We start from the raw sequence: 57,671 nt of genomic DNA, 5'->3' as shown, positions 1-57,671 counted from the left end.
ACAGGAGCCGCGCCTCCGTCTCCCGCGACGGACAGGCCGCCAGCGCCCCCGCGAGGGTGTCGCGGAGGCGGCGCATGGTGACGGCGTTCGCCTCCAGCCGCAGCGCTTCCAGGCTGTCGAACTGCGCGTAGACCGAGCCGACCGCCGTGCCGGCCCGCTCCGCGACGCCGCGGGCGGTCAGCGCCGCCGCGCCGCCCGCGTTCAGGATCGCCACCGCGGCCTCGATCAGGGCCCGGCGATCGGCCGCCCGGTCGCCCGGCTCCTTCCGCGGCCGCCCCCTCACTTTTTTATGAACGTCGTTCATTTTATCCCTTGCGGCCCGGCGCGTCCCGTGTTCAATTGTTTTATGAACGACGTTCAATCAAATCCGGACGCGGTCCGGCCCGTCGTTCCCGCGAGGTGAACCGTGATGAGGACCCTCTCCTTCCTGATGCGCGGCGTGATCGCCGACAACGCCCAGGCGATCCACGACGCCCACGCCGTGACGATCCTGCGCCAGCAGATCCGGGACGCCGCCGGCGCCCTGGCGACCGCCCGGCGGGAACTGGCCGTCGCCATGGCCTACCACGCCGCCGAGGCGCGCGCCCTGGCGGCGATCGGCGGCCGGATCGACACCCTGTCGGACGGGGCGCGCCGGGCGCTCGGCGACGGCCGCGAGGATCTCGGGACCGAGGCGGCGATCCACATCGCCGCCCTGGAGGACGAGCGGGCCGACCGCCGGGCCGCCGCCGAGCGCTTCGCCGCGGAGGTCGAGCGGCTGAAGCGCCTCGTCGCCGAGGGCGGCGAGCGGCTGCGGGACCTCGACCGCGGGCTCCAGACCGCCCGCACCACCGAGGCGCTGCGGCGGGCCGGCCTCGAGGGCCGCCGGGTCACGACCCTGTCGGCGGGGGCGCTGGGGGAGGCCGAGCGGACGCTGGCGCGCCTGCGCGAGCGGCAGGCGGCCGAGGCGGACGTCGCCGCCGCGCTGACCGAGCTCGAGGCAGAGGCCGCGGGCGGGATCGAGGCCGATCTCGAGGCGGCGGGCTACGGCCGCCCCCGCACGGACCCGCGGGCGGTGCTCGACCGCCTCAGGGCCGGGGCCTGACCGGCGCCGCACGTTTTCCCGTCCGAAGATTCCACTGGAGACCGCACCATGACACCGCAGATGCCCCATACCGGCGCCTGGAAGACCTTCACGCTGGTCAGCTTCGCCGCCGCCGCCGCCATGCTGACGATCGGCATCTTCTTCCTGCCCGCCGAGATCTGGATCAAGGGCTACCTCGCCATGGCGTCGCTGTTCCTCACGGGCACGACCTTCACCCTGGCCAAGACCCTGCGCGACGAGCACGAGGCGAAGCGACTGATCAACAAGATCGAGGACGCCGCCACCGAGCGCGTCCTGCGCGAGGCGGTGCCGGGCCGGCTCTGACCGGATCCCGGAGGCCCGTTCAGCCCGGGGCGTCCAGGAACGCGGCGAGCACCCGGGAAAATTCCGGGGTCCGCAGGTAGCCGTAGGACTTGTGCCGGTTCTCGGCGCCGTCCGGCCTCCGGTAGGCGTTGATCACCGGCACGTCCCGCACCCGCACGCCGGCGGCGTTCGGCGCGTAGAGGGCCGCGAGGTCGTCGCCCACCGTGGCGATGTCCTGGCGGTCCATCAGGTTGGTCCAGGCGGCGAGCGCCGCCGGCACCCGGAGATCGCCGTGCTCGTCGGCGAGCTTCAGCTTCAATTCGGCGAGCCCGAGGGGGGCGCCGAGGGTGACGAGGTCGCAGCGGGGCATCGGCGTCCCGTCCGCCTCGGCGGCGCGCAGCACGTCGTAGGCGATCAGGCCGCCCATCGAGTGCGCGGCGATCAGCACGCGGTCCGCCGCGGCCGCCGCCAGGGCGTCGCGCAGGCGCGCCCGCGCCGCCGCCCGGAACGCCGCGTCCTCGTAGTAGCCCCACAGGTCGTCGAGGCGGTACTCCAAGATCAGGTCGTCCACCGGCGTCAGCCCGGCGGCCTCCTGCAGGTGCGACAGGCCGCGGTAGATCCGGTCGGTGAGGGTCGGCTCGGCGCGGTCCGGCTGCCCCGCCGGGGAGGGGAACGGCCCGAGGCCGTGATCGGGGCGGTAGGGCTCGCGGTTGCGGTCGCCCGCGAGCGGCTGCGGGTAGCGCAGGTCCGCCCAGTACACGAAGGTGAAGGACAGGTCGGCCTCCGCCACCCGGAGCCCGAGATTGCGGTCGAGCCCCTCGCGGATCGCGGCGCGCCACCAGGCGGCCTTCTCATCCCGGGGCGGCTTGTTGGCGAGCCCGTGAATGCCGATGATGTGCGCCCGACCCAGTGTCCGCTCCCAGACCGACGAGAGTGCCGGCCGGGCAAGATAGGGCCGCCCCGCGCCGACGGAACTGCGGCTTAGTTTCCGCGCGGCCCGTGATCCCTGCCGCCGCCCGCAGCCCCAGCCGTCCCCCGCCGTCACGCCCCGCCGTCCCCCCCGCCGTCACCCCATTGCCACGCGGCCGCTCCGCCATAGCTGCGCTGCGGGAACCGGATCGGGCCCGGGGCCTTCTCCCACGACAGATGATCCTGCCGCGCTTGCGTCCCGGTGCGCGCGGCCAATGACGAGGACGGTGGCCCGATGCGGCGCGCCCACAGCATGGAATTCGGGGCCGAGATGGTCGAGGGCGGCGTCCGCTTCGCCCTCTGGGCGCCCACCGCCGAGAGCGTCGACCTCGTCGTCGACGGCGCCGACCACCCCCTGCCCGAATCCGGCGGCGGCTGGCGCCGCACCGCCCTGCCCGGGGTGAAGCCCGGCGCCCGCTACGGTTTCCGCATCGACGGCGACCTCGTCGCCCCCGATCCCGCCTCGCGCTTCCAGCCGGACGACGTCTCGGGCCTCAGCGAGGTGATCGACCCGCGGAGCTTCGAGTGGTCCGACGCGGGCTGGACCGGGCGGCCCTTCGAGGAGGCGGTGATCTACGAGTGCCATGTCGGCACCGCGACGCCGGAGGGCACCTATGCCGGCCTGCAGGCCCGGCTGCCCGACCTCAAGGCGCTCGGCGTCACCGCCATCGAATTGCTGCCGCTCGCCGACTTCAAGGGCTCGCGCAACTGGGGCTACGACGGCGTCCAGCCCTACGCGCCGGACGGCGCCTACGGTCGCCCGGACGATCTCAAGCGCCTGGTCGACGCCGCCCACGGTCTCGGGCTGATGGTCTATCTCGACGCGGTCTACAACCACTTCGGCCCGGCCGGGAACTACCTCCACGCCTACGCCAAGACCTTCTTCACCGAGCGGCACCAGACGCCGTGGGGCGCGGGGATCAACTTCGACGGCAAGGAGAGCGGCGCCACGGTGCGGCAGTTCTTCATCCAGAACGCCCTGTACTGGCTGGAGGAGTACCGCTTCGACGGCCTGCGCTTCGACGCCGTCCACGCGATCCTCGACGATTCGCCCCGCCACTTCCTGGCCGAGCTCGGCGAGACGGTCCGCAAGACCTTCCCGGACCGGCAGATCCACCTGATGCTGGAGAACGAGGCCAACCAGGCCCGCTGGCTCGAGCGGGACGCCGCCGGGCGCCCGAAGATGCACGACGCCCAGTGGGCCGACGACCTGCACCATTGCTGGCACGTCCTGCTGACAGGCGAGGACGCCGGCTACTATAAAAGCTTCGCCGACAAACCGGTCGCCCACCTCGCCCGCTGCCTCGCCGAGGGCTTCGCCTACCAGGGCGAGCCGTTCCCGACCCTCGACAATCACCCGCGGGGCGAGCCTTCCGGGCACCTGCCGCCCTCCGCCTTCGTGACCTTCCTCCAGAACCACGATCAGGTCGGCAACCGGGCGCTCGGCGAGCGGCTCAACCACCTGGCCGATCCCCGGAAACTCGACCTCGCCCGGGCCGGGCTCCTGCTGGCGCCGCAGATCCCGATGCTCTGGATGGGCGAGGAATGGTCGGCCTCGGCGCCGTTCCTGTTCTTCGTCGACTTCGCGCCCGACGCGGACCTGAACAAGGCGGTGCGCGACGGCCGCCGCCGGGAGTTCAAGAGCTTCGCGGCGTTCGCGGACGACACCTCCAAGATCCCCGACCCGACCGAGGCCGAGACCTTCGCGGCGTCCAAGCTCGACTGGTCCGAGCGGGAACGCTCGCCCCACCGCGAGGTGCTGGCCGAGACGACCCGGCTCCTGGGGCTGCGCCGCGACGCAGTCGTGCCCCTGGCGAAGTCCGGCTACGAGGGCGCCGCCGCCACCCTGCCGCGCCCGGACGTGGTCGACTGCACGTGGCGCTTCGGCGCCGGGACCCTGCGCTTCGTGGCCAATGTCGGGACCGAGCCCTTCGCGCTGGATCCGGGCGGTGCCGAGCCGGTCTGGACCAATGCCCCGGACGGCGCCGGACGCGATCTCCCATCCTGGACCGGCGTGTTCCTGACGGAGTCCCGCTCGTGAGCGCCCTGGAACAGCTGGCCGACCTCGTCGGCGTCGCCGCCGGCTACACCGACGCCTTCGGCAAGCCCGTCGAGACGCCGCTCGAGGTGCGCCGCGGCCTGCTCGCCGCGCTGGGCTTCGCGGTGGAGGACGAGGCCGCGATCGCCGGGAGCCTGGCCGAGGTCGAGCGCCTGCGCCGCGGCCTGATCCCGCCGCTCCTGCCCGTGGAGGCCCGCCGGGCCGCCCGCGTCCCGGTGCGGCCGCAGAACGGCGCGCCGCACACGCTGGTCTGGCGTCTCGTGGACGAGCGCGGCACCGCCCGCGAGGGACGCGCCAACCCGCAGGGGTCGGAGCCGAGCTTCGAGCTGCCGCCGCTGACGCCGGGCTACCACCGCCTCATCGTGCAGGCCGGGCCGACCCGCACCGAATCCTGGGTGATCGCCGCACCCCAGCGCTGCTGGCGCCCGCGCCCCTACACGGAGGAGGGGGCCTCCGACTGGGGTCTGGCCGCCCAGCTCTACGGCCTGCGCTCGGCGACCAATATCGGCATCGGCACATACGCGGATGCCGGCGAGGCCGCCCGCGAGGCCGCCCTGCGCGGGGCGGCCTTCCTGGGCTTGAGCCCGGTCCACGCCCTGTTCGGCTCCGACCGGACCAAGATCTCGCCCTACTCGCCCTCCTCGCGCCTGTTCCTGGAGACGCTGTTCATCGCCCCGCGCAGCCTGCCGGGCCTCGCCGGGTCCCGGGCCGAGGCGCTGCTCGCCGAGCGCGCGGACGCGATCACGGCCTTGCGCGAGGCGGCCCTCGTCGACCACCAGGGCGTCCACGACGTGCTCGACCCGGTGCTCCGGGCGCTCTGGGCCGAGTCGCCGGCCCGCGCCGGCACCGATGCGGGCTTCGAGCAGTTCCGCCAGGAGGGCGGCGAGGATCTCGAATCGCACGCCCTGTTCGAGGCGCTGTCCGAGCATTTCCGGCAGCGGGGCGCCCACTGGCTGGGCGACTGGCCGGAGGATTATCGCCGGGCCGGCACGGACGCGGTGCGGGCCTTCGCGGCGGAGAACGCGGACCTCGTCGGCTACCACGCGTGGCTGCAGTACCTCGCCGACCGGCAGCTCGCCGAGGCCTCCGCGGCGGCGCTCGGCGCCGGCATGCGGGTCGGGCTCTACCGCGACCTCGCGGTCGGCGCCGACCGGGGCGGCTCCGAGATCTGGTCGCATCCCGAGCGCTTCGCCGACAGGGTCTCGATCGGCGCGCCGCCGGACCTGTTGGCGCCGAAGGGCCAGAACTGGGGCCTGCCAGCCTTCGACCCGCTGGCGATGGAGCGCGACGGGCTCGCGGCCTTCCGGGCCCTGGTGCAGGCCAACATGCGCCACGCCGGCGCGATCCGAATCGACCACGCCTTCCAGCTCGCCCGGCTGTTCCTGATCCCGCTGGGCGCCGGCGCCCAGGCCGGCGCCTACGTGGCGATGCCGTTCGAGCCGATGCTGGCGGTGCTGCGGCTGGAGAGCCACCGCAACAAGTGCCTCGTCATCGCGGAGGATCTCGGAACCGCCCCGGAGGGCTTCTCCGACGCGCTGATGCGGGCCGGGGTGCTCAGCTACCGGATCCTCGCCTTCGAGCGCGAGGGCGACGGACGGTTCAAGCCGCCCGCGGCCTACCCGCGCGACGCGCTCACCGCCATCACCACCCACGACCTGCCGACCTTCGTCGGCTGGTGGCGCGGGGTCGACACCGACACCCGCCAGTCGCTGGGCCTCTACGACCAGGAGCGGGCCGAGGCCGAGCGGGGCGAGCGGGTGGTGGAGCGCCGCCGCCTCGCCGAGGCGCTGGCGGCCGAGCAGCTCATCCCCTCCGCCGAGCCCCCGGACGCCGCGCCCTTCGAGGCCGCCGCCCGCTATCTCGCCCGGGCCCCCGCGATGCTCACGGCCGTCCAGTACGAGGACGTGGTCTCGGAACTCGCCCAGGCCAACGTCCCGGGCTCGACCGAGGGCTACCCGAACTGGCGGCGCAAGCTCGACCGGGACCTGGCCGACATCGCCGCCCCAGGCGGGCCGCTGGCGAAGCTCGCGGCCGCCCTCTCGGCCGAGGCGCGGGGCCCGCGCTCGGGCGCCGCGCGGCTCGCCGCGCCGCCGCCGCGCGCGACCTACCGGCTGCAGTTCCACAAGGACTTCACCTTCGCGGATGCGGGGAAGATCATCCCGTACCTGCACCGGCTCGGGATCAGCCACGTCTACGCCTCGCCGCTCCAGAAGGCGCGGCCCGGCTCGACCCACGGCTACGACATCGTCGACCACGGCGCGATCAACCCGGAACTCGGCGGCGAGGAGGGCTTCATCGCGCTCTCCGAGACGCTCCACGCCCACGGGATGAAGCTGCTGCTCGACATCGTCCCGAACCACATGGGCGTCGGCGGGTCCGACAATCCGTGGTGGCTGTCGGTGCTCGAGTGGGGCTCCCTGTCGCCCTTCGCCGACGCCTTCGACATCGACTGGCAGCGGCTCGGCGCCGGGCGCAACCTCGTGATCCCGTTCCTCGGCGACCGCTACGGCGAGGCCCTGGAGAAGGGCACGCTGGAGCTGAGGTTCGACCCCGACAAGGGCGCCTTCAGCGTCTGGCACTACGAGCACCAGCTGCCGATCCGCCCCTTGAGCTACCCGACCATCCTCAACCGGGTGATCGCCGCCATCGGGGCCGTGGACGACGACACCACCGCGGAGCTGCTCGCCATCTCCGAGCGGCTGCGGGCCATGGCGATCGACACCGACGAGACCCGCCGCAAGACCTTCCCCGAGGAGGCCGAGGGGCTGAAGCGCCGGCTCGCCGAGATCTACGGCGTGTCGCCGCTGATCCAGGAGGCCACCGCCAGCACCCTGGCGCTGCTCAACGGCTTCAAGGGCCGCCCGGACAGCTTCGGGCCGCTGCACCGGCTCTTGGAGGCCCAGGCCTACCGGCTCGCCCACTGGCGGGTGGCCTCGAGCGACATCAACTACCGCCGCTTCTTCGACGTGAACTCGCTCGCCGGCCTGCGGGTCGAGCTGTCCGACATCTTCCACCGCTCCCACGAGACCGTGTTCCGGCACGTCCGCGAGGGCCGGATCGACGGGCTGCGCATCGACCACATCGACGGCCTCGCCGACCCGCTGGGCTACGCGCGGGCGCTGCAGGCGGCGGTCGGCCCCGGCTTCTACGTGGTGGTGGAGAAGATCCTGGAGCCGGGGGAGCGGCTGCGGCCCTGGCCGGTGGCCGGGACCACGGGCTACGACGTGCTCAACCAGCTCGACGGGATCCTGGTCGACAAGGGAAAGCGCGCGAAGATCGAGCGGCTCTACACCTGGGCCACGGGCTTCGACGAGCCCTACGGTTTCCAACTCCGCGCCGCCAAGGCCGAGATCCTGGAGATCAGCTTCGCGAGCGAATTGGAGGTGCTGACCTCCGACCTCAAGGAGGTCGCCGATGGCGACCGGCGCACCCGCGACTTCACCGTCAACGCCCTGCGCCGGGCGCTGATCGAGATCATCGCGCGCTTCCCGACCTACCGGAGCTACCTGCCGCCGGAGCTGGAGGAGGGCGAGGTCGAGCCCGAGGATGTCCGGCTGATCGAGGGGGCGGTGGCCAAGGCCAAGCGCTGGTCGAGCCTGCCCGACCGCTCGGTCCACGATTTCGCCGCCGAGGTCCTGCTCGGGCGGATCGAGACGGCGGGACCCGGCCGGCCGGACCCGCGGGTGGTGCTGCGCTTCCGCCGCCGGTTCCAGCAGCTCACCGGCCCGGTCATGGCCAAGAGCCTGGAGGACACGCTGTTCTACCGGTACGCCTGTCTGCTCGGCCTCAACGAGGTCGGCGGCGATCCGGGCGAGTACGGGATCGACGCGGAGCATTTCCACGATCTGCAGGTCGCCCGCGCCCGGGACTGGCCGAACGCCATGATCACCACGGCGACCCACGACACCAAGCGCGGCGAGGATGCCCGCACCCGGCTGCTCGCCCTCTCGGAGATCCCCGAGGAATGGGCCAAGGCCTGGGACCTGTGGCAGCGGGTCGCCGGCCCGCACCTCGCCCGGATCGACGGCGAGCCGGCCCCCGACGCCAACGACCAGTGGATGTTCCTTCAAGCCATCCTCGGCGCCTGGCCCCTGGAGCTGCTGGAGCGGGACGAGGCAGGCGCGATCGAGGATTTCCGCAATCGGCTGATCGCCTACGGCGAGAAGGCCATGCGCGAGGGCAAGCGCCGGTCGAGCTGGGTCAACGTCGACGCGGTCTACGAGGGCGCGGTCAAGAAGCTGTTCACGGCGCTGATCGCCCCCGGCTCGGATTTCCTCCGGGAACTCCGGCCCTTCGCCCGGCGGCTCGCCCATCTCGGCATGCTGGCGAGCCTCGGCCGGACGGTCCTGAAATGCACCCTGCCGGGCCTGCCCGACACCTACCAGGGCACGGAGATCTGGGACTTCTCCTTCGTCGATCCCGACAACCGCCGCCCGGTGGACTACCCGGCCCTGGAGCGGATGCTGGAAGAGGGTGGGGCGCCCGCCGAGCTGCTGGGCCACTGGCCGGACGGGCGGGTCAAGCAGGCGACGCTGACACGGCTGCTCGCCGAGCGGGCCGAGCGCCCGGACTTCTACGCGAGCGCCGCCTACGAGCCCGTCGCGGCGACCGGCGCACGGGCCGACCACGTCATCGCCTACCGGCGGACCGATCCCGTCCAGGAAGGCGGCGACCTGTTCGTGGCGGTGCCGCGGCTGGTGGCGGGCTCCGTCGGGGAGGCCGTCTGGTCGGGCGAGGCCTTCGCGGGCACCCGGGTCGATCTCGGGGCCGGCAGCCGCTGGCGGGACCTCGCCTCGGGACGGGTGGTCGAGGGGGAGGGGGCCGATCTCGGGATCCTCCTGCGCGACCTGCCCTACGCGGTGCTGCGGCGGGAACCGTGACCGCGCCGTCGTCGCGCGCGCAGCGACGCGACCCAGGGCAGCGCGACGTTCGCGGACGTGGCGCTGCTGGATCTCTGCGCTGCGCTCGCAGAGACGGGGGCGCTCCGGGCAGTTCATTCGATGCCGCCGCCGCGGCCTTGTCACGCGCGTCTGCTGAGACACGTCGGACCGGATCGCGAGGCACGCCCGCGCGGTTCGGGCGTTACGACACTGGGAACGGGAGCCGAGAGGCAGCATGAACGCACCGACCAAAGCCGCTGCGACGTCCGGGGCCGAGGCCGTCCTGCCGGCCGCGCTGGCGCCCCGGGCCGAGGGGCCGCGGATCTACAACCTGTTCCCGCTCCTGGTCGGGCGCGTCTCGGACTGGACCGCCGAGCTGCCGCGGATCGCCGCGCTCGGCTTCGACTGGGTCTACCTCAACCCGTTCCACCAGACCGGCGGCTCCCGGAGTCTCTACGCGGTGGCCGACCCGGACCGCCTCGACGAGCGTTTCCGCGATCCTGACGGCACGCCCGACGACGAGCAGATCCGCCGCTTCTGCACCGCCGCCGAGGCGCTGGGCCTGTCGGTGATGACCGACCTCGTGATCAACCACACCGCCGACAACGCGCGGCTCGCCACCGAGCGGCCCGACCTGTTCATGAAGGAGCCCGACGGCTCGATCATGCACCCGGCCGCCGTCGATCCGGACGACCCGTCGATCCGCACCGTCTGGGGCGACCTCGCCGAGCTCGACTACCACACCCCCTCCGCCCGGGATGAGCTGACCCGGATCTGGGGCGCCTACGTGGCGCATCTCCAGAGCCTCGGCGCGAAGGGCTTCCGGTGCGATGCCGCCTACAAGGTGCCGCCGGAGACGTGGCGCGTCCTGATCGGGCAGGCCAAGAGCCGAGATCCCGCCTGCCTGTTCGCCGCCGAGACCCTCGGCTGCACCTTCGAGGAGGCCCGGGCCACGGCCGGCGCCGGCTTCGACTACCTGTTCAACTCCTTCGCGTGGTGGGACCTGAGGAAGCCCTGGGCGCTCGAGCAGTACGAGCGCCTGCGGGTGCTGGCCCCCTCCATCGCCTTCCCCGAGAACCACGACATGAAGCGGCTCGCCGCCGAGATCGGCGGCGGCCCGGACGCGGTGGCGGCGCATCTGCGCACCCGCTACGCGCTCGCCGCCTTCTTCTCGGCGGGCGTGCTGATGCCGATCGGCTACGAGTGGGGCTACCGCCGGGCGCTGCACGTGGTCGAGACCACCCCGGGCGACCGCGAGAACGAGACCGGCATCGACATCTCCGCGTCCATCCGGGCCATCAACGCCCTGCGGGCGGAGCTGCCGGCCGCCAATGTCGAGGGCGCGCAGATCCGCATCTCGTCCCCCGACAGCGATCTGGTGGCGCTCGCCCGCTTCGACACCGGCCACCCGGCCTCGGCGCGGCACGGGCTGATCGTGCTCTACAACCCGACCGACAGGCCGGTGCCGGTCGAGGCCGGCGCGCTCATCGCCCGCACCGGCGGGATGCTGGGCGCCTTCGTCGACCGGACCCCGGAGGCCGAGCCGATCGCGTTCCATCCCGGCAGCGCCATCGACCTGATGCCGGGCGAGCTGCGCATCCTCGCGGCCACCGCCCAGGAAGTCGCCCGGTTCCCCGAGCGCGGGGCGCCGGACGGGGAGGGGCGGGTCGTGATCGAGGCCGTGGCGCCTGAGATCGACGGCGGCCGCTCGCCGGTGAAGCGGATCGTCGGCGAGTCCCTGCGGGTCGAGGCCGACATCTTCTCCGACGGCCACGAGATCATCGACGCCGCGATCCTGTCGCGGGTCGCCGGCAGCGACGCGTGGCGCGAGGACCCGATGGTCTTCGTCGACAACGACCGCTGGGCCGGGCAATTCCCCCTGGAGCGGAACGCCCGCTACGAGTTCACCCTGATCGCGTGGCGCGACGCCTTCTCGTCCTGGGTGCGCGACACCCTCAAGAAGCGCGCCGCCGGCGTCGATGTCCGCCTGGAGACGATCGAGGGCGTGGCGCTGGTCGGGACCGCCGCCTCGCTGGCCCGGACCCGGGGCGGCCGCGACGCCGACCGGCTCGCCGCGCTCGTCGCCGCGCTCGCCGCCGAGGAGACCGGCTCGGCCGCCCAGCTCGACCGGATCCTCCAGCCCGACGCGTCGAGCCTCGTGCGCCGCAACGCCGAGCGGGTGAACCTGACCCGCTATCCCGTGACCCTGCCGGTGATCGCCGACCGCCTCGCGGCCCGGTTCTCCGCCTGGTACGAGATCTTCCCGCGCTCGCAGTCGATGGACGTCAACCGCCACGGCACCTTCGACGACGTCATCCGGCGCCTGCCCGAGATCCGCGAACTCGGCTTCGACGTCCTCTATTTCACGCCGATCCACCCCGTGGGCCGCACCAACCGCAAGGGGAAGAACAACACCCTCAAGGCCGAGCCCGGCGACGTCGGTTCGGTCTACGCGGTGGGCGCGGAGGAGGGCGGCCACGAGGCCGTGCATCCCGAGCTGGGCACGCTCGCGGATTTCGAGCGGCTGGTCGCGGCGAGCCACGCCTACGGGATGGAGATCGCCCTCGACTTCGCGATCCAGTGCTCGCCGGACCATCCCTGGATCAAGAACCACCCGGAATGGTTCGAGTGGCGCCCCGACGGCACGCTGAAATTCGCCGAGAATCCGCCGAAGAAGTACGAGGACATCTCGAACGTCCACTTCTACGGGGGGGCCCTGCCCTCGCTCTGGATCGAGCTGCGCGACATCCTGCTCGGCTGGTGCGCGCGGGGCGTGCGCATCTTCCGGGTCGACAACCCGCACACCAAGCCGATCCCGTTCTGGGAATGGGTGATCGGCGAGGTCAACGGCCGCTACCCGGACGCGATCTTCCTCGCCGAGGCCTTCACCCGCCCGAAGATGATGAAGAAGCTCGCCAAGGCCGGCTACCAGCAGAGCTACACCTACTTCACGTGGCGCAACACCAAGCAGGAGCTCACCGACTACGCCCTGGAGCTGGCCGGCGAGATGGGCGAGTACTACCGCCCCAACTTCTTCGCCAACACGCCCGACATCAATCCCTACTTCCTCCAGACCAGCGGGCGCGCGGGCTTCGTCATCCGCGGCACGCTCGCCGCGACCCTCTCGTCGGTCTACGGCATCTACAACGGCTTCGAGCTGTGCGAGGCGGCGCCGTACCCGGGCAAGGAGGAGTATCTCAACTCCGAGAAATACGAGCTGAAGGCCTGGGACTACGACCGGCCGGGCAACATCCGCGAGCACATCGTCAAGTTGAACAGGATCCGGCGCGAGAACCCCGCCCTCTGGGACTTCCGCAACGTCACCTTCACGGGCGCCTGGAACGACGCCATCATCGCCTACGCCAAGGCGACGCCGGAGCGCGACAACTGCGTCTTCACCATGGTCAACCTCGACCCGAAGAACCGCCAGGAATGCACCTACGAGGTGCCGCTCTGGCTGTTCGGTCTGCCCGATGACGGCGCCGTCGAGGTCGAGGACCTGCTGCAGGGCTACCGGTTCGAGCTGCGCGGCAAGACCCACCGCATCGCCCTCGATCCGGCCGAGCGATCCTGCGTGATCTGGCGCCTCCGGGCGCCGCGGCGGGTTGCGGGCTGAGGCCGCCCGTGGCACTCGACCCTCCGGCACGCGGCCATGGCCGTTGAATCCGGCGGCGGGCCTGCCCGTCGCCACCCCCCGCACCCGCGCGGCGGCCCCCCGCCCGCGCCCCGGCCGGTCACCGCGCCGGTCCCGTCCGATCCGACCGATGAGGCAGCGACGCGATGATCGATCGCAGCGACCCGCAATGGTACCGTGACGCCATCATCTACCAGATCCACGTCAAGTCGTTCTTCGACTCGAACAACGACGGGATCGGGGATTTCGTGGGCCTGACCCAGCGCCTCGACTACGTGCGCGACCTCGGCGTCACGGCGATCTGGCTGATGCCGTTCTACCCCTCGCCCCTGCGCGACGACGGCTACGACATCGCCGATTACCGGGACATCAACCCGTCCTACGGGACCATGGAGGACTTCAAGGCCTTCGTGGAGGCGGCGCACGAGCGCGGCCTGCGGGTCATCACCGAGCTCGTCATCAACCACACCAGCGACCAGCATCCCTGGTTCCAGGCCGCCCGCGAGGCGCCGCCCGGCTCGCCGGAGCGCAACTTCTACGTCTGGTCGGACACCGACGAGCCGTACAAGGACACACGCATCATCTTCCTCGACACCGAGGCGTCGAACTGGACCTGGGACCCGGTCGCCAAGCAGTATTTCTGGCACCGGTTCTACAGCCACCAGCCGGACCTGAACTTCGACAACCCGGCCGTGCTGGAGGCCGTGATCGAGGTGATGCGCTACTGGCTCGACATGGGCGTCGACGGGCTGCGGCTCGACGCGATCCCCTACCTGATCGAGCGCGACGGCACGAACTGCGAGAACCTCGCCGAGACCCACGAGGTCATCAAGAAGATCCGCGCCGCGCTGGACGCCGAGTATCCGGACCGGATGCTGCTCGCCGAGGCCAACCAGTGGCCGGAGGAGACCGCCCAGTACTTCGGCGACGGCGACGAGTGCCACATGGCGTTCCACTTCCCGCTGATGCCGCGGATGTACATGGCGATCGCCCGGGAGGACCGGCACCCGATCACCGACATCATGCGCCAGACCCCGGAGATCCCGGAGGGCTGCCAGTGGGCCATCTTCCTGCGCAACCACGACGAGCTGACGCTCGAGATGGTCACGGCCGAGGAGCGTGACTATCTCTGGTCGTTCTACGCCGCCGAGCGGCGGGCCCGGATCAACCTCGGCATCCGCCGCCGCCTCGCGCCGCTCCTCGAGAACGACCGGCGCAAGATCGAATTGATGAAGTCCCTCGTCCTGTCGATGCCCGGCACGCCGGTGCTCTACTACGGCGACGAGGTCGGCATGGGCGACAACATCTATCTCGGCGACCGCGACGGCGTGCGCACGCCGATGCAGTGGAGCCCCGACCGCAACGGCGGCTTCTCCCGGGCGAACCCGCAGAAGCTGTTCCTGCCGGCGATCCAGGACCCGATCTACGGCTTCGACGCCATCAACGTCGAGGCGCAGACCCAGGCCCAGACGAGCCTCCTGAACTGGACGCGGCGCATGATCGCGATCCGCAACAACAGCGTCGCGCTGGGACGCGGCACGATCCAGTTCCTGTACCCGTCGAACCGCAAGGTCCTGGCCTGGATCCGCGAGCACGAGGACGAGCGGATCCTGTGCGTGGCGAACCTGTCGCGGGCGCCGCAGGCGGTGCAGCTCGACCTGTCGGAACTGCGCACCGCGGTGCCGATCGAGCTCACCGGCGGCACCGAGTTCCCGCCGATCGGCGACCTGCCCTACCTGCTGACCCTGCCGTCCTACGGCTTCTACTGGTTCAGCTTGAGCGCCGCGCGCTCCGGGGTGGTCGGCCCGCAGCAGGAGCCGCCGGAGCTGTTCACCCTGGTGCTCACCGGCGGGATCGAGACCCTGATGAGCGGGCGCGAGCGCGTCGCCTTCGAGCGCACCGTGGTGCCGCCGTTCCTGACGAGCCGGCGCTGGTTCGGCGCCAAGGGCTCGCGGATCAAGGCCACGAAGGTCGTCGACTGCGCCGCCCTGAAGGACGTCGACGGCAGCGCGCGCTTCCTGCTGCCGCGGCTGCAGGTGCAGCTCGCCAGCGGCGAGACCCAGGAATACTTCGTGCCCGTGGGCGTCGAGGAGGGCCGCGAGGACGAGACCCTCATGCCCTTCGCGGTGGCGCGGGTGCGCCGGGGACCGCGCACCGGCCTGCTCTACGGCGCGGCCGGCTCCAACGACTTCGCCGCCTGCCTGATCGACGACATGCGGCAGGCCCGCGAGATCCCCACGGAGACCGGGCGGCTCGTCTTCGCCGTCACCTCGGCCTTCGACCCGGACGTCACGGTCGACGTGGCCGACATCCGCCGGCTCTCGGGCGAGCAGAGCAACACCTCGATCGCCATCGGCTCGAAGATGATGCTCAAGCTGCTGCGCCGCCTGCAGCCGGGCCTGCACCCCGAGATCGAGGTCGGGCGCTTCCTCACCGAGCAGGCGGGCTTCTCCAACACCCCGGCCCTGCTCGGCACCCTGGAGCATGTCGCCGAGGACGGCACCCGCACGGCCCTCGCGGTCCTGCAGAAGTTCGTCATGAACCAGGGCGACGCCTGGACCCTGATGCTGGAGGGCCTGCGCCGGGACTTCGAGACCGTGGTGCTGACCCCGGAGAGCGAGGCCGCGACCCCCGAGGAGGCGTTCCAGGCCCACCGGCCCTGGGCCGACCTGCTGGGCCGGCGCACCGCCGAGCTGCACGCGGCGCTCGCCATCGAGACCGACGACCCGGCCTTCGCGGCCGAGCCGTTCACCGGGGACGACCTCGCCGTGCTGGCGCGCGACGCCCGCCACCAGGCCGAGCGCGCCTTCCGGGCGCTCAAGGGCCTCGCCGACCGGGGCCTCGACGCCGGCAAGCCGGCCTGCGCGGAGCTCGGCCGGCGCCGGGGCGAGGTCGAGGCGCTGATCGGGTCGCTCACCGCCGCGCCGGTCCGGGGCGCCCACAAGACCCGCATCCACGGCGACTACCACCTGGGCCAGGTGCTGGTCGCCGAGAACGACCTGATCATCGTCGACTTCGAGGGCGAGCCCTCGCGCCCGGCCGACGAGCGCCGGGCCAAGTCGATGCCCCTGCGGGACGTCGCCGGGCTGATGCGCTCCTTCGCGTACGGCGCCGAGACGGTGATCCGGGAGATCACCGCGCGGTTCGCCGACTCCGAGGAGCGGGCGCGGGACGCGGCGACCGCGTGGCGCGGCATGATCGAGGCGGCGTTCCTGGCGGGCTACGAGACCGCGGTCGAGGGCTCCCGGGCGGCGGTGACCGACGCGGATTCCAGGGCCCGGCTGCTGCGCCTCTGCCTGCTGACCAAGGCCCTCTACGAGGTCGACTACGAGGCCAACAACCGGCCGGACTGGATCGAAATCCCCGCCCGTGGGGTTCTCACCATTCTGGACACGGACGGACACGAGCCCGGAGCATCTGAATGACGGCGATCGACGAGACCTTCGCAACGCGGGTCGACCCGGAGGGGGCGACGGCGCGGTCCGCGGATGTCCCGGGCTCCGGCGCCGCGCAGCCGCCGAGCGTCCACCCGGACGCGATCGCCGCGCTGATGGCGGCCAATCACGGCGACCCCTTCGCGGTGCTCGGCCCCCACCGCGTCGGGCCCAGGGCCTGGGAGGTGCGCGCCGTGCTGCCCGAGGCGCGGGCCGCCACCCTGGTCATGGACGGCCGCACCGCGCCGTTCGAGAAGCGCCATCCGGACGGGTTCTGGGTCGCCCGGGTCGAGGGCGAGCACCGGCCGCTCTACGAGATCGAGGTCGAGTCCTGGGACGGCGCCAAGCGCCGCCGCTACGACCCCTACGGCTTCGGCTCCTCGATCGAGCAGTACGACGTGGCGGCGCTCCGCGAGGTCGGCACCAACCTCGTCTACCGGATGCTCGGCGCCCAGTCGGGTCAGCTCGACGGCATCGACGGTTTCCGCTTCGCCGTCTGGGCGCCCAACGCCCGCAAGGTCAGCGTCGTCGGCGACTTCAACGACTGGGACGGGCGGCGCCACCCGATGCGCCTCTGGCAGGACGGCGGCATCTGGGAGCTGTTCGTGCCGGGCCTCAAGGCCGGGGTCCGCTACAAGTTCGAGATCCGCGGCCCCGACGGGTCCCTGGTGCCCCTCAAGGCCGACCCGGTCGCCTTCGCGGCCCAGCACCCGCCGGAGACCGCCTCGGTCACCCACGGGTCGGGCGACTTCGACTGGCGCGATTCCGGCTGGATGAGCACCCGCGGCGCCAAGGACCCGCGCCACGCGGCGATCTCGGTCTACGAGGTCCATCTCGGCTCCTGGGCGCGGGTGCCCGAGGAGGGGAACCGCTACCTGACCTACCGGGAGCTCGCCGAGCGGCTGATCCCCTACGTGAAGGATCTGGGCTTCACCCATATCGAGATGCTGCCGATCACCGAGTTCCCGTTCGACGGGTCCTGGGGCTACCAGCCGGTCTCGCTGTTCGCGCCGACGAGCCGCTTCGGCACGCCCGAGGATTTCGCGGCCTTCGTGGACGCGGCCCACGCGGCCGGCATCGGCGTGCTGCTCGACTGGGTGCCGGGCCACTTCCCCCTCGACGCCCACGGGCTCGGCCTGTTCGACGGCACGCACCTCTACGAGCACGCCGACCCGCGCCAGGGCTTCCACCAGGACTGGGGCACCTACATCTACAATTTCGGGCGCACCGAGGTCGCGACGTTCCTCGCCGCCAACGCCCGGTTCTGGCTGGAGCACTACCACCTCGACGGCCTGCGCGTGGACGCCGTCGCGTCGATGCTCTACCTCGACTACTCGCGCCGCCAGGGCGAGTGGATCCCGAACCGCTACGGCGGCAACGAGAACCTCGACGCCATCGACTTCCTGCGCAAGACCAACGAGGCGACCTACAGCCACGCCCCGGGGACGATCACGGTCGCGGAGGAATCGACCTCCTGGCCGGGCGTCTCGCACCCGACCTACACGGGCGGCCTGGGCTTCGGCTTCAAGTGGAACATGGGCTGGATGCACGACACCCTGCATTTCATGCAGGAGGATCCGATCCACCGCCGCTACCACCACCACAACCTGACCTTCGGGCTGCTCTACGCCTTCTCGGAGAATTTCATCCTGCCGCTGTCCCACGACGAGGTCGTGCACGGGAAGGGCTCGCTGCTCGGCAAGATGCCGGGCGACCGCTGGCAGAAATTCGCGAATCTCCGGGCCTATTACGGCTTCATGTGGGGGCATCCCGGCAAGAAGCTGCTGTTCATGGGCGGCGAGTTCGGCCAGGAGCGGGAGTGGAACCACGACAACAGCCTGGACTGGCACCTGCTGGAGGATCCCCTGCACAAGGGCGTCCAGAGCGTGATCCGCGACCTGAACCGGCTCTACGTGTCGACGCCGGCCCTCTACAGCCGCGACGTCGAGCACACCGGCTTCCAGTGGCTGGTGGCCGACGACCAGGACAACAGCGTCATCGCCTGGGCCCGCAAGGGCGCGCAGTCCGGCGAGGTCGCCATCGTGGTGTCGAACTTCACGCCGGTGCCGCGGGAGGGCTACCGGATCGGCGTGCCGCAGGCGGGCTTCTACCGCGAGGCGTTCAACTCGGATGCCGGGGTCTACGGTGGCTCCAACCTGGGCAACCAGGGTGGGCGCCATACCGACGATCAGGCGAGCCACGGCCAGAAGCAGAGCCTGTCGCTGACCCTGCCGCCGCTGGCGACGATGATCTTCCTGCTGGAGGGGTGAGCCCCTCGTCCCGCCCGCGGGGTGCGCCCCCCGCGGGCCACGCGCGGCGAAGCCGGAGCGCGGGTGCGGGCGCGGCGGCACGGCAGGGTGCGGCTCGGATCCCCTCTCCCGCGCGGGAGACAGGGCGCGTCGCGCTCCGCCATCCCGGCCCGATGTGCAGCCTACGTCGACCCTACGCCGCCCGCCAGCGCAGTCCCACGCTGTTGCCGATGGCGCGGCCGTACAGGCCCGCGTAGTTGTCGGCGGCCTGATCCCAGCCGAAGCGGGCCGCCATGGCCCGCCGCCGCATGGCGTTGAGGCGCTTCTTCTGGCCGAAGGCCTCCAGCGCCCGGCGGACCGCCGCCCCGAAGGACGCGGCCGAAGCCTCCCCGAAGGTGAAGCCCGTCACGCCGTCCTCGACCGTGTCGGCGAGGCCCCCGGTCCGCCGCACGATCGGCAGGGAGCCGAAGCGCTGCGCGTACATCTGGGCGAGGCCGCAGGGCTCGAAGCGCGAGGGCATCAGCAGGAAATCGCTGCCGGCGAACATCCGCCGGGCCTGCGCCTCCTCGAAGCCGACATGCACGCCGACCGCGTCGGGATGGCGCTTGGCCAAGCCCCGGAGCGCCTGCTCGAACCGGCCCTCGCCCTGGCCGATCACCACCAGCTGGCCGCCCCCGGCCACGATGGTCTCGGCCGCCTGCAGGCTCAGGTCGATGCCCTTCTGGTGCACGAGGCGCGACACGATCGCGAAGAGCGGCCCGCGGGAGACCGCGAGGCCGAACTGCCGGCGCACCGCCTCGGCATTGGCGCGCTTGCCCTTCCAGTCGTCGATCTCGAACCGCGTGGCGAGGTGCGGGTCGGTGGTCGGATCCCAGGTCTCGTCGATGCCGTTGAGGATGCCGGCGAGCCGGCCCTGTCCGGCGCGGGTGCGCAGGAGCCCGTCGAGGCCGCAGCCCAGCTCGGGCGTCTGGATCTCCCGGGCGTAGGTCTCGCTCACCGTGGTGACCTGCGAGGCGTAGAAGATGCCGGCCTTGAGGAAGGAGAGCTGCCCGTAGAACTCCGCGCCGTCGACTTGGAAGGCCGCGTCCGGCACGCCGAGCCGTGGCAGGGCGTCCCGGGGGAACAGGCCCTGGTAGGCGAGGTTATGGATCGTCAGCACGCTCGGGACCCGCCGGCCGCGCCACGCGAGATAGGCCGGGGCCAGGGCCGCCTGCCAGTCGTTGAGGTGCAGGAGGTCGGCCGCCCAGTCGGGATCGGCGCCCGTGGCGAGGTCCGCCGCCGCGAGGCTGAGGCGGGCGAATCGCAGGTCGTTGTCGCCGAAATCGCCGTGCTGGTCGCCGTAGGGCGTGCCGTCGCGCTCGTAGAGGTCGGGGCTGAGCAGGACGTAGATGCGCAGGCCGTCGGCCGCCTCGACCAGGCCGAGGTCGCAGGCCGGGATGCCCGCGAATCCCTCGAGGCGGGCGACGACCGGGATCTCCGGGAAGGCGGCGCGGACCTGCCGGTAGCCCGGGATCAGGACGCGGATGTCGTAGTGCGGGACCAGGGCCCGGGGCAGGGCGGCCGAGACCTCCCCGAGGCCGCCGGTCTTCACGAAATCCGCCATCTCGGGCGTCGCGTAGAGGATGCGGCGGCGCAGCGAGGCCGGCCGGGCCGGAACCGGTACGGGACCGGCGCCGTTCCCCTCGCCGGACGACCACTCGGCGAAGGAACCACCACGGCGCGCATCGAGCATCAGCATTGATCCTGGCCGGGCGGAATGCCCCGGTCTGGCAGTCGACCGGGCAGGCACGGCTGTCACGATCTCAACCACGGCCAATGCTCCTTCGCCGCGACGGTTCCGTTGCGACGCACAAAATAGGCCACCGTGGTGATTAAGCGTCACTTACCTATGTGGCATCGCAGCGAGAAATCGCGCCGCCGAGGCAGATTTCGGCCGCTGGATACGGCGCTCCGGCCGGGGACGACGGCGCCGGGCCCCGCCCGGCGGGCTCGGCCGAGCGACCCCGCCCGACAGGCGGCGCGCGCCGGGCACCCGGTTCGGTTCCCGGACTGACGCGCCGGGGCCGGGCGCCGGCTCGCCTCACCCGGCGCGGCGCAGGATCACCCCCTCGGCGGGCTCGAGCGCGAGGGTCAGGCCGGCCGGCTCGCCCGCGCGCCCCGGGCGGGTCGAGAGCAGCACGGTCCAGGCCCCCTCGGGCAGCGGCAGGTCCTGCGACGCCGCGCCGAAGTTCAGGAGCACCCGCAGGACGGCCCCGTCGGCGAAGCGCTCGTAGGCGAACACCTCGGCGATCCCCAGCGGCACCTCCCGGTAGCCGCCCACGGCGAGCGCCGCGTGGTCGCGGCGCAGGGCGAGCAGCCGCCGGTGCAGCGTGAGCATCGAGCCCGGGTCCGAGCGCTGGTTCTCGACGTTGCAGGTTGCCCAATCCGCCGCCAGCGGCAGCCAGGGCTCGGCCGTGGAGAACCCCGCCTGGGGATTGTCGTCCCACTGCATCGGCGTGCGCTCCGGGTCGCGGCCGTGTCCCGGCTCGTTGTGCTCCCAGGGATCCCGGGCGCGGTCCGGAGGAATCGGCACGTGGCCGAGCCCGATCTCGTCGCCGTAATAGAGGGTCGGCGTGCCCCGCAGGGTCAGCAGCAGCATCGCGGCGATGCGGGCCTGCGCCGGACCGACCCGGGCGGCGATGCGCGGCTGGTCGTGGTTGCCCAGCACCCAGTTCGGCCAGCCGCCCTCGGGCAGGGCCGCCTCGTACTGCGCCACGAGGTCGGCCACCGCGTCGGCCCGCCAGGGCGTCTGGATCAGCTGGAAATTGAACGGCAGGTCGGCGCCGGTGAGGTCCGGACCGTAATAGGCGACGAGCCGCTCCACCGGCAGGTAGATCTCGCCGATCAGCACCCGCTCGCCGTACTGGCGCAGCACCGCCCGCATCCCGGCGATCACGTCGAAGATCTCGGGCCGGTCGGCGGAGTAGACCTGGGTGAAACGGTTGATCTCGGGCGAGCCCGGCGCGTAGTCGGGATTGGCCGGGTTGTCGCGGAAACCCGCGTCCTTCATCAGGTGCCAGATCACGTCGACCCGGAACCCGTCGACCCCGCGCTCCAGCCAGAAGCGGAGCACGTCGTGCATGGCCGCCCGCACGGCGGGGTTGCGCCAGTTCAGGTCCGGCTGCTCGGCCAGGAAGGCGTGGTAGTAGTACTGGCCGGTGGCCTCATCCAGCGTCCAGGCCGGGCCGCCGAAATTCGACAGCCAGTTGTTGGGCGGGCCGCCGCCGGGCGCCGGGTCGCGCCAGATGTACCAGTCCCGCTTCGGGCTCGCGCGCGACGACCGGCTCTCGGCGAACCAGGGATGGGCGATCGAGGAGTGGTTCGGCACGAAGTCGAGGATCACCTTCAGCCGGCGCCGATGGGCCTCCGCCACGAGGGCGTCGAAATCGGCCAGCGTGCCGAACAGCGGGTCGATCCCGCAGTAATCCGCCACGTCGTAGCCGAAATCCGCCATGGGCGAGGGGTAGACCGGCGAGATCCACACGGCGTCGACCCCCAGCCATGCGAGGTAGTCCAGCCGCGCCGTGATGCCCGGCAGGTCGCCGACGCCGTCGCCGTTCGTGTCCTGAAAGGACCGCGGGTAGACCTGATAGACGGTCCCGCGCTTCCACCAGACGGTGTCGGTCATGCTGCGCCCCTCGCATCGGCGGCCCACGCTTAACCGCTGACCCGCGCGCTGGCGACCGGCGATGGATGCGCTCAGAGCGCGCGCCGCGCGCGGAACGCCGCGGCGCAGCGTCGCCGAGGGAATGGCTGCGGCCCGCAAAACCTGTGCGCATGCCCCTCACGCAGGGCGACGGCGCGCGGCTGTGTCTGGAATGTCACGCCGCCGTGCCATATCTGCTCCGGTGTGCCCGTGCGCTCCGCCGGAGCGGCGCTGCCACGACTTCGCCGGAAGCCGACCGCATCGTCGGACGCTTCGGGGCACGGATCGCCCGTCCGTTCATGCGGCGGCAATCCATCAAAAGAGATAATCCGCCCACGATACCCCCGGCGCTAGAATCCGGGGCGACGACTTTGGGGGACCCGCACGTGTTGAACGATGTTCTGACCCGGCCTGTGCCACAAGATGTCGCGCGCGACGAGCGCGCCGCCGAGGCGCCCGCCCCGGCCGCCTGGACCGCCCCGGTGCTGGCCGGCAGCGGCGACGCGGTGGTGGACCTGCGCGAGGCGATCCGCGCCAAGCTCACCTTCGCGCTGGGCCGCACGCCCGAGACCGCCCGCCCGCGCGACTGGTTCGCCGCGACCGCGCTGGCCCTGCGCGAGCGGATCGTGGCCGCCGCGCTGGCCTCGGAGCGCGGCGTGCCGAACAAGCGCGTCTACTACCTGTCGCTGGAATTCCTGATCGGCCGGCTGATGTCGGACGCGCTGAACAATCTCGGCCTCACCGAGACGACCCGCAGCGCGCTCCGGGAGCTCGGGATCGATCTCGACGCCGTGCAGGAGGCCGAGCCGGACGCGGCTCTGGGCAACGGCGGCCTCGGGCGGCTCGCCGCCTGCTTCATGGAGAGCATGGCCAGCATCGGCATCCCGGCCATGGGCTACGGCATCCGCTACGACCACGGCCTGTTCCGCCAGTCCTTCGAGGACGGCTGGCAGCGCGAGGCGCCGGAGACCTGGCTCGCCGAGGGCAACCCCTGGGAATTCGCCCGGCCCGAGGCGACCTACACGATCGGCTTCGGCGGCAGCGTCACGCTGTCGTCGCCGGAGGAGGGGGTGATCCGGCGCCACTGGCAGCCGGCCGAGACCGTGCGGGCGGTGGCCCACGACGTGCCGGTGGTCGGCTGGCGCGGCCGCCACGTCAACGGCCTGCGCCTGTGGAAGGCCGAGGCCGGCGAGCCGGTGGACCTCGCCCGCTTCAACGGCGGCGACCACGTCGGCGCGGTGGCGGCGCGGATGCGCGCCGAGGCGATCTCGCGGGTGCTCTATCCGAGCGATTCCTCGGCCGAGGGCCAGGAGCTGCGCCTGCGCCAGGAATACTTCTTCACCGCGGCCTCGATTCAGGATCTCGTGGCCCGCCACGTGGCCGAGCGCGGCGACGTCCGGTCCCTGCCGGACCACGCGGCGATCCAGCTCAACGACACCCACCCGGCGATCGCGGTGCCGGAGCTGATGCGCGTCCTGCTCGACGGGCACGGCCTCTCCTGGGAGGACGCGTGGCACGTCACCACGCACACGCTGCACTACACGAACCACACCCTCCTGCCCGAGGCGCTGGAGACCTGGCCGGTGGAGCTGATGGAGCGGCTGCTGCCGCGCCACATGCAGATCATCTACCTGATCAACTGGATGCACCTGGAGGAGCAGGCCAAGCACGGCCGCCAGGATGCGGCCTACCTCGCGTCGATCTCGCTGATCGACGAGTCGCACGGGCGGCGGGTGCGGATGGGGCACCTCGCCTTCCACGGCGCGCGCCGGGTCAACGGCGTCTCGGCCCTGCACACCGACCTGATGCGCTCGACGGTCTTCTCCGACCTGCACGCGCTGGACCCGGACAAGATCGTCAACAAGACCAACGGCATCACCTTTCGCCGCTGGTTCCACAACGCCAATCCCGGCCTCACCCGGCTCGCGGTGGAGACCGTGGGCGCCGGCGTGCTGGACGATCCCGAGCTGCTCCGGGGCCTGGAGGCCCGCGCCGAGGATCCGGCCTTCGTGGCGCGCTACGCCGCCGTGCGCCGGGAGCGCAAGGAGGCCCTGGCGGCGCTCATCGCCGAGCGCACCGGCATCGACGTCGATCCGGCCGCGCTGTTCGACGTCCAGGTCAAGCGCATCCACGAGTACAAGCGCCAGCTCCTCAACGTGGTCGAGACGGTCGCGCTCTACCAGGCGATCAAGGCCGAGCCCCACCGGGACTGGACGCCCCGGGTGAAGATCTTCGCCGGCAAGGCGGCGCCGAGCTACGTCCAGGCCAAGCTGATCATCAAGCTCGCCTGCGACGTCGCCAAGGCGGTGAACGACGATCCCGAGGTCGCGGACCGGCTGAAGGTGGTGTTCCTGCCGAACTACTCGGTGAGCCTCGCCGAATCGATCATCCCGGCCGCCGACCTGTCCGAGCAGATCTCCACCGCCGGCATGGAGGCCTCGGGTACCGGCAACATGAAGTTCGCCCTCAACGGCGCGCTCACGGTGGGCACCCTCGACGGCGCCAACATCGAGATCCGCGACCATGTCGGGGCGGAGAACATCTTCATCTTCGGCCTGGAGGCCGACGGCGTCCGCGCCCGGCAGGCCGAGCCGGACTACGCGGCCCGGGCGATCCAGGCCTCGCCGCGGCTGGCGGCGGCGCTCGACATGATCGCCGCGGGGCGGTTCTCGCCGGAGGAGCCGGGCCGGTTCCGGCCGCTCACCGACGACCTGCGCCGGCGCGACCAGTACCTGCTCACCGCCGATTTCGACGATTACTGGCGGGTGCAGCGCGCCATCGACGCCGCGTGGCGCGACCCGCGCGGCTGGTGGGCCAAGGCGATCCGCAACACCGCCCGCATGGCGTGGTTCTCCTCCGACCGGGCGATGCGCGAGTACGCCGAGGAGATCTGGCGGGTCCGGCTCGGCTGAACCGCCGGTCGGACCGACAAACCGCCGGGGCGGGGATCGGACCGATCCCCGCCCCGCGGCCTGTCTGGTGCCCGGCGCGGGCTCTCAGGCCCCGCGGACGAGGCCGACCCGCAGCCAGACGCGGCACAGGCCGCGCCGCAACCGGTGAAGCAGGCGGGCGGCGCGCGGGGCGAGGCCCAGTCTGCGCCGGCAGACGACGTGCGACACCCGCCCGACCCGCGGGCCCGGATCCGGCGCGCCCTTGCGCAGGGCGATGTCCGGGCGCTCCGCCGATTGCGCGAGCGTCAGCGCGCGCGCCCCCGGGAAGGTCACGCTGCGGAACATCGAGCGCGTGTAGTAGGAGAACGCGTCGTAGGCGACGAGGGCCTGTGCCCGCCCGGTCGCCGGGTCCGCGACCGTCAGCGTGCCCGCCTGCGGCCCGTAGGTCACGAGGAGCCCGATCACGTCGCGGGGGCACCCGAGGGGAACGGCGACGCCCGTGCCCTCCGGGATCTCCAGGAAGTCCAGCGGGATGCCGTTGCGGCGCAGGGCGAACCCGCAGGTCAGGCCGGGGAGGGCGCGCAGCGGCAGGGCCTCGAACCGGCCCGGCAGGGTCCGGAACCGGTCGATGTAGGCCCGGCCCGGCGGCGGCGCGCGCAGGAAGCTGTAGACCAGGGTGCCGTAGAGGTCGGCGCCCGCCGGCGTGACGTGGGTCGCGTCCTTCAGCAGGTAGGTGATGTCGCCCGCGCCCGCGGCCGCCACCGGGGCGGCGATGTCGAGATAGGGGATCCCGTAGAGGGCGCGGTACTCCGCCAGCAGGCCGGCGACGGGCTCGGCCGCGTAGTCGACCCCGCCCTGGTGGAGGTTGAGGAAGGCGACGGGCAGGTCCCGCCGGGCGGTCGCCGCGAGGATGTCGTCGAGATAGGCCCGCATCGTCGCGCCGTCGAAGTAGCGGACGTTGCCGGTGAACAGCTCGAGGAGGACGCGGTCGCAGGGGAGCGCGTCCAGGATCTCGTCGATCAAGGCGGCGATGGAGGGCAGGGAATGGCCGCCCCAGCCGCTGCGGAGGAACGTGACCGGGCGGCCCTCGGCCTCGGCCAGGGCGTTGGCCCGCTCGACGTAGCCCGGCAGCTCCGTGACGCTGTAGCCGAGGCAGAGGACGCGGACCATCGGGGCTCGGATCGGGCTCAGGATCGGCCCCGTGCGGCCGGCCCGGCGCCGGTAGCAGCCGGGCGCCGCCGCGTCGAGGCGACGGCGGTCAGTCGACCACGATCGGGTAGCAGCGGGCGCCCACCGAGGCGGCGAGCACCTGCACGGCGCCGACCGTCGAGACGTCGCCCGCCACGTGGACCACGTCGGTGGCGCGCAGGCTCGGCAGGTGGGCGCTGAGCGGGCCGGAGCGCACGTCCGGCGGCCGATGGCGGCCGCGATCGGCGCAGAGCACGATCCGGCCGACGCCGGTGCGGCGCAGCCAGTCCAGGCTCTCGCGCATGTAGAGGTCCAGGGCGTCGCGGGCGCCGACGGCGAGGGCCATCTCGCGGGCGGGCTCGACGTAGCGGGCCGCCCGGGCGATCGCCCAGATCGCGCCGAAGCCGGCGCCGGCCGCCACCAGCACGAGCCGGCCGCCCCCGGGGCGGTACTGTCCCCGGCCGACGGGTCCCTTGAGCCGCACCGGCTGGTCGAGGCGGAGCCCGTCGAGGGGATCGCCCTCGGGATCGCGGGCGACGTGGAACACCGCGTCGTTGATCTCGGTGGTGCCGTCGACCCGCAGGGTCGGGGACAGCGTCCGCGTCGGCAGCCCCGCGAAGGTCACCAGCGCCTGGTGGCCGGGCTCGCCGGTCGGGCGCCGGGTCAGGGTCGCGACGATCTCGAGGATGCCGGGGCTGAGCCGGCGGATCTCCGTGACCGTCCCCTTGCGGACGGCGACGGGCGGCGGCGGCGCCTCCTCCTGGCCCTGGATCGGGGCGCCGGGGAGGGCCGGCCGCAGGGCCTCGGCCCGGGCCCGGCGGACCGGGTGCCGGCGGCCGGACGGCGCGGCGCCGCCCTGGGCCAGGCCCTGGGCCAGATTCTGGCCGGCGAGCAGGTTGCCGGGCTGCGCCTGCAGCGGCGCGATCATGCCCTCGGCCAGCGCCGCCTCCAGCGGCGTGTCGCCGGTCGAGACGCGGACCGACCGACCGTTGACGACGAGCGAGCAGCGCGCGCCCATGGCTCTCCCCCGCATGCCCTGGTGACGGATCAGCGGGCGCGGATCAGGAGCGAGTCGACCAGGGCCGCCCAGCGCTCGCGGGTCGCGCGGACATCGTCGGTCGGGGCCGATTCGGTGAGGAGCTGGCGCTGCGCCCGCAGCGACTCGACCTCCTGCCGCTGGGCCCGGAGCACCGCCTTCATCACCTGCAGCTCAGCCTCGAGGCGGGCGATCTCGTCGGCCTCGTCCCGCGCCTCCGCGTCGTCGGCGAACGTCTCGGCATACGCCTCGGCGCGCGCGTCGACGGGACGCGGGTCGCGGAGGGGCATCCGGGTCCGGACCTGCTGCTCCAGCCGGACCGGCCGGGCCATCAGGCGGCGCACGAGGTCCGAGCCGCCTGCCTGCTGGTAACGCCGTGCCGCCTCGGCCATCCGACCCATCCCCATCGCGGGCGCTGAAGGGCCCGCCTATCAACAGGAGCTTGATCGGACATGGTTAAGGCGGACTTAAACCGATCCGCGACTTTCGCCGCGTCGGAGCCCTGAGGCGGCCCTTGGGCCATCCGCACGCGCCGCGCACGCCGGCGACCGGCGCGCAGGTCTCGGTCCAGGCCCCCGGACCTTCGGGGTGAAGTCCCCGCGCCGAGTCCCGGCTCCTGGGTCCCGGCCGGGTCGCCCCACCGGCGCGTGGTGGGCGTCCCGCGTGCCGTAGCCGCCAGGCTCGCGCCCGAGATCCCGGAGCGCCGGCACCGCGGCCGCCGGACGGCTCAGGCCGGCCGCAGCTTCGCGAAGCGGTCCTGCAGGCGCCCGATCTGGGCCGGCCTCGGCGCGTCACCCGTCGCCGCGCGGATCGTCGGTCGGCCGTGTTGCCGGGCAAGCCGGTCCGGACCGGATCTCAGGCCGCTTCCGGGGCGGCGCCGACGATCTGGCGGGCCTGCAGCATGGTCATCGGCTCGCCGAAGGCCGGGCCCAGGGCGTACTCGCAGCCGAGCCCGGCGAGGGCCTGGGCGTCGGCCTCGGACTCGCAGCCCTCCGCCACGATGGCGAGGTTCAGCTCGCTCGCCATCCGCACGATCGAGCGCAGGATCGCGGTCTGCCCGGTGCCGATCTGGCGCACGAAGGTCGCGTCGACCTTGATCGTGTCGAACGGGAAGCGCTGCAGGTAGGAGAGGGCCGAGTAGCCGGTCCCGAAATCCGACAGGCACAGGCCCGCCCCGAGGTCGTGGATCCGCGCCAGCATCTGGGCGGCGTATTCCGGGTTCTCCATCACGAGGCTCTCGCTGAATTCCAGCTTGAGCGAGCCGGGCAGGGCCCCCGAGCGGGCCAGCACGGTCTTCACGTCGTGCAGGAGGTCGTGGCGCAGGAGCTGGCGCGAGGACAGGTTGCAGGCCGCGAAGATCGGCGGCTCGACCTCCAGGGAGCGCTGCCACGCCGCGAGTTCCAGGGCGGTGCGCTCCAGGGCGAAGATGCCGAGATTGACCACGAAGCCGCTCTCCTCGGCGAGCGGCAGGAAGGTCGAGGCGGGGATGCGCCCGAGCTTCGGATGGTCCCAGCGCAGCACGGTCTCGAACCCCGCCACGGTGCGGTCCTCGAGGCGCACCACCGGCAGGAACAGCACCCGCATCTCGTTGCGCTCGATCGCCTTGCGCAGGTCGCTCTCCAGCATCAGCCGGTCCGAGCGGTCGGTGCGCATGTGGGCGCGGAACACCTCGATCCGGTCGCCGCCGTTGCGCTTGGCCTGGATCATGGCGATCTCGGCGCTCTTGAACACCTCGTCGCGCTTCAAGTTGGCGCCCGCCTCGTAGAGCGCGAGCCCGATCGAGACGGTCAGGAAGATCTCCCGGTCCGCGTAGGTGATCGGCGTGGCGATCGCCCGGCGGATCATCTCGGCGAAGGCCAGGATCCGGTCGGGGTCGCGCTCGGAGAGGAGGATCACCGCGAACTCGTCGCCGGCGACCCGGGCCAGCGTGTCCTGCGGCCGCAGCAGGCGGCCGAGGCGCCGCGACAGGGTCAGCAGGATCGAGTCGCCCGCCGACAGGCCGATCGCGTCGTTGATGCCCTTGAACCGGTCGACGTCGAGGACGATCACGGTGGGCTTGAGGCGCTGGTCCTGGCCGGCGAAGGCGAGCGCCGCGTCGAGGCGGTCGCCGAACAGCTCGCGGTTCGGCAGGCCGGTCAGGCTGTCGTGCACGGCGTCGTGGAGCAGGCGCTCCTCGGCGGTCTTGATCTCGGTGACGTCCGCGATGGTGCCGACCACCCGGATCACCTCGCCGTCGGCGCCGATCACCGGCCGCGCCTTCAGCCGGTACCAGAAGAACGTGCCGGCCTCCGAGCGCAGGCGGAAATCGTGGACGATGCGCCCGCGCCGCTCCTCGATCACCGTGTCGAGGGCCGCCGAGTAGCGCTCCACGTCGAAGGGGTGGAGCGCGCCGAGCCAGTTGGTCGCCGGCCCCTCCAGGGTGCCGCGGGCGAGGCCGAGCTGGCCCTCGATCTCCGGGCCGACGAAGACGCGGTCGGCGGGCACGTCCCAGTCGAACACGACGTCGCCGGCGCCGGTCAGCGCCAGCGCGCGCCGCTCCGTGTCGGACACGAGGGCGTGGCTGAGGCCGCCCCCCGCGAAGGCGTGCTGGAGCACCGTGAAGCCGATCAGCATCACGATCAGCACGAGGCCGCCGATCAGGGCGGGCTGCACGAGGTCGCTGCCGATCTGGCCGGTGACCGCGAAGCCCGCCGCCGTGACCCAGACCACCAGAAGCAGCCAGGTCGGCACCAGCAGGATGGCGCGGTCGTAGCCGTTATGGGCGGCGAGGTAGACGATCAGCAGCAGGCCGATGCCGGCCACCGCGGCGATCGAGATCCGCGCCACGCCCGCCGCCACCGGCGGGTCGAACACCGCGAGCCCGACGAGGCCCGCCAGGAAGGCGAGCCAGAAGAACGCCACGTGGCTGTAGCGCACGTGCCAGCGGGCGAGGTTGAGATAGGCGAACAGGAAGACCAGCAGCGTCGCCCCGAGCACCGCCTCCGCGGAGGCCCGGTAGACCCGCTCGGCGAGCTCGGTGACCGGGAAGACCCGCTGCAGGAACCCGAAATCGATGCAGGCATAGGCCAGCACCGACCACGCGAGCGCGGCGGCGGCCGGGAAGATGATCGCGCCCTTGACCACGAACACGATGGTCAGGAACAGGGCGAGCAGGCCGCTGATCCCGATGATGATGCCCTTGTAGAGGGTCAGGCCGGCGGTCTTGCGCCGGTAGGCGTCCTGGTCCCAGAGGCGGAGCTGGGGGACGTTGGAGCCGCGCAGCTCGGCCACGTAGGTGACGGTGGCGCCGGGATCCAGCGTGATGGTGAACTGGTCGGCCTCCGGGTTCTCGTCCCGCTCGGGCCGGATGCCCTGGCTCGCCGTGATGGCGGCGATGCGCGAGCCGCCGAGATCGGGCCAGATCACCCCGGAATCGACCAGCCGGAAATGCGGGGCGACCAGGATGCGGTCGATCTGCTCGTCGGTGTCGTTGGTGAGCGCGAACACGATCCAGTCGGGCCGGGCGCCGGCGTCGCGCGCCTTGACGACGATGCGCCGGACGATGCCGTCCTTGCCGGGCGCCGTGGAGATCTGGATCAGGTCGCCGTCGGAGCGGTAGCGCTCGATCGCGGTCGTCAGGTCGATCACCGGCGCGTCGAGGGTGACGCGGACCGCCTCCACGGCCCGGGCGGGCGCGCTCGCGGCGAGCGTGAGCGCGAGGGCACCGACGAGACCGCCGACCAGGGTCAGGAGGAGGGCGAGGATGCGCAAGGGTGTCTTGACTTCCGGCCGTGCGAGCTTCGGCATCGGCCGCCCGGGCGGCCTCGATCGATAGGCGCGGGCCCGACCTGGGGCAAGGTCGCCCCGGGGCCGGTCCACCGCCCGCGGATCGCGCCCCTTTGCGGCCAAATCAAGTTGGGCGGGGCGGGGGCGGCCGTTCTGCCGCCCTCTCCGTCATCGCGAGCGCGGAGACGGCGTCGGTCTCAGGCGGCCCGGAGCGCGCCCGCGATCCTGTCGAGGGCGGGCAGCTTGCGGATCGGGCCGATCGCCGCCAGGGTCGGCGTGCCCTGCAGCATCGCGGCCGCCGCGGCCCGGACATCCGCCACCGTGACGGCGTCGACCTTGTCGATCACCTCCCCGGCGGGAATCACCCGGCCCCAGGCCAGGATCTGGCGGGCGTTGCGCTCGATGCGCCCGCCCGGCGTCTCCAGGGCCGAGAGCAGCGAGACCTTCAGCTGCGCCTTGGCGCGGGCGATCTCGGTGGCGTCGAGGTCCCGGGCCGCCCGGGCGGTGGCCGCCAGCGTCACGTCGACGAGTTCGGGCAGGTCCGCCCCGGCGGTGCCGGCGCCGATGCCGAACAGGCCGCAATCCGAGAACGGCCAGTGGAAGGCCTGGATCTCGTAGGCGAGGCCGCGGGTCTCGCGCACCTCCTGCCAGAGCCGCGAGGTCAGGCCGCCGCCCAGCACCTGCGCGAACATGTGGAGCGCGTAGTAGCGCTCGTCCCGGAAGGAGAGGCCCGGCAGGCCGATCACCACGTTGGCCTGCTCGAGCTTGCGCGGCATCCGCCGCTCGCCGCCGCCGTAGACGCCCGGCACGGAGGCGGGGGCGGTCTTGGCGGGGAGCGCGCCGAAATGGCGCTCGGCCGCCGCCACGATCGCCTCGTGGGCGACGGCGCCGGCGCCCGCCACGACGATGCGGTCCGGCGTGTACTCCCGGTCGAGATAGGCGCGGATCCCGGCCTCGTCGAAGCTCCGGATCGTCTCGGGCCGCCCGAGGATCGGCCGGCCGACCGGCTGGTCCGGGAAGGCGGCCTCCGTGAACGCGTCGTAGACCACGTCGTCGGGGGTGTCCTCGACGGCGGCGTATTCCTGCAGGATGACGCCCTTCTCCCGGGCGAGCTCGCCCGCGTCGAACACCGAGTCGGTGAGGATGTCGCCGATCACGTCGAGGGCGAGACCGGCATCCTCGCCGAGCACCCGGGCGGTGTAGCTCGTCCCCTCCGTGGAGGTCGCGGCGTTGATCTCGCCGCCGACATTCTCGATCTCTTCCGCGATCTTCTGCGCCGACCGGGTGCGGGTGCCCTTGAACGCCATGTGCTCGATGAGGTGGGACAGGCCCGCCTCGTCGGCCCGCTCGTTGCGCGAGCCGGCCCCGACCCAGACGCCCAGGCTGGCGGTGGCGACCCCGGGCATCGGCTCGGTCACCACCGTGACGCCGTTCGGAAGCCGCGTGGTGCGCAGGGACGGCGAGGCGGCGTGCGTTGAGAAATGCTGGTTCATCGACGGCTCGTCGCGGAGGGGGCCGGATGCGGCGCGGATCCCCTCTCCCGTGCGGGAGAGGGGGAGGGGCGCGTGACCCGCGCCAAGCTCACGCGCCCCTCGCGATGCGGGCGCGCTCGCGGATCAGCGCCTCCAGGGCGGCCTGGTCGTTGGCCACCCGGGTCAGGCGCTCGGGCCGGTCCATCAGGTCGGCGAGGTGCGGGGGTAGGGCGGGGCGCAGGCCGCCCGTGGCCCTGGCGACCGCGTCCGGGAATTTCGCGGGATGCGCGGTGGCCAGCGCCACCACCGGGGTCGCCGGATCCTGCTCCAGGAGGCGGCGCCCGGCGCGCACGCCGATGGCGCTGTGGGGATCGAGCACCACGCCGGTGGCGGCCTGGGTCAGCGCGATCTCCGCCATGACGTCGGGCTCCGGCACCGCCACGGCATCGAAGTCCGAGCGCACCGTGGCCAGCACCTCGGGGCTCAGCGAGAAGCCGCCGGACTGCTTCAGCCCGGCCATCAGCCGCGACAGGGACGAGGCGTCGCGCCCGAGCGCCTCGAACAGCAGACGCTCGAAATTCGAGGAAATCTGGATGTCCATGGAGGGGGAGGTGGTGGGGACCACGCCGCGCAGCTCGTAGGCGCCGTGCTCCAGGGTGCGCACCAGGATGTCGTTGGCGTTGGTGCCGATCATCAGCCGCCCGACCGGCAGGCCCATCTGCTTGGCGACCCAGCCGGCGAGCACGTCGCCGAAATTGCCGGTCGGCACCGCGAAGGAGACCGGCCGGTGGGGCGCGCCCAGCGCCACCGCGCTGGTGAAGTAGTAGACCGCCTGCGCGGCGACCCGGGCCCAGTTGATCGAGTTGACCCCCGACAGCCGCACCGCATCGGCGAAATCGGCGTGCTGGAACAGGGCTTTGACGAGGTTCTGGCAATCGTCGAACGTGCCGTCGACGGCCAGCGCGTGGACGTTCTGCGCCGGCACCGAGGTCATCTGCCGCCGCTGCACCTCCGAGACGCGCCCGTGCGGGTAGAGGATGAACACGTCGACCCGGTCGAGGCCGCCGAAGGCCTCCACGGCGGCCGAGCCGGTGTCGCCCGAGGTCGCGCCCACGATGGTGGCGCGGGCGCCGCGCTCGGCCAGGACGTGGTCCATCAGCCGCCCGAGCAGCTGCATCGCCACGTCCTTGAAGGCGAGCGTCGGCCCGTGGAAGAGTTCCAGCAGGAACAGGTTGTCGTCGAGCTGGGTCAGGGGGCAGACCGCCGGGTGGCGGAACGTCGCGTAGGCGGCGTCGATCATCCGGTCGAGGTCCGGCCTGGCGATGTCGCCGTCGATCAGCGGGCGCAGCACCCGCTTGGCGGCCTCCGCGTAGGGCCGGCCCGCCAGGGCGGCGATCTCCGGATGGCCGATCTGCGGCCAGGTCTGCGGCACGTAGAGCCCGCCGTCGCGGGCGAGGCCCGCCAGGAGCGCGTCCGAGAACGAGAGCGGCGCGGCCTCGCCGCGAGTCGAGACGTGGAGCACAGGGTCCTCCGAGGGAAGGCGCCCCCTCTACACGATGCGGGCGGACCTGTCGAAAGCCCTGAATGCGTCGCCGGGACACGGGCCCGGGACCGGTCCGCGCACGGGACGGAGCCGGCGGTTAAACCGGGGCTGAACGGGCCGGTTCAGGGCCGGTTGCCCGGCCGCGTCCTAGAGCCGGACCGCCCCGCTGCCCCCGAGCTGCCGGGCGGATCCCGTCTCGGAGAGAGCCGACATGACCCGAATCATCGCCCTCGCGGGCGTCGCGGCGCTGCTGTCCGGCACCGTCGCCCTCGCGCAGACCCCGCCGCCGCCCGGCGGCCCGAGGCCCGGCCCCGAGGCCGGCGCGCCGCCCCCGCCGCCGCCCCCCGGCGAGCCGCGGCGCGCGCGCGGCCCCGACGGTCCGCCGCCGCCACCGCCGCCGCCGTCGCGGGCCGCCCACATCGTGCTGGAGCGCGGCGACGCGCGGGTCGACGTGAGATGCGCCGACGACGACACGACCAAGGCCTGCGCCGACGTCACCCTGCAGATGCTCGAGAAGCTCGCGACCTTCCGGCCCTGAGCCCCCTCCCGCGCCCGCCGCACCGGCGGCGGGCGCCCCCCGGGGGCGCCCTCAGGCGCGCGTGCCGGGCGCCCTGGTCAGGCGGCAGCCGGTGATGCGCCACTGCCCGTCCGCGTCGCGGGCGAGGCTGTACTCGGCCGTCCAGTCGACGCCGTACTCGTCCTGGATCGCCACCGACTGGACCACGCCCGCCGCGTCCGTGTCCCGCGCCTCGCCGAACACGAAGCTGCGGTGACGGTAGACCGGACGGTACTGGTTCCGGACCATGCCGATGAACAGGTCGGCATTCGGGAACAGCTCCCGGATCCCCGGCGCGGCCTGCTCGTAGGCGGTCTGCGCGTCGTCGCGGCCGAGCGCCTGCGCCTGCTTGGCGATGACCGCCCGGGCCGCCGCGCGCCCCGTCTCGTCGGCCGCCGCCGGCCCCGCGAGGCCCAGGACGAGGAGCAGGACGGACCAGGCGCGCATCGCTGTCACTCCGGCAGAGTCGGACCGAGATCCGTCTTCGTCCCATGAAGATGGTCTCCGCCGCGCCCACGACAATGTCGGCCGCGGTGCCGACGATGATCGCCGCGCCGTCGCCGGTCACCGGGCCGCGCGGAAGCGCGTCCCGGCGGGCAAGCGCGGCCGTTCGGGAAGCGCGCACGGGTTGGGCAGACATCGCGCCCTGGTTGTGCAAGTCGCTGGAAAGATGGGCATTTTCGCACCCGCCGGGCGCCGCGGGTTTGACCCTCCGCCGCGGTTTTGCGAGCCTCCGCGGGCCGACTCGGTTCCGGCGGGGAACCGACCGGGCGGAGCGCGGGACGATGATGCGAAGCCACGCGGACGACAGCGCCGAGGCCCGTCCGGCGCCGGCCATGAGCGTCGGGGTGTTCATCCCGATCGGCAACAACGGCTGGCTGCTGTCGGAGAACGCCCCGCAGTACCGCCCGAGCTTCGCGCTCAACAAGGCGATCACCCTGAAGGCGGAGGGCTACGGGCTCGACTTCGCCCTGTCGATGATCAAGCTCCGCGGCTTCGGCGGCAAGACCGAGTTCTGGGACCACAACCTCGAATCCTTCACCCTGATGGCGGGGCTCGCCGCCGTCACCACCCGGATCCGGCTGTTCGCCACCGCGGCGACCCTGTGCCTGCCCCCCGCCATCGTGGCCCGCATGGCGGCGACCATCGACTCGATCTCCGACGGGCGCTTCGGCCTGAACCTCGTCACCGGCTGGCAGAAGCCGGAATACGACCAGATGGGCCTGTGGCCGGGCGACGCGCATTTTGCCAATCGCTACGATTACCTGGCCGAGTACGCGCAGATCCTGCGCGACCTGTGGGAGACGGGCGCCAGCGACCGCAAGGGCGCGTATTTCCAGATGAACGATTGCCGGCTGAGCCCCCGGCCGCAGGCGCCGGTGAAGATCATCTGCGCCGGCCAGAGCGGCGCCGGGCTGGCCTTCACGGCCCAGTACGCCGACTACAATTTCTGCCTGGGCAAGGGGCTCAACACGCCGACCGCCTTCGCGCCCGTGGTCGAGAAGCTCGCCGAGGCCAGCGCGCGGACCGGGCGACGGGTGACCGCCTTCGCGCTGTTCATGATCATCGCCGACGAGACCGACGACGCCGCCATGGCGACCTGGGCGCACTACAGGGCGGGCGCGGATGCCGAGGCGATCGCGTGGCTCGGCGCGCAGGGCGCGGCCGACACCAAGTCGGGCAGCGACACCAACGTGCGCCAGCTCGCCGACCCGGCCTCGGCGGTGAACCTCAACATGGGCACCCTGGTGGGCAGCTACGCCAGCGTGGCCGCGATGCTCGACGCCGTCATGACCATCGACGGGGTGGAGGGCGTGCTGCTGGTCTTCGACGATTTCCTCAAGGGCCTCGACGCCTTCGGGACCCGGATCCAGCCCCTGATGCGGTCGCGCCGGCACGTGACGGCGGCAGCTCTGCCCGAGGTCGCCTGATGGACCGCCCGACGACCTATCCGATGGACCAGCCCGCCGGCTTCCGCGACGCCCAGGGTCGGCACGGCGGCGTCGTCCTGCCGGCCCGCCCGGAGCCGATCGCCCTCGATCCCGCGACCACGTTCCTCATCGTCGTGGACGTCCAGAACGCCTACGCGAGCCCGGGCGGCTACCTCGACCGGGCCGGCTTCGACGTCTCGGGCACCGGCCCGGTGATCGCCCGGATCGCCCGGGCGGTGGCGGCGGCGCGCGCCGCCGGCATCCCGGTCCTGTGGTTCCAGAACGGCTGGGACCCCGCCTATGTCGAGGCCGGCGGCCCGGGCTCGCCGAACTGGCACAAATCCAACGCCCTCAAGACCATGCGTCGGAATCCTGAAGCGAACACGCAGCTCCTCGCCAAGGGATCCTGGGACTACGCGCTGGTGGATGCCCTGACGCCGGAGCCCGGCGACATCGTGATGGGCAAGCCCCGCTACAGCGGCTTCTACAACACGCCCCTCGACAGCACCCTGCGGGCCCGGGGCGTGACCACGCTGGTCTTCACCGGCATCGCCACCAACGTCTGCGTCGAGTCGACCCTGCGGGACGGGTTCCACCGGGAGTATTTCGGGATCGTGCTGGCCGACGCCACGCACCAGGCCGGACCGGAGAGCCTGCACCGCGCGGCGCTCGCCAATATCGAGACCTTCTTCGGCTGGGTCTCGGACGTCGCCGCCTTCGAGTCCGCCCTCGGGGTGCCCTCGCGCGCCCCGGTCGGCGCGGCCGGCGCCGATCTGGCCGGATAAGTGCATCGCCCGCCCGGCCGGTGACCGGCAGGGTGCGCGAGGACCGCCGCGACGCGGCCCTCCGCGCGGCCTGCCCGGCCCAGCCGACAGGTCGAGCGCGGGAGGCGCGGGGAATGCCCAAGCAGGTCGTGATACCGCCGGGAACCGGCAAGCCGCTGGCCCCCTACGTGCCGGGCACGCTGGCCGACGGGGTCCTGTACGTCTCGGGCACGCTGCCGCTGGACGCGGAGGCCAACGTGGTCCATGTCGGCGACGCGGCGGCCCAGACCCGCCACGTGCTGGAGACCATCAAGGGCGTGGTCGAGGCCGCGGGCGGCACGATGGACGACGTCACCTTCAACCACGTCTTCCTGGCGGACTGGGCCGACTACGCGGCGATCAACGCCGTCTACGCCGAGTATTTCCCGGGCGAGAAGCCCGCGCGCTACTGCATCCAGTGCGGCCTCGTGAAGCCCGAGGCCCGCGTGGAGATCGCCGCGATCGCCCATATCGGCCGCTGATGGGCCCGCTCCACCACGCTGTGGCGGGCCCGGCGGGCGGTCGGCCGGTGCTGCTCTCGCCGGGGCTCGGCGGCGCGGCGGGCTACTTCGCGCCGCAGATGGCGGCCCTGACCGCGCGGTTCCGGGTCGTCACCTACGACCATCGCGGCACCGGGCGCTCGCCCGGCCGGCTCGCGTCGGACCACGACGTCCCCGCCATGGCGCGGGACGCGCGCGCGGTGCTGGACGCGGCCGGGATCGAGCGGGCCGACGTGGTCGGCCACGCGCTGGGCGGTCTGATCGCCCTCCAGATGGCTTTGGACGCGCCCGACCGGGTCGGGCGGGTCGTGGTGATCAACGGCTGGGACGCCCTGGACCCGGCCACGCGCCGCTGCTTCGCGGCCCGCCGGGCGATCCTGGCCGGGGGCGGACCGGAGGCCTACGTGCGGGCGCAGGCGATCTTCCTGTACCCGGCGGCGTGGCTCTCCGCGCAGGCCGAGCGGGTCGAGGCCGACGAGGCGCAGGCCCTGGCGCATTTTCCCGGCGCCGAGACCGTGCTGACGCGCATCGCCGCCCTGGAGGGCTTCGCCATCGCCGACCGCCTCGGAGCGATCGGCCACGAGACCCTGGTGATGGCCGCCCGGGACGACGTGCTGGTGCCCTACACCCGGTCCGAGCGGCTGGCGGCGGCGCTGCCCAACGCCCGGCTCGCCCTCGCCCCGGAGGGCGGCCACGCCCACAGCGTCACCCGGCCCGAGGCCTTCAACCGGGCGCTCCTGGACTTCCTGGACCGGGACTGAGAGCCCGCTACGCCCGCAGCGCGATCATCGGCAGCACCACCGCGTCGAGGGCGGCGGCCAGCACCGGGAGCAGGGCCGGCCAGCGCAGGGTCGCCGCGGTGCCGATCTGCCCCCGGGCGAAGGCCAGGATCAGCATCGGCACCAGCGGCAGCAGATCCCGGACCTGCAACCCGCCGTGGCCGGCCGCCGGGGCGAGGGCCTGCGCCAGCACCGTCAGCCAGAGGCCGAGCAGCGCGCCCCCCGAGAGCCACAGCCGCTCCGCGAGCGGGGGAAGGGGCCCCCGCCGCAGCGCGAAGGGCGGCACCAGCAGCGCGGCGGCCCAGAGCGCGTAGAGGATCCCGGGCAGCGGGACGGGCAGGGACCCGAATCCGTCCCCCGCGCCGGCGGGGTGCGGCAGTCCGAGGCTCGCGGCCGGGAGGGCCGGCAGCAGGGCGAACACGGCGAGCGGCAGCCGGTCCCGGCAGGCGCGGGCCAGCCGCCCCGGAGGTGGGAACGGCACCAGCAGCATCCCCGCGAGCGGCGCGCAGGCCGGCCGCGCCAGCACCACCAGGCCGATCGCCAGCGCCGCTCCGGCGCGGCGCGCCGATCTGCGCCGGCCCGTCATCGGCCGGGGGCTGAGCAGCGCGGCCGCGAGCGCCGCCAGCGCCAGGACGGGCCCGTCCGGGCCGGAGGCGGCCGCGAGCGAGGCCGGGCAGCACAGCAGCGCGAACAGCGCGGCCCGTCCCCGGGTCGCCAGGGCCAGGGCGGCGAGCCCCAGGCTCAGGAACGCCGCGATGCGGGCGAAGGCGAGGGCGAGGGCGGCCGGCTCGCCGGGCAGGCCGATCCAGGCCAGCGCGAGGCAGGCCGGGAGGCCGAGGCCCAGGAAGGCGCGGGCCCAGAACCGGCCGCCGCCGGTGACCGGCAGGTTCACGGCCGCATCCCGGGGGCCGCCGCGGCCCCGGCGGGGTCGACCGGGCGGCCGGCCTCCGCGCCGAGGGCGCGCGGCATCGCCATCCCGCTCAAGCCGCGCGCCGCGCGCGCGCGGCGCGCAGGAGGTCCGGCACGAGCCCCGGCAACGCCGCGGCCAGGAGGCCCGCCGCCCGCAGGACCTCCGCGGCCTCCCGGGGGGAGCGACGGGCGAGGGCCAGGGCGAGCCGCAGGGGCACCTGCGCGCCGAAGCTCGCCGCCGCCAGGGCGAGGGCCGTCCCGGCGCCGTGGTGCTTGCCGGCATAGAGGATCTGGCTGCGCAGGAAGTAGAACAGCCGCCGCGCCCGCACCTGCCGGGTCGTGCCCTGGCCGACATGGTGGGCGACCGCCCCGGCCACGTGCCGCACCGCGAAGCCCGCCGCCCGGGCCCGGGCGCAGAGGTCGGCATCCTCCCAGTAGACGAAGAAGCGCGGGTCGAACCCGCCGAGCGCCCGGAACAGGTCGCGGCGGATCATCAGGAAGGCGCCCATCACCTGGTCGACGGCGCGGTCCTCCGCGTGGTCCCATTCGCGCAGGAAGTGCGGCCGCACGAGGCCCAGGCGGTCCAGCGCCAGGGCGCGGCCGACGAGGCCCAGCGCCGAGGGCGCCCGCGCGCAGGAGCGCGCGGTCCGCCCGTCCGGATCGACGAGCCGCGCGCCGACGATCCCGGTCCGCCGATCGGCCGTCAGGGCGGCCAGAGCCACGCCGAGCGCGTCGGGCGCGACCTGCGTGTCCGGGTTCAGGAACAGGATCGCGGGGGCGTCGCCGGCGGCGGCGCCCTGGTCGCAGGCCCGGCCGAAGCCGAGATTCGCGGCGTTCTGGATCAGCCGGAGCGGGCGGGGCAGGGCGGGCAGGGTCTCGGCGGAGCCGTCCGTGGAGGCGTTGTCCACCACGGTGACCTGCACGGCCGCGGCGTCCCGCGCGGCCGCGAGGCTCGCGAGGCAGGCGCGCAGCAGCGAGCCGCCGTTCCAGTTGACGATCACCACGTCGAGGGCAGGGCGGTCGGTCACGGCAGGTCCCGGGGCGGCCCGAGGCGGCCGAGGGCGCCGTCGCGGGCGGCCGCGAGGAGCCTGAGCAGCACGGCGGGCCGCCAGCCCGAATCCGCCCAGTACAGCCCGGCCTGGAGCGGCAGGTAGGCGGCCTGGGCGAGCTTCCAGCGCAGCGGCACGTGCGGCAGCCGCCACGCGTAGATCGCGTTGCGCAGGTAGGTCGCCATGCGGAACAGGGGCTGGCGCGGCATCGTGATCCCGAAGGCCCGGACCGTCCCGCCGCCGACGCGGTGCGGGATCGCGACGGCGTCGGTCTGGTAGCAGCCGTAGCCGAGGCTCCAGGCACGGAAGCACCATTCGAGCTCGACCCCGTCGATGAAGAAGTCGCCGCGGAAGGGCCCGACCCGCGCGAAGGCGTCGAGGTCGATGAGCGAGCCCGAGGTCGCCAGGAACTGCACCGGGGCGAGGTCGTCGCGTGCCGGCGCGCCGGGACGCGGCGGGTAGGCGGGCGCCTTGTGGCCCGGTGCCGGCGCCGGGACCGGGCCGACCACCGCCGCCGGGATCCCGGCCTCCCGCAGCCGGTCCCGCGCCGTCAGCAGCGCGGCGGCGAGATCCGCGGGCGGCTCGGCGTCCTGGTCGAGAAGGAGCAGGGTTCCGGCCCCCGCGGCGCGGGCGGAAGCGGCGATCCGGTTGAGCGCCTCGGCGATGCCGAGATTCGCGCCCTCCGACAGCAGGGTCACGCCGGACCGGGCGAGTTGATCGGCCGCCCCGGCCGGGAGGCCGCCGTTGTCGAAGGCGATCACCGCGGCGTATCCGGCCGAGGCCAGGGCCCGGACGCGCGCCAGCTGGTCCGGCCGCGGCCGGAACAGGGTGATCCCGAGGACGAGGCGGCCGGGCCGCGGATCGGGCACCGGCCGTGCCCCGGTAAAGGGTCCGGCAAAGGCCCCGGCGACGGTCGCGGGACGGCCCGTCACGCCCGCTCCACCGCGGCGGTCGCCGCCTCCAGCGCGGCCGTGATGGCGGCGGCCTGCTCGGCGCTGAGCGGGCCGCGGGCGAGCCGCATCTGCAGGGCGAGCTTCAGGCCCTCCTTGGCGCGCACGACCGAGGGCGGGGGACCGTCGCCCCGGGCGGCCTCGGCCTCCGCCATCCGGGCGAGGATCGCCTCGAGAATCGGGCGGTTGCCGTCCAGGAAGGCTTGCCCCTCCGGCGTGATCGTGTGCAGCCGCTTGGTGCCCTCCCCAGGGGTCACCGTGACGTGGCCGAGTTCCTCCAGGAGAGTGAGCGTCGGGTAGACGGTTCCGGGGCTCGGGCTGTAGGCGCCGCCGACCCGCTCCTCGATCGCCTTGATGATCTCGTAGCCGTGGCGGGGCTTCTCGGCGATCAGGTGGAGGATGACGAGGCGCAGGTCGCCGTGGGCGAAGAAGCGCGCGAGGTCGCCGCGGCCGCCGCGGCCGAACATCCGGCGCTCGCCGGGCCCGCGACCCGGGTGGCCGTGGGGCCCGTGCCGTCCGCGTGGATCGCCGCCCATCGGGCCGCGATGGGCGCGGACGCGGAAGGCGTCGAAGGGATCGGCGCGGAGGAAGGCCGAGAGACGGGGATGCATGGATTCGACTCGATTTCGATATGACTAATTTTCAGATATATCGAAATACCGTCGGCTGCAAGGCCGTCGCGCCCGTCGCGCGGCGCGGCCTCCGATGCGGCGTCCGATGCGGCCTCCGGCGCCAGCGCCGATGGGGCCCCACGGTTTACGGCCTCGGCCGGTTCCGTTAGTGCGACGGGTGTCCGACAGGACGATCGTTCCCGCGCCGCCTCGCGCCTCCGACGCTGCCCGCCAGCTGCCGCCCATGACCCGATCAGAGCCCCGCGCCCCGACCGCGCCCGCTTGGCGGGCGGCCGACGGATCCCGCGCCCCGTGACGGCCCGCGGCGAACGCCCCACCGCAGAGTCCTGAGATGCGCCGCGGCTCCGACGGGACCGGCCGGATCTCGGCCCTGACGCGGATGCGACGCCGCCTCGGTCGGCTGCGCGACCCGCTGGCCACGCCGTCGGCGCTGCACCGCCGCTGGGCGGGCGCGGCGGCCGGCGCGGACCTGGAGGCGCGCCTGATCGCCGTCCTGTCCCCGCACGTCGACGCGGCGTTCTACGCGAGCTGGTACGGGATCGCGGCCGACCCGGTGCGCGACTACCTCGTCCACGGCTGGCGCGCGGGCCGCGACCCGCGCCCCGACTTCGACTCCGCCGCCTACCTCGCCGCCCATCCCCACATCGCCCGCGCCGGCATCAACCCGCTCCTGCACGCCCTCGCGCGCCGGCGCGCCAGACGTGAAGGGGAGGGGGAGGCGGCCGCCCTGCCGAGGCCCGACACGGCCGAGGCCCACCGCCTCGCCCGCCGCCTCGTCGACGGCGCCTTCTACCTCGCCGGCAATCCCGACCTCGCCGCCGCCGGCGTCGACCCGGTCGACCACTACATGGCCTCGGGCTGGCGCGAGGGCCGCGAGCCGGCGCCGCAATTCGACACCCTGGCCTACTGCCTCACCCGCGGGATCACCTTCGCCACCCAGAACCCGCTGGTCCACTACGTCCTCCACGGCGGTCCCGCCCGGCCCGACCCGGACGCCGCGCTCGCCCTGCGGATCGAGACGCTCGCCCCCTACTTCGACGCCGCCCACTACCGGCAGCGCCTGCCCGAGCCGCAGGCCGAGGCCCTGGCCGGGGCCTCGGACGCCGCGCTGCTGCGCCACTACGTGGCGGAGGGCTGGCGGGCGCGGATCGGCCCGCGGCCGGACTTCGACCCGGCCGGCTACGTGCAGGCGCGGTCCGGCAGCCGGGCGGTCGCGGACGACCCGTTCTTCCGCACCGTCGCCGAGGCGCGGCTGACGGGGGCCGAGCCGTTCGCGGAGCCGCACCGGCTGAACCTGCCGGCGGTGGACGCGGACTGGTACCGGGCGACCTACCCGGACGTGGGCGGGCGCGAGCCGTTCCTGCACTTCGCCGAGGCGGGCTGGCGGGAGCTGCGCGATCCCGGGCCGGGACGCTCGACGCTGGCGGCGCTGCTGCGGGTCTGCGGGCTGCGGCCGGCGCGGGCGCCGGTGGAGGACACCGGCTGGCTGGGGGCGATCGGGCGGGAGACCCTCGACCGGGACGCGCTCCTGGACCTGCAGGCGCGGCTGGTGGCGGGGCATTTCGACCACGGCTTCTACCGGGCGCGCTACGGCCTGTCCGAGGCGGAGGACGCGGTGCGCGACTACTGCGACACCGGCTGGAAGACGGGCCGCAATCCCCGACCCGACTTCGACGGGCAGGCCTACGCCGACGCGCATCCCGGGATGCGCGAGACGGGCCTCGCGCCCCTCGCGCACCTCCTCGCCACGGCGCTGATGCACGGCACCGACATCGCGGCCGGTGCCTTCCACCCCTGCTACGGCACGCCGGACTCGCGGGAGGCGGTTCTGGCCGACGAGGCCCGGACGGTCGCGCCGTTCTTCGACGCCGCCTTCTACGCCAAGCGCAACCCCGACGCCGCCGGCGCCCCCGGCGGGCCGCTCGCCCACTTCGTCGCCTACGGCCAGCACGAGGGGCGCGACCCGAGCAAGACCTTCTCCATCGCGTTCTACAGGGAGACCTACGGCCATCTGCTGGGGCCCGGGGAGTCGCCGTTCCTGCACTACGTGCGCACCGGCCGGGCCGCCGGGCTGATGGGCTGCCCCGAGGATCTCGGCACCTACCCGCCCATGGAAGCCCCGGCGGCCCACGAGTGGGACCGCCTGCCCCGCGCCCTGCCCATCGCGCAGGCCCGCGTCGTCGTCATCGTCCCGGTCTACAAGGGCCGCGGCGAGACCCTGCGCGCCATCCATGCCTGCCTGTCGGCGCCCCAGGCCACCCCCTTCACCCTGCTCGCCGTCAACGACCGCTCCCCCGACCCGGAACTCACCGCGGAGCTCGCCGCCCTCGCCGCCCGCGGCCTGTTCCACCTCGTCGAGAACGAGCAGAACCTCGGCTTCGTCCGCTCGGTCAACCGCGCCCTCGGCCTGCGCCAGGGCCGCGCCGTCGTCCTGCTCAACTCCGACGCTGAAGTCTTCGGCGACTGGCTCGACCGCCTCGTCGCCCACGCCGAACACAACGCCGAGCCTCGGGCCGGGTCCGGCACGGAGGCAGGGGCTGGGGCAGGCGCAGGGGCGGGAATGGGCGCGGGGCTGCCCGTGGGCAGCGTCACGCCCCTGTCCAACAACGCCACGATCTGCTCCTACCCGCGCTTCAACGCCAACAACACCATGCCGCTCGAGATCGCCCGGCCCGACCTCGACCGCGTGGCCGCGCAGGTCAACCGCGGCCGCGCCGTGCCCGTGCCCACCGGCGTCGGCTTCTGCATGTACATCACCGCCGCCGCCCTCGACGCGGTCGGCGACCTCGACGCCGAGGCCTTCGGTAAGGGCTACGGCGAGGAGAACGACTGGTGCCTGCGCGCCACCAAGGCCGGCTTCGTCAACCTGCTCGCCGAGGACGTGTTCGTCCACCATGCCGGCCAGATCTCGTTCGGGCTCGACGCGGGCGGCGAGTACGACCAGGGCCAGGCGGCGCTGCTGGCCAAGCACCCCGACTACCCGGCCCGGGTCGGGCAGTTCGTCCAGGCCGATCCCGGCCGGCGCGGGCGGGCGCGGCTCGACCGGGCGCGGCTGGCCCGGCACTTCTCGGGGCGGGCGCTGCTCTACGTGACGCACAGCTGGGGCGGGGGCATCCAGCGGCACATCGACGACATGGTCGCGCAGGCCCGGGCCGAGGGCCTGAGCGTGGTGCTGCTGCAGATCGACCGGACCCGCAACCTCGAGGTCCACGTCTCGTATCGCGGCCCCGAGTTCCTGTACCTGCCCAACCTCGACAGCCTGTACCTGCCGCGGGACGCGGCCGAGCTCGCCGACTTCGTCGGGCAGCTGGCGCCGGTGCTGATCCACGTGCACTCGCTGGCGGGACTGCGCTGGGGCGCGGCGCGGGCGCTGATGGCGGTGGTGGCGGGCGCGGGGCGTCCCTACGCGTGGACGCTGCACGACTACTCGCCGGTATGCCACCGCAACCACCTGGTGCAGCCGGACGGGCGCTACTGCGGCCTGGCGCCGGTCAGCGAGTGCCGGTCGTGCCTGGCGGTGGACGCGGACGGGTTCGAGGAGCCGGATCCGGGCGAGCGGCGGGCGGCGTTCGGGGCGTTCCTGGCCGGCGCCGCGCGGGTGTTCGCGCCGTCCTGCGACACGGCAGCCCGGATCCGGGCGGTGTACCCGGACCTCGTCGTCACGGTGCGGCCGCACGTCGAGCCGGAGCGGTCGGTGCGCTCGACCGCCCTGCAGCGGCCCGGCCGCGTCCGCCGCGTCGCCGTGCTCGGCGCGATCAGCGCCACGAAGGGCGGCCTGTTCCTGCAGGCGCTCGCCACCGACGCGCAGGACCGCGACCTGCCGCTGCACTTCGCGATCGTGGGCTACTCGGATCCGGCCCTGGCGATCGGCCTGGAGCGCGTCGGGGTCGCCCAGACCGGGCGCTATTCCGGCGACCACGAGGCCCTGGACCTGGTCTGGCGGCTCTCGGCCGATCTCGTGCTGCTGCCGGCGATCTGGCCCGAGACCTACTCGTACGCGCTGACCCTGGCGCTGCGCACCGGCCTGCCGGTGGCGGCCTTCGACCTCGGCGCCCCGGCCGAGCGGCTGCGCGCCTACCCGAACGGGCACCTGCTCCCCGGCGCGCTGGCCACCGATCCGGCCGCCTTCAACGACCGGCTGCTCGCCATCGACGTCTCGGCCGCCGGCCGGCTCACCGTGCCGATCCGGGCCGCCACCTACGGGGACCTGAGGCGCGACTATTACGGCCTGGACCCGGCGCCGGCCGGAACCCGACACCCCATCGACGAGGACGCCGCATGATCTCCGTCAACGAGGACATGAAGCAGGAGATGCTGCGGCGCGGCATCTCGGTGCTGCACCCGGCCCCGTTCGGCCTGCCGGAGGATTGCGTCTTCGAGCCGCCGTGCAGCATCAAGTGGATGGGCGTCGATTACTGCCTCACCATGGGGGCGTTCTCGTACGCGGTGAGCGGCTACTATTTCGGCGCCGACATCGCCCGCTACTGCTCGATCGGCGAGAGCGTCCAGGTCGGGCGCGGCAGCCACCCGGTCCAGTGCGGCTCGACCTCGCCGCTGTTCTACACGCACCACTCGGCCGTGTTCGACCGCCTCGACCCGCGGGCGGAGGATTACGAGATCTGCGGACCGTATCTCTGGCCCAAGCGCGTGCGCATCGGCAACGACGTCTACATCGGCCACGGCGCCTTCCTGATGCCCGACATCACGATCGGCGACGGGGCGGTGATCGGCGCCATGGCGGTGGTGACCAAGGACGTGCCGCCCTACGCGATCGTGGCCGGCAGCCCCGCCCGGATCGTGAAGATGCGCTTCCCCGACGCGCTGATCGAGCGCTACCTGAAGGTGCAATGGTGGCGCTACGCCTTCTGGGACCTGCGCCAGTGCTCGATCACCGACCCGGAGAAGTTCATCGACGCCGTCGAGGAGCGGATCGCCGGGGGCATGCAGGAATACCGCCCGGAGCGGATCCCGATCCAGTCGCTGATACCGGGCGCCTGAGGCCCGGGGCCCGCCGGAACGCGCCGCGGCGGGCGTCCGGGGCGGCGCGCTCAGCCCGCCAGCACCCGCGCCGCCGCGTCGCCGAGGGCCCGCACCCCGAGGGCGAGGTCGGCGTCGGCGGTGTCCTCCGCCCAGTGGTGGCTGATGCCGCCGATCGAGGGCACGAACAGCATCGCGGCCGGCAGGATCCGGGCGACGTTCTGGGCGTCGTGACCGGCGCCCGACGGCATCACCTGCCACGAGCCGGGGCAGACGCTCTCGGCGGCCTCCGAGAGGGCGCGCATCAGGGCCGGGTCGCAGGGGGCGGGGACCGCCTTCGCCAGGGCCGTCAGGGTGGCCGGGCAGCGCTCGCGCCGGTTCGATTCCCGCACCAGCGCCTCCAGGCAGGCCTCCATCCGCTCCAGCACCGGCATCGCCACGTCGCGGAACTGGAAATACACCTCGGCCCGGCCCGGGATGATGCTGAAGCCGCCGGGATCCAGGGTGATCCGCCCCGTCGTCCAGGTGCTGCGCGGGCCGCAGACCTTCGGGAACTCCCGGTCGATCGCCGCCAGCAGCCGCACCGCCGAGAGGCCCGCATCCCGGCGCTCCGCCATGGTGGTGCCGCCGGCATGGTCCTGGTTGCCGGCGAAATCGATCCGGAACTGCCAGATCGCCACGATGCCGCTCACCACGCCGAGATGCAGGCCGGCGGATTCGAGCTGCGTCCCTTGCTCGATGTGCATCTCCAGGAAGCCGCGGTAGCGGGCCGGGTCGAGCCGCATCCGGGGCAGGCCGGCGAGGCCGGCACCCGCGAGCGCCGCGCGAAGCGGCGTGCCGTCGGTGCGGTTGCGGGCCTCGTCCATCTCGGCCTCGGTCAGGTCGCCGATCGCCGAGCGGCTGCCCAGGAAGCCGCCGGAGAAGTGCCCCTCCTCGTCCGCGAAGGCGACGACGTCGACGGGCAGCCCGGCGCGGGCCAGCGCCACCCCGGCCACGACGCCCAGCGCCCCGTCGAGCCAGCCGGCCTCGTTCTGCGTCTCGATGTGGCTGCCGACCAGCAGGTGCGGGCCGGGGCCGCGGTGGCGCCCCAGCACGTTGCCGATCCCGTCGATGGAAGCGTCCAGGCCGCAGGCCTCGAGCCGGGCCATCAGCCAGCGGCGGGATTCCATGTCCGCGGCCGAGAAGGTCGGCCGGTGGACGCCGGTGCGGAACCGGCCGATCTCGCGCAGCTCGTACAGGTCGGCCAGGAAGGCTCGGGTGTCGATCGCGGTCATGGTGCGCCCAGGATGATGAGGCCTCGGGCGGTGCAAGCCCCGTGCGGCTAGCTATTCCGCAGCCGCAGGTCTCGCCGCACCGTCCCGCGCGCCCTCCAACCAGAGAGCGAGATCGGCCCGGGCCCGGTCGGTGAGCGCGCGCTTCTTCAGCGCCGCCTTCTCGGGCCCGCGCAGGCGCCGGCCGGTCTCGTTGCGGGGGGCCCGCTCGAGCGGCGGGAACAGGCCGAAATTGACGTTCATCGGCTGGAACGAGCGCGGGGCGTTGGCCTCGCCGTCCGCCATCAGGTGGCCGCCGGTGATGTGGGCGATGAGCGCGCCGAGGGCCGTGCTCTGGGGCAGGGGGGCGAGCGGCCGGCCGGCCGCCTCCGCGACGGCGAAGCGGCCGGCCATCAGCCCGACCGCGGCGCTCTCGACGTAGCCCTCGCAGCCGGTGATCTGGCCGGCGAAGCGTAAGGAGGGCCGGGCCCTCAGCCGGAGGGTGGCGTCGAGGAGGCGCGGGCTGTCGAGATAGGTGTTGCGGTGCAGGCCCCCGAGGCGGGCGAACTCGGCCCGCTCCAGGCCGGGGATCATGCGGAAGATCCGGACCTGCTCGGAATAGGTCAGCTTCGTCTGGAAGCCGACCATGTTGTACAGGGTGCCCAGCGCGTTGTCCTGGCGCAGCTGCACGATCGCGCAGGGCTTGACCAGCGGGTCGCGGGGATTGGTGAGCCCCACGGGCTTCATCGGCCCGTGGCGCAGGGTCTCGGGGCCGCGCTCGGCCATGACCTCGACGGGCAGGCAGCCGTCGAAATAGGGCGTGCCCTCCCACTGCTTGAACCCGATCTTCTCGCCCGCCACGAGGGCGGCCACGAAGGTGTCGTACTGCTCACGGCTCATCGGGCAGTTGAGGTAGTCCGCGCCCGTGCCGCCGGGTCCCGGCTTGTCGTAGCGGGACTGGAACCACGCCACGTCCATGTCGATCGAGTCGCGGTGGACGATCGGCGCGATCGCGTCGAAGAAGGCCAGCGACTCGGCGCCGGTGAGCCCGCGGATGCCCTCGGCCAGCGCCGGCGCCGTGAGCGGGCCGGTGGCGACGATGCAGGGGCCCCATGCCTCCGGCGGCAGGCCCTCGACCTCCCCGCGGACGAGGGTGACGTTGGGGTGCTGCTCCAGGGCCCGGGTCACCGCGGCGGAGAAGCCCTCGCGGTCGACCGCCAGCGCCCCGCCCGCCGGCACCTGGTTAGTGTCGGCCGCCCGCATGATCAGCGAGCCCAAGCTGCGCATCTCCTGGTGCAGCAGCCCGACGGCGTTGCCCTCGGGGTCGTCGGACCGGAACGAGTTCGAGCAGACGAGTTCGGCCAGGCCGTCCGTCCGATGCGCCTCGGTGCCGCGCACGGGGCGCATCTCGTGGATCACCGCGCGGTGCCCGGCTTCGGCCACCTGCCAGGCGGCCTCGGATCCGGCGAGACCGCCGCCGACGATGTGGATGATCTGTGTCATGTCTGAGAATAGCGAAGGACCGCCGTCCGGATCAACGGGCGGCGGTCCTTCGGGACGTTCGTCTCGGGTGCTGTGACTCGGGCGCTGGGATCAGACGCGGGCGACGCCGCGGATCTCGCTGCGGTTGATGCCGAGATCGGCAAGATCGCGGTCCGACAGGCGGGACAGCTGGGAGACGGTGTCGCGGTACCGGAGATAGGCGCGGACGCGGCTCAGGACGCTACGGGCGGCGGACATGGTGTGCTGTGACCTCTGCTCAGGCAGACGATGGCGCCCCATTGCGCATCGCTGCCTCTTGTTGGTGCAACGCACATATAATCCGACCGCAGCGCAGCAGGAGGCGCAAGGTCAAGCACCAGACCTGCGGGAATTGCATAACCGGCTTAAGAAACCGGCAAGGTTTCCGAATGGTCATTCTTTGTGCGCATGCGGGGTCGCGCGGGGCTCCCCGCACGCGCGAAGGGCGCCCCACCGGTCGGCGGGACGCCCTCCCGGCGTCTCACGCGTGCCCGGACCGGGCTCAGTAGAACGGGCGCGGCCCGTAGAAGCCGTAGGGCCGGTAGAACGGCCGCGGCCGGTAATAGCCGCCGTACCCGCCGTAGTAGATCGGGCGCCGCCAGTAGCCGTAGGGCCGGGGGCCCCAGTTCGGCCGGCAGATGCCCCAGGGATTGGGGTGGAAGCCGGGGCCGCAGCCCCCGGCCGCCTCGGCGGACCCCGCGAGCCCGAGGCCGCCCGCGACCGCGGCGGCCATCACGAGCGCCTTCGCGCGCGGTGCGCTCAGAATCGTCATGACTGGATCTCCTCAACGCTTCCGGCGGATCGGGAGCCGGTGGTTGCAGATTCGGTCCCGCCACCTGAACCGTCGCTGAGCCGTAGGTTGTGTCCGGTACAGACCCGCGACGGCACCCGCGGCAACGCCGCCCGCCGCGCGAAAGTTGCGCGCTGCGGGCTCAGTGCAGCGAGGGCGTGCGCAGGAACCGCTCCCGGTCCCCGGAGACGAGGGCGAGCTTCACCCCGCGTCCCTCCCGGCGGATCGTGAGGGGGACCCGCACCCCGGCCTCGCCGAGGGCCCAGACGCTGCGGAACAGGGCGGCGAGATCGGCCACCGGCTCGCCGGCCACCGCCTCGATCACGTCCCCGGCCTGGAGGCCGCCGGTCTCGGCCGGGCCGTTGTCGGCGAGGCCCATGACGACGATGCCCTCCTCGCTCTCGGTGGCGTAGAGGCCGAGCCAGGGGCGCGGCGGCCGGTTGGCGCGCCCGCGCGTGGCGAGGTCCTCGAGGATCGGCGTCAGCAGGTCGATGGGCACGACCATGTTGATCGGCCGCGCCGCGCCGGCGCCGCCCTGCTGCAGCTGCAGCGAGCCGATGCCGAGCAGGTCGCCCTGGGGACCGATCAGCGCGGTGCCGCCCCAGTGCGGGTGGGCGGGGGCGGTGAACAGGGCCTCGTCGAGGACGTATTCCCAGTAGCCGGCGAATTCCTGCCGGGCGACCACCTCGACGGCGACGCAGCGCTGCCGCCCGCCCGCCCCCGCCAGCACGGCCCGGTCACCGGTCTTCAGCCCGGCCGAGCGGCCGAGCGGGAGGGCCGGCACGCCGAGATCGCCGAGCGCCTGGACCAGGCCGAAGCCCGTGGCGGCATCGAAGCCGAGGACGTGGCCGGGCACCGAGCGGCCGTCCCGGGTGGTGAGCCAGACGCTCTCGGCCTCGGTGACGAGGTAGCCGATGGTGAGCACCAGCCCGTCCTCGCGGATCACCACGCCGTTGCCGGCGCGCTCGGTGCCGAGCGTCTCGGCCGTGAACGCGCTCTCCGGGATCCGCGCCGACAGGGCCAGGACGGCGGAGAGCGCCCGGTCGAGGTCGTAGCCGTAATCCGCGGGCCTGGGCTGGGCCTGCGCGGGGATCTTCCACTCGCCCTGCGTCGCCATGACATTCCTTCGGCTCGTCCGCCTGCGCCCCGGTCGGCCCCGGAGCCGCGCAATCGGCACACCATAGGATGTCCGCGCCGCCCGCGTCACCCGCGGCCGGTTGCGACCCATGGCCGGGCCCGCGCGGGGCGGCCCGCGGCGGGGCCGGCACAACAAAAAACCGCCCGGCGGGGCCGGGCGGCGCGCCGTCCCGGGGGACGGCCTGTCGGAGATCCGGGAGCCCCCGCCGCGCGGCGGCGGGGAGCCCGGCGTCTCGGGAGGGTCTCAGTACTTGCGAACAATGGCAACAGGCTCCGGAGCGGGAGCCGGGGTCGGCGAGTACAGCGGCACAATGAAGCGGAGGAACCCGTCCGTCGAGTAGTTGGACCGAGGCTGGCCAAAAGCGGTCCGGTAGGTGTCGCCAGTCACGACATCGCGGCCGACATAAGCTTGAACAGAGAAGAGCTTGAAGTCGTAACCGATGAGGCCGCCGACTGCGAAGCGGCCGCGGTTGCCAACCGCCGCGCTGTACTGGCTGATGTCGAAGTTGTAGGTGCCGTAGGCGATCGGACCGATCTCGAAGTTGCCGAACTTCTTCGTTGCCGTGAAGTCGAAGTTCAGGGCGTCCGAAAGGTGGAGCGGGCCAATGGCGGCGCCGACCTGGCCGGGGAAGCGGCCGGGCGAGTCGTAGATGTTGGCGGTCAGGTTGGCGGTGATGTTCCAGCCGTTACCCGTGTAGCTGCCGGCGACGCCGAAGCGGTAGGTGTTGGAGGAGAGCTGCGGCAGAAGCGGCGTTCCGCCAAGGCCAGTGCCGAGCGAGCCGCGGTCGCCGTTGAGGTCGTTCAGATATGTGCCGCCGAGCAAGCTGACGCCAAAGTTGTTGCCCAGGTCGAACGCCCAGACGCCGCCGACGAAGGTGCCGACGTTGATCGAGATGTCCTTGTTGCGCACGCCCGCCGGGTTGCGGGTGAACACAAAGACGGTCGGGGGTGCCACGAGCAGCTCGATGCGGCCGCCGAACGGCACCAGCGGGGTCGACCAGACCAGGACAGGGATGTTGACGGCGGTATCGGCCGTGTTCGGCCCATCGGTGCGACGGTAGATGAACGTGTTGATGGCGTAGAGGCCTTCCGGCAGCGGCGCGCCGGTGGCCAGACCGACCTGCTCGCCCGGAATGGTCGTGGTCTGTGCCTGAGCGATCGTCGAGGTCATGCCGACCGTCAGCGCGACCGTGCCGGCCGCGAGCCAGTTCTTCATCATTTTCTCATTCCTTCCCAAGGTCACACGGCGTCCGTCCCGCATTCGGCACTTCCCTGCCGGTCTGCTCGCCTATCGCGGCTGCCGGCTTCGGACCTGCCGAGCGCCCCCACGGAGCCTGCCCGTCTCAACGTCTGCGACTATTCTACAGAGACCTGCGGAAAGACAGTGGAATGCTCGCCGAAACGCCACAACCAGCCGAACCGTTGCGCAAAAGCCGCATTTTTGCGGCGATGCAACACTGTCCACAGACCCTGCTCGAACGCGGGGTCCGGCAAAATATCGTTGAACGGTCAAGCTGTTGTCGGGCCGGGCGGCGGGAGAATCCGGCAAGGTCGGGGCGGCGATCGGGCAGGCGGCCGGTCCGGACGCGGCGTCCAGAATCCGGCGCCGGACCGGCCGGCAACCGGTTCGGACCCGCGCCCCGCGGCTCGAATCACCGCCCGCTCGGGCAGGTTCCGGACCGCATCCGGCAGAAACTGCCGCGCCGGGATCGGCCGGCGGGGCGGGCCAATCCGGAGACGGCCGCCGAGCGGGACGGTCCGCCGCGCTACTCCGCGGCGCGACCGCGGCTCGCCGGTGAGGCGGGGCGCCGCTCCAGCACCTCGCGCAGGAACCGGCCGGTATGGCTCGCGGTCGCGCGCGCGATCGCCTCGGGCGTCCCCTGGGCCACCACCCGGCCACCGCCGTCGCCGCCCTCGGGGCCCATGTCGATCACCCAGTCGGCGGTCTTGATCACTTCGAGGTTGTGCTCGATCACCACCACCGTGTTGCCCTGGTCGACCAGCTCGTGGAGGACCTCCATGAGCTTGGCGACGTCGTGGAAGTGCAGGCCGGTGGTCGGCTCGTCGAGGATGTAGAGGGTGCGGCCGGTGGCGCGCTTCGACAGCTCCTTGGAGAGCTTCACCCGCTGCGCCTCGCCCCCCGACAGGGTGGTGGCCTGCTGGCCGACATGGACGTAGTGCAGGCCGACCCGCTTCAGGGTCTCGAGCTTGTCGCGGATCGCCGGCACCGCCTTGAACAGCTCGGCCGCCTCCTCGACGGTGGAATCGAGCACGTCGGCGATCGACTTGCCCCTGTACTTCACCTCCAGGGTCTCGCGGTCGTAGCGCTTGCCCTTGCAGACGTCGCAGGTGACGTAGACGTCCGGCAGGAAGTGCATCTCGATCTTGATGACGCCGTCGCCCGAGCAGGCCTCGCAGCGCCCGCCCTTGACGTTGAACGAGAACCGCCCGGGCTGGTAGCCGCGGGCCTTGGCCTCGGGCAGGCCCGCGAACCAGTCGCGGATCGGCGTGAAGGCGCCGATATAGGTGGCGGGGTTCGAGCGCGGGGTGCGCCCGATCGGCGACTGGTCGATGTCGATGACCTTGTCGAGGTGCTCCAGCCCCTCCAGCCGCCCGTAGGGCGCCGGGTGCTCCAGGGCGCCGTTCAGCTTCTTCGCCACCGCCTTATAGAGCGTGTCGATCACCAGGGTCGACTTGCCGCCCCCGGACACGCCGGTGATGCAGGTGAAGGTGCCGAGCGGGATCTCGACATCCACGTCCTTCAGATTGTTGCCCCGGGCGCCGAACAGCCCGAGCTTGCCCTTCCGGCCCTTGCGGCGCGCGGTCGGGGTGCGCACGGACATCGCGCCGGTGAGATACTTGGCGGTGAGCGAGGCGGGATTCGCCAGCACCTCGGCGGGCGTCCCCTGCGCGATGATCTCGCCGCCGTGGATGCCGGCGCCCGGCCCGACATCGACCACGTAATCGGCCTGCAGGATCGCGTCCTCGTCGTGCTCGACCACGATCACCGAGTTGCCGAGGTCGCGCAGGCGCTTGAGCGTGCCGAGCAGCCGCTCGTTGTCGCGCTGGTGCAGGCCGATCGAGGGCTCGTCCAGCACGTAGAGCACGCCGGTCAGCCCCGAGCCGATCTGCGAGGCGAGCCGGATGCGCTGGCTCTCGCCGCCCGAGAGCGAGCCGGAGCCGCGGGCGAGCGTCAGGTATTCCAGGCCGACATCCACCAGGAAGGTCAGCCGGTCGCGGATCTCTTTCAGGATCCGGACCGCGATCTCGTTCTGCTTGGCGGTCAGCTTCTCCGGCAGCTCCGAGAACCAGCGGTGCGCCTCGCTCACCGAGAGGGCCGTGACGTCGGCGATGTCCGCCATGGCGACCTTCACGGCGAGCGCCTCGGGCTTCAGCCGCTTGCCGCCGCAGGCGGCGCAGGGCGTCTCGCTCATGAAGCGCCCGATCTCCTCCCGGACGGCGTCCGAGTCGCTCTCCTTATAGCGGCGCTCCAGGTTCGGGATCACGCCCTCGAACGGCTTGTTGACCGTGTACTTGCGCAACCCGTCGTCGTAGGCGAAGCGGATCGACTGCTTGCCCGAGCCGTAGAGCACGATGGCGCGGGCGGTCTCCGACAGGCTCTGCCAGGGGACGCCCGTCTTGAAGCCGAAATGCTCGGCCAGCGCCTCCAGGGTCTGACCGTAATAGGGCGAGGTCGACTTCGCCCAGGGGCCGACCGCGCCGCGCTTCAGGCTCAGGGCCGGGTCGGAGATCACCAGTTCGGGATCGATCCGCATCTCGTGGCCGATGCCGCTGCAGGTCGGGCAGGCGCCGAACGGGTTGTTGAACGAGAACAGACGCGGCTCGATCTCCGCGATGGTGAAGCCCGAGACCGGGCAGGCGAACCGCGACGAGAAGGTGATGGTCCGGGGCGCCTCGCCCTCGGGGGCGTCGGCGAACACGATCTCGGCGACGCCGTCGGCGAGCTCCAGCGCCGTCTCGAAGGATTCGGCGAGGCGCGAGCCGATATCGGCGCGGACCACGATCCGGTCGACCACCACGTCGATGTCGTGCTTGAACTTCTTGTCGAGCTTGGGCACGTCGTCGATGGCGTAGTACTCGCCGTTCACGCGCAGACGCTGGAAGCCCTTCTTCTGGTACTCGGCGATTTCCTTGCGGTACTCGCCTTTCCGCCCGCGGACCACCGGCGCGAGCAGGTAGAGCCGGGTCTTCTCCGGCAGTTCCAGCACGCGGTCGACCATCTGCTGGACGGTCTGGCTCTCGATCGGCAGGCCGGTGGCCGGCGAGTAGGGGATGCCGACCCGCGCCCAGAGCAGGCGCATGTAGTCGTAGATCTCGGTGACCGTCCCCACGGTGGAGCGGGGATTCTTGGAGGTGGTCTTCTGCTCGATGGAGATGGCCGGCGACAGCCCGTCGATCTGGTCGACGTCGGGCTTCGACATCATCTCCAGGAACTGGCGAGCGTAGGCCGAGAGCGACTCGACGTAGCGGCGCTGCCCCTCGGCGTAGATCGTGTCGAAGGCGAGCGACGACTTGCCCGAGCCCGACAGCCCGGTGAACACCACGAGCTTGTCCCGGGGGATGGTCAGGTCGACGTTCTTGAGATTGTGCTCCCGGGCGCCGCGGATCGCGATGACCCGCCGGTCCTCGACGGGGGCCGGCGCGGCGTCGAACAGGGCCTCCAGCCTGGCGTCGATGGCGGCCTCGGTCCGGGCCGCGGGCGCTTCGCCCTTCGCGCGGGCCTGTCTCGGCAGGGCCGCCTTCGTTGAGCCTGCCTTCGTCGAGGCTGCCTTGAGGGGCGCCTTGGGAGCGGCTTTGGCGGCGCCGGCGCGGCTTGCGACACGACTTCCAGCTTGGGCTTTGGCCATGAGAGCGGCGGTCTTTCGAGGCGTCGACGCGGTCAGAGTCGGATTCGCGCGCGGGCCAGCCGCCGCACCGGCCTCATGTCGAGCCCGCGGGGGCTCACGGCAAGATGTGGCCGGCGGGACGCAGGCCCGTCATGCGCCGCCCTTGCTAGAACGAAACGCGTACGTCGGCAACCGCTCGGTGAACGCGCAGCCGTCTTTGCGCGCAGCGAAGCAATCCGGATGGCGCCACGCTGACGAGCCGCGCGCCGGGCCCCTTCGCTTGCGCGGGCGACGACGTGCAGCCAACGGCCGCGATCGGAGTCCGGCGGCCCCGGGTTCGCCGGATCTCGATTCGCCAAACCTTGGCCCACCTTCGGTGTTGCACCGCGGGAGTTGAGATCCACATCGCCCAATCCCGCCCACAGATCCAAGTCCCGACAGGCATCGATGCCAGCACTCGACCTGACCGATCCGGTCGCCATCCCGGGGGCCGACGACCGGGCCGCGGCCCGGCAGAGGCTGTCCACGCGGCTGCTGTTCCTGATCGTCGGCATCGCCAACGCCACCTGGGCGCCGCTGGTGCCGCTGGTGAAGGACCGCGCCGGCCTCGACGCGGCGGGGCTCGGCCTGCTGCTCCTCACCTTCGGCATCGGCTCGATCCTGGCGATGCCGAGCGCCGGGGTGGCGGCCGCGCGGCTCGGCTTCCGGCCGGTCCTGCTCGCCGGCACGCTGGCCCTCGGCCTCGCCCTCCCGGTGCTGGCCGCGGCCTCGGGGCTCGTGACGCTCACCCTGGGGCTGCTGCTGTTCGGGGCCGGGATGGGGGCGGTGGACTGCGTCATGAACCTGCA

38 protein-coding genes (2 of these 38 only partly in view) are annotated in these 57,671 nt (G+C 72.9%); 16 read left to right on the top strand and 22 right to left on the bottom strand.

Going from position 1 to position 57,671, the window contains the following annotated elements; all coding sequences use genetic code 11:
• On the bottom strand, nt 1–304 hold the start of the coding sequence (locus tag J3A75_RS12620) for a TetR/AcrR family transcriptional regulator (RefSeq protein WP_209650264.1). Its footprint begins 323 nt before the window's first position; only the first 304 of its 627 coding nucleotides appear in the window; the start codon lies at nt 302–304; its stop codon lies off the left edge, out of view.
• A gap of 105 nt (nt 305–409) precedes the next feature.
• Between J3A75_RS12620 and J3A75_RS12615 the strand changes: the two genes are divergently transcribed.
• Both J3A75_RS12615 and J3A75_RS12610 read left to right on the top strand, forming a co-directional pair.
• On the top strand, nt 410–1,084 hold the full coding sequence (locus J3A75_RS12615) for a PspA/IM30 family protein (RefSeq protein ID WP_012318587.1): 675 nt from the start codon (nt 410–412) through the stop codon (nt 1,082–1,084).
• A 48-nt stretch (nt 1,085–1,132) separates the two neighbouring features.
• Nucleotides 1,133–1,408 (top strand): YiaA/YiaB family inner membrane protein, encoded by a 276-nt coding sequence (locus J3A75_RS12610; protein WP_012318586.1) that lies wholly within the window; start codon nt 1,133–1,135, stop codon nt 1,406–1,408.
• A 19-nt stretch (nt 1,409–1,427) separates the two neighbouring features.
• On the opposite strand, the gene J3A75_RS12605 is transcribed toward J3A75_RS12610, so the two are convergent.
• Entirely contained in the window at nt 1,428–2,432 is a 1,005-nt protein-coding gene (locus J3A75_RS12605; protein ID WP_274852329.1) for a hypothetical protein, read from the bottom strand.
• A 159-nt stretch (nt 2,433–2,591) separates the two neighbouring features.
• On the opposite strand from J3A75_RS12605, the gene treZ reads away from it, so the two are divergent.
• From treZ to glgB, 5 genes are all read left to right on the top strand, one after another.
• Nucleotides 2,592–4,397, top strand: coding sequence for a malto-oligosyltrehalose trehalohydrolase (gene treZ, locus J3A75_RS12600; RefSeq protein ID WP_012318584.1), 1,806 nt, complete (start codon nt 2,592–2,594; stop codon nt 4,395–4,397).
• Nucleotides 4,394–9,295 (top strand): malto-oligosyltrehalose synthase, encoded by a 4,902-nt coding sequence (locus tag J3A75_RS12595; RefSeq protein ID WP_063110525.1) that lies wholly within the window; start codon nt 4,394–4,396, stop codon nt 9,293–9,295. The genes treZ and J3A75_RS12595 overlap by 4 nt, the downstream gene beginning before the upstream one ends.
• Before the next feature lie 235 nt (nt 9,296–9,530).
• Complete coding sequence (locus J3A75_RS12590) at nt 9,531–12,911, top strand: maltotransferase domain-containing protein (protein ID WP_063110524.1); 3,381 nt, start codon at nt 9,531–9,533, stop codon at nt 12,909–12,911.
• Between the two features lie 164 nt (nt 12,912–13,075).
• Nucleotides 13,076–16,354 carry a maltose alpha-D-glucosyltransferase gene (gene treS, locus J3A75_RS12585; RefSeq protein WP_012318581.1) on the top strand — a complete coding sequence of 1,093 codons (3,279 nt, stop codon included), beginning with the start codon at nt 13,076–13,078 and terminating at the stop codon, nt 16,352–16,354.
• On the top strand, nt 16,351–18,633 hold the full coding sequence (gene glgB, locus J3A75_RS12580; RefSeq protein ID WP_012318580.1) for a 1,4-alpha-glucan branching protein GlgB: 2,283 nt from the start codon (nt 16,351–16,353) through the stop codon (nt 18,631–18,633). Before treS ends, glgB begins: the two co-directional genes overlap by 4 nt.
• Before the next feature lie 172 nt (nt 18,634–18,805).
• On the opposite strand, the gene glgA is transcribed toward glgB, so the two are convergent.
• Nucleotides 18,806–20,344 carry a glycogen synthase GlgA gene (gene glgA, locus J3A75_RS12575; protein ID WP_076730223.1) on the bottom strand — a complete coding sequence of 513 codons (1,539 nt, stop codon included), beginning with the start codon at nt 20,342–20,344 and terminating at the stop codon, nt 18,806–18,808.
• Between the two features lie 348 nt (nt 20,345–20,692).
• Nucleotides 20,693–22,279, bottom strand: coding sequence for an alpha-amylase family glycosyl hydrolase (locus tag J3A75_RS12570; protein WP_012318578.1), 1,587 nt, complete (start codon nt 22,277–22,279; stop codon nt 20,693–20,695).
• Between the two features lie 404 nt (nt 22,280–22,683).
• On the opposite strand from J3A75_RS12570, the gene J3A75_RS12565 reads away from it, so the two are divergent.
• Nucleotides 22,684–25,209 (top strand): glycogen/starch/alpha-glucan phosphorylase, encoded by a 2,526-nt coding sequence (locus tag J3A75_RS12565; RefSeq protein ID WP_409518663.1) that lies wholly within the window; start codon nt 22,684–22,686, stop codon nt 25,207–25,209.
• 84 nt (nt 25,210–25,293) lie between these two features.
• Here the strand turns inward: J3A75_RS12565 and J3A75_RS12560 are convergent, their stop codons facing one another.
• From J3A75_RS12560 to thrC, 6 genes are all read right to left on the bottom strand, one after another.
• Nucleotides 25,294–26,358 carry an SGNH/GDSL hydrolase family protein gene (locus J3A75_RS12560; RefSeq protein WP_209650262.1) on the bottom strand — a complete coding sequence of 355 codons (1,065 nt, stop codon included), beginning with the start codon at nt 26,356–26,358 and terminating at the stop codon, nt 25,294–25,296.
• Between the two features lie 88 nt (nt 26,359–26,446).
• Nucleotides 26,447–27,394, bottom strand: a complete 948-nt coding sequence (locus J3A75_RS12555; RefSeq protein ID WP_012318575.1) for a ferredoxin--NAD(+) reductase — start codon at nt 27,392–27,394, stop codon at nt 26,447–26,449.
• A gap of 29 nt (nt 27,395–27,423) precedes the next feature.
• On the bottom strand, nt 27,424–27,804 hold the full coding sequence (locus J3A75_RS12550) for a hypothetical protein (RefSeq protein ID WP_024830457.1): 381 nt from the start codon (nt 27,802–27,804) through the stop codon (nt 27,424–27,426).
• 463 nt (nt 27,805–28,267) lie between these two features.
• A complete protein-coding gene (locus tag J3A75_RS12545) occupies nt 28,268–31,198 on the bottom strand; it encodes an EAL domain-containing protein (RefSeq protein WP_012318573.1) in 2,931 nt (976 codons plus the stop codon).
• Nucleotides 31,199–31,374: 176 nt separating this feature from the next.
• Entirely contained in the window at nt 31,375–32,670 is a 1,296-nt protein-coding gene (locus J3A75_RS12540; RefSeq protein ID WP_024830459.1) for a M16 family metallopeptidase, read from the bottom strand.
• 88 nt (nt 32,671–32,758) lie between these two features.
• The gene (gene thrC, locus J3A75_RS12535; RefSeq protein ID WP_063110520.1) at nt 32,759–34,171 is read right to left on the bottom strand and encodes a threonine synthase; all 1,413 of its coding nucleotides are present in this window, start codon (nt 34,169–34,171) and stop codon (nt 32,759–32,761) included.
• A 232-nt stretch (nt 34,172–34,403) separates the two neighbouring features.
• On the opposite strand from thrC, the gene J3A75_RS12530 reads away from it, so the two are divergent.
• Nucleotides 34,404–34,730: a hypothetical protein gene (locus J3A75_RS12530; protein ID WP_209650261.1), complete on the top strand. Its 327-nt coding sequence runs from the start codon at nt 34,404–34,406 to the stop codon at nt 34,728–34,730.
• Between the two features lie 51 nt (nt 34,731–34,781).
• Here the strand turns inward: J3A75_RS12530 and J3A75_RS12525 are convergent, their stop codons facing one another.
• Nucleotides 34,782–35,195 (bottom strand): DUF4864 domain-containing protein, encoded by a 414-nt coding sequence (locus tag J3A75_RS12525; RefSeq protein WP_209650260.1) that lies wholly within the window; start codon nt 35,193–35,195, stop codon nt 34,782–34,784.
• Nucleotides 35,196–35,584: 389 nt separating this feature from the next.
• On the opposite strand from J3A75_RS12525, the gene rutA reads away from it, so the two are divergent.
• The 4 genes from rutA to rutD all read left to right on the top strand — a co-directional run bounded on the left by rutA (nt 35,585) and on the right by rutD (nt 38,743).
• Nucleotides 35,585–36,679: a pyrimidine utilization protein A gene (gene rutA, locus J3A75_RS12520; RefSeq protein WP_053622500.1), complete on the top strand. Its 1,095-nt coding sequence runs from the start codon at nt 35,585–35,587 to the stop codon at nt 36,677–36,679.
• Nucleotides 36,679–37,464: a pyrimidine utilization protein B gene (gene rutB, locus J3A75_RS12515; protein WP_274852544.1), complete on the top strand. Its 786-nt coding sequence runs from the start codon at nt 36,679–36,681 to the stop codon at nt 37,462–37,464. Before rutA ends, rutB begins: the two co-directional genes overlap by 1 nt.
• A 113-nt stretch (nt 37,465–37,577) precedes the next feature.
• On the top strand, nt 37,578–37,964 hold the full coding sequence (gene rutC, locus J3A75_RS12510; RefSeq protein WP_012318565.1) for a pyrimidine utilization protein C: 387 nt from the start codon (nt 37,578–37,580) through the stop codon (nt 37,962–37,964).
• On the top strand, nt 37,961–38,743 hold the full coding sequence (gene rutD, locus J3A75_RS12505; protein ID WP_209650924.1) for a pyrimidine utilization protein D: 783 nt from the start codon (nt 37,961–37,963) through the stop codon (nt 38,741–38,743). The genes rutC and rutD overlap by 4 nt, the downstream gene beginning before the upstream one ends.
• Nucleotides 38,744–38,750: 7 nt before the next feature.
• Here rutD and J3A75_RS37035 read toward each other — a convergent pair whose 3' ends face one another.
• The 4 genes from J3A75_RS37035 to J3A75_RS12485 all read right to left on the bottom strand — a co-directional run bounded on the left by J3A75_RS37035 (nt 38,751) and on the right by J3A75_RS12485 (nt 42,280).
• Nucleotides 38,751–39,653 (bottom strand): hypothetical protein, encoded by a 903-nt coding sequence (locus J3A75_RS37035; RefSeq protein WP_012318563.1) that lies wholly within the window; start codon nt 39,651–39,653, stop codon nt 38,751–38,753.
• A gap of 88 nt (nt 39,654–39,741) precedes the next feature.
• Nucleotides 39,742–40,698 carry a glycosyltransferase family 2 protein gene (locus tag J3A75_RS12495; protein WP_058608359.1) on the bottom strand — a complete coding sequence of 319 codons (957 nt, stop codon included), beginning with the start codon at nt 40,696–40,698 and terminating at the stop codon, nt 39,742–39,744.
• Nucleotides 40,695–41,651, bottom strand: coding sequence for a glycosyltransferase family 2 protein (locus J3A75_RS12490; RefSeq protein WP_012318561.1), 957 nt, complete (start codon nt 41,649–41,651; stop codon nt 40,695–40,697). Before J3A75_RS12490 ends, J3A75_RS12495 begins: the two co-directional genes overlap by 4 nt.
• A complete protein-coding gene (locus J3A75_RS12485) occupies nt 41,648–42,280 on the bottom strand; it encodes a PadR family transcriptional regulator (RefSeq protein ID WP_012318560.1) in 633 nt (210 codons plus the stop codon). Before J3A75_RS12485 ends, J3A75_RS12490 begins: the two co-directional genes overlap by 4 nt.
• Before the next feature lie 352 nt (nt 42,281–42,632).
• Between J3A75_RS12485 and J3A75_RS12480 the strand changes: the two genes are divergently transcribed.
• Complete coding sequence (locus tag J3A75_RS12480; RefSeq protein ID WP_209650259.1) at nt 42,633–46,583, top strand: glycosyltransferase; 3,951 nt, start codon at nt 42,633–42,635, stop codon at nt 46,581–46,583.
• Nucleotides 46,580–47,299: a CatB-related O-acetyltransferase gene (locus tag J3A75_RS37030; RefSeq protein ID WP_012318558.1), complete on the top strand. Its 720-nt coding sequence runs from the start codon at nt 46,580–46,582 to the stop codon at nt 47,297–47,299. Before J3A75_RS12480 ends, J3A75_RS37030 begins: the two co-directional genes overlap by 4 nt.
• A 50-nt stretch (nt 47,300–47,349) precedes the next feature.
• Here the strand turns inward: J3A75_RS37030 and J3A75_RS12470 are convergent, their stop codons facing one another.
• The 7 genes from J3A75_RS12470 to uvrA form a co-directional block, all read right to left on the bottom strand.
• On the bottom strand, nt 47,350–48,552 hold the full coding sequence (locus J3A75_RS12470; protein ID WP_024830466.1) for a Zn-dependent hydrolase: 1,203 nt from the start codon (nt 48,550–48,552) through the stop codon (nt 47,350–47,352).
• 51 nt (nt 48,553–48,603) lie between these two features.
• Complete coding sequence (trmFO, locus tag J3A75_RS12465; protein ID WP_012318556.1) at nt 48,604–50,031, bottom strand: methylenetetrahydrofolate--tRNA-(uracil(54)-C(5))-methyltransferase (FADH(2)-oxidizing) TrmFO; 1,428 nt, start codon at nt 50,029–50,031, stop codon at nt 48,604–48,606.
• A gap of 90 nt (nt 50,032–50,121) precedes the next feature.
• Nucleotides 50,122–50,268, bottom strand: coding sequence for a DUF1127 domain-containing protein (locus J3A75_RS12460; RefSeq protein ID WP_012318555.1), 147 nt, complete (start codon nt 50,266–50,268; stop codon nt 50,122–50,124).
• A gap of 283 nt (nt 50,269–50,551) precedes the next feature.
• Nucleotides 50,552–50,821, bottom strand: a complete 270-nt coding sequence (locus tag J3A75_RS12455; RefSeq protein WP_012318554.1) for a GCG_CRPN prefix-to-repeats domain-containing protein — start codon at nt 50,819–50,821, stop codon at nt 50,552–50,554.
• A 160-nt stretch (nt 50,822–50,981) separates the two neighbouring features.
• Nucleotides 50,982–51,956: a S1C family serine protease gene (locus J3A75_RS12450; protein WP_012318553.1), complete on the bottom strand. Its 975-nt coding sequence runs from the start codon at nt 51,954–51,956 to the stop codon at nt 50,982–50,984.
• A 264-nt stretch (nt 51,957–52,220) separates the two neighbouring features.
• Nucleotides 52,221–53,195, bottom strand: coding sequence for a transporter (locus J3A75_RS12445; RefSeq protein WP_209650258.1), 975 nt, complete (start codon nt 53,193–53,195; stop codon nt 52,221–52,223).
• A gap of 547 nt (nt 53,196–53,742) precedes the next feature.
• Complete coding sequence (gene uvrA / locus J3A75_RS12440) at nt 53,743–56,844, bottom strand: excinuclease ABC subunit UvrA (RefSeq protein WP_058606924.1); 3,102 nt, start codon at nt 56,842–56,844, stop codon at nt 53,743–53,745.
• A 426-nt stretch (nt 56,845–57,270) separates the two neighbouring features.
• Between uvrA and J3A75_RS12435 the strand changes: the two genes are divergently transcribed.
• Nucleotides 57,271–57,671, top strand: the beginning of a protein-coding gene (locus tag J3A75_RS12435) for an MFS transporter (RefSeq protein ID WP_024830468.1). It continues 778 nt past the right edge of the window; only the first 401 of its 1,179 coding nucleotides appear in the window; its start codon is at nt 57,271–57,273; its stop codon lies off the right edge, out of view.

The organism is Methylobacterium sp. PvP105, assembly GCF_017876975.1.
Taxonomy (GTDB): Bacteria; Pseudomonadota; Alphaproteobacteria; order Rhizobiales; family Beijerinckiaceae; genus Methylobacterium; species Methylobacterium radiotolerans.
Note: the sequence above shows the minus strand (reverse complement) of the source record. Positions and strands in the feature narration are given on the sequence as shown.

Coding starts and splice junctions, on each gene's coding strand:
- trmFO (WP_012318556.1), bottom strand. CDS start 50,031: ATGACACAGATCATCCACATCGTCGGCGGCGGTCTCGCCGGATCCGAG.
- treZ (WP_012318584.1), top strand. CDS start 2,592: ATGCGGCGCGCCCACAGCATGGAATTCGGGGCCGAGATGGTCGAGGGC.
- J3A75_RS12545 (WP_012318573.1), bottom strand. CDS start 31,198: ATGCCGAAGCTCGCACGGCCGGAAGTCAAGACACCCTTGCGCATCCTC.
- J3A75_RS12485 (WP_012318560.1), bottom strand. CDS start 42,280: ATGCATCCCCGTCTCTCGGCCTTCCTCCGCGCCGATCCCTTCGACGCC.
- rutB (WP_274852544.1), top strand. CDS start 36,679: ATGGACCGCCCGACGACCTATCCGATGGACCAGCCCGCCGGCTTCCGC.
- treS (WP_012318581.1), top strand. CDS start 13,076: ATGATCGATCGCAGCGACCCGCAATGGTACCGTGACGCCATCATCTAC.
- J3A75_RS12480 (WP_209650259.1), top strand. CDS start 42,633: ATGCGCCGCGGCTCCGACGGGACCGGCCGGATCTCGGCCCTGACGCGG.
- J3A75_RS12455 (WP_012318554.1), bottom strand. CDS start 50,821: ATGACGATTCTGAGCGCACCGCGCGCGAAGGCGCTCGTGATGGCCGCC.
- rutC (WP_012318565.1), top strand. CDS start 37,578: ATGCCCAAGCAGGTCGTGATACCGCCGGGAACCGGCAAGCCGCTGGCC.
- J3A75_RS12550 (WP_024830457.1), bottom strand. CDS start 27,804: ATGGCCGAGGCGGCACGGCGTTACCAGCAGGCAGGCGGCTCGGACCTC.
- J3A75_RS12570 (WP_012318578.1), bottom strand. CDS start 22,279: ATGACCGACACCGTCTGGTGGAAGCGCGGGACCGTCTATCAGGTCTAC.
- J3A75_RS12610 (WP_012318586.1), top strand. CDS start 1,133: ATGACACCGCAGATGCCCCATACCGGCGCCTGGAAGACCTTCACGCTG.
- J3A75_RS12460 (WP_012318555.1), bottom strand. CDS start 50,268: ATGTCCGCCGCCCGTAGCGTCCTGAGCCGCGTCCGCGCCTATCTCCGG.
- rutA (WP_053622500.1), top strand. CDS start 35,585: ATGAGCGTCGGGGTGTTCATCCCGATCGGCAACAACGGCTGGCTGCTG.
- glgA (WP_076730223.1), bottom strand. CDS start 20,344: ATGCTCGATGCGCGCCGTGGTGGTTCCTTCGCCGAGTGGTCGTCCGGC.
- J3A75_RS12555 (WP_012318575.1), bottom strand. CDS start 27,394: ATGGGCGCGCGCTGCTCGCTCGTCGTCAACGGTCGGTCGGTCCGCGTC.
- J3A75_RS12530 (WP_209650261.1), top strand. CDS start 34,404: ATGACCCGAATCATCGCCCTCGCGGGCGTCGCGGCGCTGCTGTCCGGC.
- uvrA (WP_058606924.1), bottom strand. CDS start 56,844: ATGGCCAAAGCCCAAGCTGGAAGTCGTGTCGCAAGCCGCGCCGGCGCC.
- J3A75_RS12450 (WP_012318553.1), bottom strand. CDS start 51,956: ATGGCGACGCAGGGCGAGTGGAAGATCCCCGCGCAGGCCCAGCCCAGG.
- glgB (WP_012318580.1), top strand. CDS start 16,351: ATGACGGCGATCGACGAGACCTTCGCAACGCGGGTCGACCCGGAGGGG.
- J3A75_RS12445 (WP_209650258.1), bottom strand. CDS start 53,195: ATGATGAAGAACTGGCTCGCGGCCGGCACGGTCGCGCTGACGGTCGGC.
- J3A75_RS12590 (WP_063110524.1), top strand. CDS start 9,531: ATGAACGCACCGACCAAAGCCGCTGCGACGTCCGGGGCCGAGGCCGTC.
- J3A75_RS12470 (WP_024830466.1), bottom strand. CDS start 48,552: ATGACCGCGATCGACACCCGAGCCTTCCTGGCCGACCTGTACGAGCTG.
- J3A75_RS12560 (WP_209650262.1), bottom strand. CDS start 26,358: ATGGTCCGCGTCCTCTGCCTCGGCTACAGCGTCACGGAGCTGCCGGGC.
- J3A75_RS12525 (WP_209650260.1), bottom strand. CDS start 35,195: ATGCGCGCCTGGTCCGTCCTGCTCCTCGTCCTGGGCCTCGCGGGGCCG.
- J3A75_RS37030 (WP_012318558.1), top strand. CDS start 46,580: ATGATCTCCGTCAACGAGGACATGAAGCAGGAGATGCTGCGGCGCGGC.
- J3A75_RS12540 (WP_024830459.1), bottom strand. CDS start 32,670: ATGAACCAGCATTTCTCAACGCACGCCGCCTCGCCGTCCCTGCGCACC.
- J3A75_RS12615 (WP_012318587.1), top strand. CDS start 410: ATGAGGACCCTCTCCTTCCTGATGCGCGGCGTGATCGCCGACAACGCC.